The organism is Polynucleobacter duraquae, from assembly GCF_000973625.1.
Classification (GTDB): Bacteria; Pseudomonadota; Gammaproteobacteria; order Burkholderiales; family Burkholderiaceae; genus Polynucleobacter; species Polynucleobacter duraquae.
This window is the reverse complement of sequence record NZ_CP007501.1, coordinates 574149-631409: the sequence shown is the minus strand read 5'-3', so window position 1 is coordinate 631409 and position 57261 is coordinate 574149. Positions and strand designations below refer to the sequence as shown.

Annotated in this window: 58 protein-coding genes, 1 tRNA gene and 1 pseudogene (2 of these 60 running past the window's edge); 33 read left to right on the top strand and 27 right to left on the bottom strand. The window is 45.4% G+C overall.

Features of this window, described 5'->3' with window-relative positions; genetic code table 11:
- The 3 genes in view from CL55_RS03310 to CL55_RS03300 are tightly spaced (at most 11 nt apart) and all read right to left on the bottom strand, a layout consistent with a single transcriptional unit that may run on beyond the window.
- Window positions 1-835, bottom strand: partial view of an ABC transporter permease gene (locus tag CL55_RS03310; RefSeq protein ID WP_046329853.1) — the 5' portion only. The gene continues 191 nt to the left of window position 1, outside the view; 835 of the gene's 1026 nt are visible here — the first part of the coding sequence; the start codon lies at window positions 833-835; its stop codon lies off the left edge, out of view.
- Complete coding sequence (locus tag CL55_RS03305) at window positions 832-1896, bottom strand: microcin C ABC transporter permease YejB (protein WP_205621331.1); 1065 nt, start codon at window positions 1894-1896, stop codon at window positions 832-834. The genes CL55_RS03310 and CL55_RS03305 overlap by 4 nt, the downstream gene beginning before the upstream one ends.
- A gap of 11 nt (window positions 1897-1907) precedes the next feature.
- Window positions 1908-3779 carry an extracellular solute-binding protein gene (locus CL55_RS03300; RefSeq protein WP_046329851.1) on the bottom strand — a complete coding sequence of 624 codons (1872 nt, stop codon included), beginning with the start codon at window positions 3777-3779 and terminating at the stop codon, window positions 1908-1910.
- A 50-nt stretch (window positions 3780-3829) separates the two neighbouring features.
- Here CL55_RS03300 and fabI point away from each other — a divergent pair, with 50 nt between their 5' ends.
- The 6 genes from fabI to CL55_RS03270 are packed head-to-tail and all read left to right on the top strand — an operon-like array spanning window position 3830 to window position 10168.
- On the top strand, window positions 3830-4615 hold the full coding sequence (fabI, locus tag CL55_RS03295) for an enoyl-ACP reductase FabI (protein ID WP_046329850.1): 786 nt from the start codon (window positions 3830-3832) through the stop codon (window positions 4613-4615).
- Entirely contained in the window at window positions 4612-5937 is a 1326-nt protein-coding gene (gene chrA, locus CL55_RS03290; RefSeq protein ID WP_046329849.1) for a chromate efflux transporter, read from the top strand. Before fabI ends, chrA begins: the two co-directional genes overlap by 4 nt.
- A 31-nt stretch (window positions 5938-5968) precedes the next feature.
- Window positions 5969-6853: an HTD2 family dehydratase gene (locus CL55_RS03285; protein ID WP_046329848.1), complete on the top strand. Its 885-nt coding sequence runs from the start codon at window positions 5969-5971 to the stop codon at window positions 6851-6853.
- A gap of 14 nt (window positions 6854-6867) precedes the next feature.
- Window positions 6868-8238, top strand: a complete 1371-nt coding sequence (locus CL55_RS03280; protein WP_046329847.1) for an MmgE/PrpD family protein — start codon at window positions 6868-6870, stop codon at window positions 8236-8238.
- A 32-nt stretch (window positions 8239-8270) separates the two neighbouring features.
- Entirely contained in the window at window positions 8271-9116 is an 846-nt protein-coding gene (locus tag CL55_RS03275; protein ID WP_046329846.1) for an HpcH/HpaI aldolase/citrate lyase family protein, read from the top strand.
- A gap of 59 nt (window positions 9117-9175) precedes the next feature.
- A complete protein-coding gene (locus CL55_RS03270) occupies window positions 9176-10168 on the top strand; it encodes a Bug family tripartite tricarboxylate transporter substrate binding protein (protein ID WP_046329845.1) in 993 nt (330 codons plus the stop codon).
- Between the two features lie 118 nt (window positions 10169-10286).
- Here CL55_RS03270 and CL55_RS03265 read toward each other — a convergent pair whose 3' ends face one another.
- Genes CL55_RS03265 through CL55_RS03255 form a run of 3 tightly spaced genes read right to left on the bottom strand, consistent with a single transcriptional unit; the run spans window position 10287 to window position 13881 of the window.
- Window positions 10287-10910, bottom strand: a complete 624-nt coding sequence (locus CL55_RS03265) for a hypothetical protein (protein ID WP_082091884.1) — start codon at window positions 10908-10910, stop codon at window positions 10287-10289.
- The gene (locus CL55_RS03260) at window positions 10907-12163 is read right to left on the bottom strand and encodes a sialidase family protein (protein ID WP_046329844.1); all 1257 of its coding nucleotides are present in this window, start codon (window positions 12161-12163) and stop codon (window positions 10907-10909) included. Before CL55_RS03260 ends, CL55_RS03265 begins: the two co-directional genes overlap by 4 nt.
- A complete protein-coding gene (locus CL55_RS03255) occupies window positions 12160-13881 on the bottom strand; it encodes an ArnT family glycosyltransferase (protein WP_046329843.1) in 1722 nt (573 codons plus the stop codon). The genes CL55_RS03260 and CL55_RS03255 overlap by 4 nt, the downstream gene beginning before the upstream one ends.
- A 180-nt stretch (window positions 13882-14061) precedes the next feature.
- Between CL55_RS03255 and CL55_RS03250 the strand changes: the two genes are divergently transcribed.
- Both CL55_RS03250 and CL55_RS03245 read left to right on the top strand, forming a co-directional pair.
- On the top strand, window positions 14062-14391 hold the full coding sequence (locus tag CL55_RS03250; RefSeq protein ID WP_082091883.1) for a c-type cytochrome: 330 nt from the start codon (window positions 14062-14064) through the stop codon (window positions 14389-14391).
- Window positions 14392-14400: 9 nt separating this feature from the next.
- Window positions 14401-15678 carry an NAD(P)/FAD-dependent oxidoreductase gene (locus CL55_RS03245; RefSeq protein WP_046329842.1) on the top strand — a complete coding sequence of 426 codons (1278 nt, stop codon included), beginning with the start codon at window positions 14401-14403 and terminating at the stop codon, window positions 15676-15678.
- A 52-nt stretch (window positions 15679-15730) separates the two neighbouring features.
- Here CL55_RS03245 and CL55_RS03240 read toward each other — a convergent pair whose 3' ends face one another.
- Window positions 15731-17086: a DUF3422 domain-containing protein gene (locus CL55_RS03240; protein ID WP_046329841.1), complete on the bottom strand. Its 1356-nt coding sequence runs from the start codon at window positions 17084-17086 to the stop codon at window positions 15731-15733.
- Between the two features lie 29 nt (window positions 17087-17115).
- Window positions 17116-18522: a TAXI family TRAP transporter solute-binding subunit gene (locus CL55_RS03235; protein WP_046329840.1), complete on the bottom strand. Its 1407-nt coding sequence runs from the start codon at window positions 18520-18522 to the stop codon at window positions 17116-17118.
- 72 nt (window positions 18523-18594) lie between these two features.
- Here CL55_RS03235 and CL55_RS03230 point away from each other — a divergent pair, with 72 nt between their 5' ends.
- The 6 genes from CL55_RS03230 (at window position 18595) to CL55_RS03205 (ending at window position 24027) form a co-directional block, all read left to right on the top strand.
- A complete protein-coding gene (locus CL55_RS03230; protein ID WP_046329839.1) occupies window positions 18595-19296 on the top strand; it encodes a pirin family protein in 702 nt (233 codons plus the stop codon).
- Between the two features lie 59 nt (window positions 19297-19355).
- Window positions 19356-20294 carry a 3-hydroxyacyl-CoA dehydrogenase NAD-binding domain-containing protein gene (locus tag CL55_RS03225; protein WP_046329838.1) on the top strand — a complete coding sequence of 313 codons (939 nt, stop codon included), beginning with the start codon at window positions 19356-19358 and terminating at the stop codon, window positions 20292-20294.
- 30 nt (window positions 20295-20324) lie between these two features.
- Entirely contained in the window at window positions 20325-21872 is a 1548-nt protein-coding gene (locus CL55_RS03220; RefSeq protein WP_046329837.1) for a UxaA family hydrolase, read from the top strand.
- A gap of 132 nt (window positions 21873-22004) precedes the next feature.
- Window positions 22005-22985 carry a DnaJ C-terminal domain-containing protein gene (locus tag CL55_RS03215; RefSeq protein WP_046329836.1) on the top strand — a complete coding sequence of 327 codons (981 nt, stop codon included), beginning with the start codon at window positions 22005-22007 and terminating at the stop codon, window positions 22983-22985.
- A 5-nt stretch (window positions 22986-22990) separates the two neighbouring features.
- Window positions 22991-23308 (top strand): chaperone modulator CbpM, encoded by a 318-nt coding sequence (locus tag CL55_RS03210; RefSeq protein ID WP_046331119.1) that lies wholly within the window; start codon window positions 22991-22993, stop codon window positions 23306-23308.
- A gap of 47 nt (window positions 23309-23355) precedes the next feature.
- Window positions 23356-24027, top strand: a complete 672-nt coding sequence (locus tag CL55_RS03205) for an alpha/beta hydrolase (protein WP_046329835.1) — start codon at window positions 23356-23358, stop codon at window positions 24025-24027.
- A gap of 35 nt (window positions 24028-24062) precedes the next feature.
- Here the strand turns inward: CL55_RS03205 and CL55_RS03200 are convergent, their stop codons facing one another.
- Window positions 24063-25988: an ATP-binding cassette domain-containing protein gene (locus CL55_RS03200; RefSeq protein WP_046329834.1), complete on the bottom strand. Its 1926-nt coding sequence runs from the start codon at window positions 25986-25988 to the stop codon at window positions 24063-24065.
- A 142-nt stretch (window positions 25989-26130) separates the two neighbouring features.
- Window positions 26131-27741, bottom strand: a complete 1611-nt coding sequence (locus tag CL55_RS03195; RefSeq protein ID WP_046329833.1) for an NAD(P)/FAD-dependent oxidoreductase — start codon at window positions 27739-27741, stop codon at window positions 26131-26133.
- 89 nt (window positions 27742-27830) lie between these two features.
- Between CL55_RS03195 and CL55_RS03190 the strand changes: the two genes are divergently transcribed.
- Window positions 27831-28379 (top strand): YaeQ family protein, encoded by a 549-nt coding sequence (locus tag CL55_RS03190; protein WP_046329832.1) that lies wholly within the window; start codon window positions 27831-27833, stop codon window positions 28377-28379.
- Window positions 28376-28798 carry a putative toxin-antitoxin system toxin component, PIN family gene (locus tag CL55_RS03185; RefSeq protein ID WP_046329831.1) on the top strand — a complete coding sequence of 141 codons (423 nt, stop codon included), beginning with the start codon at window positions 28376-28378 and terminating at the stop codon, window positions 28796-28798. The genes CL55_RS03190 and CL55_RS03185 overlap by 4 nt, the downstream gene beginning before the upstream one ends.
- Here the strand turns inward: CL55_RS03185 and CL55_RS03180 are convergent.
- Window positions 28782-29798 carry an LLM class flavin-dependent oxidoreductase gene (locus tag CL55_RS03180; protein WP_046329830.1) on the bottom strand — a complete coding sequence of 339 codons (1017 nt, stop codon included), beginning with the start codon at window positions 29796-29798 and terminating at the stop codon, window positions 28782-28784. The genes CL55_RS03185 and CL55_RS03180 overlap by 17 nt on opposite strands.
- A 33-nt stretch (window positions 29799-29831) precedes the next feature.
- On the opposite strand from CL55_RS03180, the gene CL55_RS03175 reads away from it, so the two are divergent.
- The 5 genes and pseudogenes from CL55_RS03175 to CL55_RS03155 all read left to right on the top strand — a co-directional run bounded on the left by CL55_RS03175 (window position 29832) and on the right by CL55_RS03155 (window position 31409).
- The gene (locus CL55_RS03175; protein WP_046329829.1) at window positions 29832-30071 is read left to right on the top strand and encodes a hypothetical protein; all 240 of its coding nucleotides are present in this window, start codon (window positions 29832-29834) and stop codon (window positions 30069-30071) included.
- Between the two features lie 21 nt (window positions 30072-30092).
- Window positions 30093-30296 carry a SlyX family protein gene (locus CL55_RS03170; RefSeq protein ID WP_046329828.1) on the top strand — a complete coding sequence of 68 codons (204 nt, stop codon included), beginning with the start codon at window positions 30093-30095 and terminating at the stop codon, window positions 30294-30296.
- Window positions 30297-30364: 68 nt separating this feature from the next.
- Window positions 30365-30696, top strand: a pseudogene (locus tag CL55_RS03165) (type II toxin-antitoxin system RelE/ParE family toxin).
- Window positions 30693-30998: a helix-turn-helix domain-containing protein gene (locus CL55_RS03160; protein ID WP_046329827.1), complete on the top strand. Its 306-nt coding sequence runs from the start codon at window positions 30693-30695 to the stop codon at window positions 30996-30998. The pseudogene CL55_RS03165 and the gene CL55_RS03160 overlap by 4 nt, the downstream one beginning before the upstream one ends.
- A gap of 63 nt (window positions 30999-31061) precedes the next feature.
- Window positions 31062-31409, top strand: coding sequence for a phage holin family protein (locus CL55_RS03155; protein ID WP_046329826.1), 348 nt, complete (start codon window positions 31062-31064; stop codon window positions 31407-31409).
- Window positions 31410-31412: 3 nt separating this feature from the next.
- On the opposite strand, the gene CL55_RS03150 is transcribed toward CL55_RS03155, so the two are convergent.
- Window positions 31413-33227, bottom strand: coding sequence for an AsmA family protein (locus CL55_RS03150; protein ID WP_046329825.1), 1815 nt, complete (start codon window positions 33225-33227; stop codon window positions 31413-31415).
- Between the two features lie 242 nt (window positions 33228-33469).
- On the opposite strand from CL55_RS03150, the gene CL55_RS03145 reads away from it, so the two are divergent.
- Window positions 33470-34330: a hypothetical protein gene (locus CL55_RS03145; protein WP_046329824.1), complete on the top strand. Its 861-nt coding sequence runs from the start codon at window positions 33470-33472 to the stop codon at window positions 34328-34330.
- A gap of 10 nt (window positions 34331-34340) precedes the next feature.
- On the opposite strand, the gene CL55_RS03140 is transcribed toward CL55_RS03145, so the two are convergent.
- Window positions 34341-34610 (bottom strand): hypothetical protein, encoded by a 270-nt coding sequence (locus CL55_RS03140; RefSeq protein WP_046329823.1) that lies wholly within the window; start codon window positions 34608-34610, stop codon window positions 34341-34343.
- 132 nt (window positions 34611-34742) lie between these two features.
- Between CL55_RS03140 and CL55_RS03135 the strand changes: the two genes are divergently transcribed.
- Entirely contained in the window at window positions 34743-35054 is a 312-nt protein-coding gene (locus CL55_RS03135; RefSeq protein ID WP_046329822.1) for a hypothetical protein, read from the top strand.
- Here the strand turns inward: CL55_RS03135 and CL55_RS03130 are convergent.
- Window positions 35045-36100 (bottom strand): Fe(3+) ABC transporter substrate-binding protein, encoded by a 1056-nt coding sequence (locus CL55_RS03130; protein ID WP_046329821.1) that lies wholly within the window; start codon window positions 36098-36100, stop codon window positions 35045-35047. The genes CL55_RS03135 and CL55_RS03130 overlap by 10 nt on opposite strands.
- Before the next feature lie 62 nt (window positions 36101-36162).
- Window positions 36163-37719: an ABC transporter permease gene (locus CL55_RS03125; RefSeq protein WP_046329820.1), complete on the bottom strand. Its 1557-nt coding sequence runs from the start codon at window positions 37717-37719 to the stop codon at window positions 36163-36165.
- A gap of 68 nt (window positions 37720-37787) precedes the next feature.
- On the opposite strand from CL55_RS03125, the gene CL55_RS03120 reads away from it, so the two are divergent.
- From CL55_RS03120 to CL55_RS03105, 4 genes are all read left to right on the top strand, one after another.
- Entirely contained in the window at window positions 37788-38855 is a 1068-nt protein-coding gene (locus tag CL55_RS03120; protein ID WP_205621287.1) for an ABC transporter ATP-binding protein, read from the top strand.
- A gap of 102 nt (window positions 38856-38957) precedes the next feature.
- Entirely contained in the window at window positions 38958-39437 is a 480-nt protein-coding gene (locus CL55_RS03115) for a glutathione peroxidase (RefSeq protein ID WP_418054930.1), read from the top strand.
- Window positions 39438-39456: 19 nt separating this feature from the next.
- Complete coding sequence (gene folE, locus CL55_RS03110) at window positions 39457-40140, top strand: GTP cyclohydrolase I (RefSeq protein WP_046329818.1); 684 nt, start codon at window positions 39457-39459, stop codon at window positions 40138-40140.
- 22 nt (window positions 40141-40162) lie between these two features.
- Window positions 40163-40558 carry a dihydroneopterin aldolase gene (locus CL55_RS03105; protein ID WP_046329817.1) on the top strand — a complete coding sequence of 132 codons (396 nt, stop codon included), beginning with the start codon at window positions 40163-40165 and terminating at the stop codon, window positions 40556-40558.
- A gap of 4 nt (window positions 40559-40562) precedes the next feature.
- On the opposite strand, the gene CL55_RS03100 is transcribed toward CL55_RS03105, so the two are convergent.
- Entirely contained in the window at window positions 40563-41210 is a 648-nt protein-coding gene (locus tag CL55_RS03100; protein ID WP_170216988.1) for a glycosyltransferase family 2 protein, read from the bottom strand.
- A gap of 72 nt (window positions 41211-41282) precedes the next feature.
- Between CL55_RS03100 and CL55_RS03095 the strand changes: the two genes are divergently transcribed.
- The gene (locus CL55_RS03095) at window positions 41283-41828 is read left to right on the top strand and encodes a YggT family protein (RefSeq protein WP_046329815.1); all 546 of its coding nucleotides are present in this window, start codon (window positions 41283-41285) and stop codon (window positions 41826-41828) included.
- 64 nt (window positions 41829-41892) lie between these two features.
- Here the strand turns inward: CL55_RS03095 and CL55_RS03090 are convergent, their stop codons facing one another.
- The 7 genes from CL55_RS03090 to CL55_RS03060 all read right to left on the bottom strand — a co-directional run bounded on the left by CL55_RS03090 (window position 41893) and on the right by CL55_RS03060 (window position 49635).
- The gene (locus tag CL55_RS03090) at window positions 41893-42171 is read right to left on the bottom strand and encodes an HRDC domain-containing protein (protein WP_046329814.1); all 279 of its coding nucleotides are present in this window, start codon (window positions 42169-42171) and stop codon (window positions 41893-41895) included.
- Between the two features lie 132 nt (window positions 42172-42303).
- Window positions 42304-42828 (bottom strand): superoxide dismutase family protein, encoded by a 525-nt coding sequence (locus CL55_RS03085; protein WP_046329813.1) that lies wholly within the window; start codon window positions 42826-42828, stop codon window positions 42304-42306.
- Between the two features lie 514 nt (window positions 42829-43342).
- Window positions 43343-44404, bottom strand: a complete 1062-nt coding sequence (locus CL55_RS03080) for an FkbM family methyltransferase (RefSeq protein WP_046329812.1) — start codon at window positions 44402-44404, stop codon at window positions 43343-43345.
- Between the two features lie 737 nt (window positions 44405-45141).
- A tRNA-Ser gene (locus CL55_RS03075) sits at window positions 45142-45231 on the bottom strand.
- A gap of 55 nt (window positions 45232-45286) precedes the next feature.
- Window positions 45287-46597 carry a serine--tRNA ligase gene (serS, locus tag CL55_RS03070; RefSeq protein WP_046329811.1) on the bottom strand — a complete coding sequence of 437 codons (1311 nt, stop codon included), beginning with the start codon at window positions 46595-46597 and terminating at the stop codon, window positions 45287-45289.
- 31 nt (window positions 46598-46628) lie between these two features.
- Window positions 46629-47363 carry an outer membrane lipoprotein periplasmic chaperone LolA gene (locus CL55_RS03065; RefSeq protein WP_237150528.1) on the bottom strand — a complete coding sequence of 245 codons (735 nt, stop codon included), beginning with the start codon at window positions 47361-47363 and terminating at the stop codon, window positions 46629-46631.
- On the bottom strand, window positions 47323-49635 hold the full coding sequence (locus tag CL55_RS03060; protein WP_046329810.1) for a DNA translocase FtsK: 2313 nt from the start codon (window positions 49633-49635) through the stop codon (window positions 47323-47325). The genes CL55_RS03065 and CL55_RS03060 overlap by 41 nt, the downstream gene beginning before the upstream one ends.
- A 39-nt stretch (window positions 49636-49674) precedes the next feature.
- On the opposite strand from CL55_RS03060, the gene trxB reads away from it, so the two are divergent.
- Entirely contained in the window at window positions 49675-50631 is a 957-nt protein-coding gene (gene trxB, locus CL55_RS03055) for a thioredoxin-disulfide reductase (protein WP_046329809.1), read from the top strand.
- A gap of 69 nt (window positions 50632-50700) precedes the next feature.
- Here trxB and CL55_RS03050 read toward each other — a convergent pair whose 3' ends face one another.
- The gene (locus CL55_RS03050; protein WP_046329808.1) at window positions 50701-51042 is read right to left on the bottom strand and encodes a helix-turn-helix domain-containing protein; all 342 of its coding nucleotides are present in this window, start codon (window positions 51040-51042) and stop codon (window positions 50701-50703) included.
- Complete coding sequence (locus CL55_RS03045) at window positions 51020-51298, bottom strand: BrnT family toxin (RefSeq protein ID WP_046331116.1); 279 nt, start codon at window positions 51296-51298, stop codon at window positions 51020-51022. Before CL55_RS03045 ends, CL55_RS03050 begins: the two co-directional genes overlap by 23 nt.
- Before the next feature lie 199 nt (window positions 51299-51497).
- On the opposite strand from CL55_RS03045, the gene ppa reads away from it, so the two are divergent.
- The 3 genes from ppa to glnK are packed head-to-tail and all read left to right on the top strand — an operon-like array spanning window position 51498 to window position 54060.
- Window positions 51498-52034 (top strand): inorganic diphosphatase, encoded by a 537-nt coding sequence (ppa, locus tag CL55_RS03040; protein WP_046329807.1) that lies wholly within the window; start codon window positions 51498-51500, stop codon window positions 52032-52034.
- Window positions 52000-53670, top strand: a complete 1671-nt coding sequence (locus CL55_RS03035) for an NAD+ synthase (protein ID WP_205621286.1) — start codon at window positions 52000-52002, stop codon at window positions 53668-53670. The genes ppa and CL55_RS03035 overlap by 35 nt, the downstream gene beginning before the upstream one ends.
- A 51-nt stretch (window positions 53671-53721) precedes the next feature.
- On the top strand, window positions 53722-54060 hold the full coding sequence (glnK, locus tag CL55_RS03030) for a P-II family nitrogen regulator (protein ID WP_015420723.1): 339 nt from the start codon (window positions 53722-53724) through the stop codon (window positions 54058-54060).
- A 30-nt stretch (window positions 54061-54090) separates the two neighbouring features.
- Here the strand turns inward: glnK and CL55_RS10610 are convergent, their stop codons facing one another.
- Both CL55_RS10610 and CL55_RS03020 read right to left on the bottom strand, forming a co-directional pair.
- On the bottom strand, window positions 54091-55131 hold the full coding sequence (locus tag CL55_RS10610) for a helix-turn-helix domain-containing protein (protein WP_046329806.1): 1041 nt from the start codon (window positions 55129-55131) through the stop codon (window positions 54091-54093).
- Window positions 55132-55205: 74 nt separating this feature from the next.
- A complete protein-coding gene (locus tag CL55_RS03020) occupies window positions 55206-55838 on the bottom strand; it encodes a response regulator transcription factor (protein ID WP_046329805.1) in 633 nt (210 codons plus the stop codon).
- Window positions 55839-56065: 227 nt separating this feature from the next.
- Between CL55_RS03020 and ilvD the strand changes: the two genes are divergently transcribed.
- Window positions 56066-57261 carry the 5' portion of a dihydroxy-acid dehydratase gene (gene ilvD, locus CL55_RS03015; RefSeq protein WP_046329804.1) on the top strand. Its footprint extends 496 nt past the window's final position, so only the first 1196 of its 1692 coding nucleotides appear in the window; it begins with the start codon at window positions 56066-56068; the stop codon falls past the right edge of the window.

The window sequence follows — 57261 nt, the reverse complement described above, 5'->3', positions numbered from 1 at the left end:
CGCCTAAACCTAAGAAATCTAAACTGGTGAGCGATAAGATCGCCGCACTCATTCTGAAGGGAAGAAAGGTAATAACGGGAGTCAAACTATTCGGCAGAATATGGCGCCACATAATTTGTAGATTGGTTAAGCCCAATGCGCGGGCTGCACGAACGTACTCTAGTGCGCGATTACGGAAGAACTCTGCACGTACATAATCAGATAAGCCCATCCAACCAAATGCTGCCAGCAAAATAATCAGTAGCCAAATACTTGGGTTAAAGATAGAGGCAAAGATGATGAGAAGATATAGCTCTGGCATCGCCGACCATATCTCAATCAAACGCTGAGAAACCAGATCGAACTTGCCGCCAAAGAATCCCATTAAAGAGCCGGTGATAATGCCCACACTGACACCCACAATGGTGAGAGCTAAGCCAAACAAAATCGATAGACGAAAGCCATAAATTAAACGAGATAAAACGTCGCGCCCACGATCATCAGTGCCTAACCAGTTATCAAGCGATGGTGGCGCAGGATTAGGTACTTTTGAGAAGTAATTGAGCGTTTCATAGCTATACGGGATGGGTGGATAAATTGCCCAATTACCCTTGCTAGTAATGTTGTAACGAATATCCGGATCTAAAAAATCGGTTGGCGTCGCAAAGTCACCCCCAAACACTCTCTCAGGTTGTGACTTCACAATGGGGAAATAGAATTTTCCTTCATAGCGAACAATGAGGGGTTTGTCATTCGCAATTAGCTCAGCGCCCATGGAGAGACCAAATAGGATCATGAAGATCCAAAGGCTGGCGTAACCCATGCGACTATTTTTAAATCGATGCCAGCGACTCATGAGCCACCTCCCGCACCAAACTGGATGCGTGGGTCAATGTAGACATAGCAAAGATCTGAAATCAACTTCGTAAACAAGCCGATCAGCGTAAAGAGATAGAGTGTTCCGAAAACCACTGGGTAGTCACGTCGCATAACGGACTCATAGGAAAGCAAACCGAGTCCATCTAAAGAAAATAGGGTTTCGATCAGTAGTGAGCCCGTAAAGAAGGCGCCAATAAATGCCGCTGGAAAGCCAGTCACCAAAGGAAGGAGCGCATTGCGGAACACATGTTTCCATAGCACTTGTTTTTCGGTGAGGCCTTTGGCTCTCGCAGTTAATACATACTGCTTACGAATCTCCTCTAGAAAAGAGTTTTTAGTCAGCATGGTGATCACAGCAAAGCTACCTAAAACAGAGGCGGTAATTGGCAAAACTAAATGCCATAAATAATCCATTACCTTGCCTATCATGCTGAGCTCACTCCAGTTATCTGAAGTCAGCCCTCGCAAGGGGAAGATCTGCAGGAAACTGCCGCCACCAAAAATGACGAGCAACAGAACGCCCAGCACAAAACCTGGAATGGCATAGCCCACCAAAATCATCGTACTCGTTACCGCATCAAAGCGAGAGCCATCTCTGACTGCCTTGGCTATACCCAAGGGTATCGATACCAAATACGTCAGAAAGAAAGTCCACAAACCAATACTGATAGAAACAGGTAATTTAGAGACTACTAATTGCCAAACACTTTGGTGTTGGTAATAGCTCTGACCCAAATCGAATTGCGCAAAACGTTTGAGCATCATGAAATAGCGCTCTACTGGTGGCTTATCAAAACCATACAAAGCCTTCACCTCAGCCAAGCGCTCAGCATCCACTCCTTGGCGACCACGGTAGTTACTTCCACCACCTGAAGACTCCGCACCACTAACTGCAGCATCACCCTTACCCTTGAGCTCTAACATCAACTGCTCAACTGGGCCACCCGGTACAAATTGCACCACAGCAAATGTCAGAGTTAAGACACCTAACAAGGTGGGAATCATCAAGAGCACACGCTTGAAAATATATGACCACATTTGCCCTTGCATTAGCGCGCCCCCTCTTTCCACCAATTGAGCAGAATCCAAGATTCAGCGGTGTAATACAAAGGCGGTTCTGGATAGCGCATCTCCTTACGATACGCGATTCGATGCGTCGGGTTGTACCACTGAGGAATAACGTAGTAACTATTCCAAAGCACACGGTCTAAGGCTCTAGTAGCAGCACGTAACTCTTCGCGAGTCTGAGCTTTCACAATGGCATCTACCAAAGCATCAACTACGGGTGATTGAACCCCAATCACATTGTCAGAACCTTTTTCTTTTGCGGCCTGACTACCAAAGCGATCCCACAATTCATTACCTGGGCTTTGTGAGTCTGGGAAGCGAATGGTCGTCATATCAAAGTCGTACTCATCCATACGTTTCTGATGCAAAGCAAAATCACTCGTCCGAATATCAACCTGAATACCCAGCTTCTCTAAATTGCGAACGTAAGATGAAATCACTCTCAAGAAAAATGGGCCGTCCTCGACCATCTCAAATCGGAAAGGCTCACCCTGCATATTCCGTAATGCACCATCACGGTATTGCCAACCAGCCTGAGCCAACAAATCACGTGCTTTGCGCAGATTCTGACGCAAGCTATCGGGTGAGGCGGTTGAGGGTGCGGCTGGCATTGCATCAAAGACAGCATCAGGTACCCACTTAGGATATTGGGCTTTTAGAGGCTTGAGTAGTTTCAACTCCGCTTCGGTAGGCTTGCGAGGGCCATCGAAATTCGCACTCAGATCACTGTTCGTAAAGTAGCTATTGATGCGACTGTATTGCTCAAAGAAGAGTTGGCGATTTAACCACTCAAAGTCAAGCGCATACCCTAAGGCTTGTCGTACCCGTGGATCCTGAAAAATCGGTCGACGTACATTCATTGCAAAACCTTGCATGCCAGCGCCATTGTGATTGAGAAACGCTTTCTTCTCTAAAGTGCCATCATTAAATCTAGGACCCACATAACTCTTAGCCCAATTCTTCGCGCGGTACTCTACTAATGCATCGAACTCTCCAGCCTTGAAAGCTTCTAAACGAACGGCATCATCACTGTAAAGTTTGTAGTTCACGCGATCAAAGTTGTAAAAACCAACACGGACATTGAGCGGCTTAGCACCTTGATCACCCCAGTAATTGGGATTACGTTTAAAGATCATGGTCTTGCCAGCTTTATAAGACTCGATCACATACGGACCACTGGCTATTGGGTGCTCAAAGGTCAACTTATCAAATGGGGTAATACTGCCATCGGGCTTCTTACCCCAGTTGCGAGAGAACACCGGCAAGGTACCCACCATCACTGGTAATTCAGGATTGCGATTCTTAAAGTCGAAACGGATTATGCGATCCGAAATAACTACTGCCTGCTTCACATCGGCATACACCGTTTTAAATTGTGGATTGGCAAGTGAGCTCATCAAGGTATCAAAGCTATGCTTTACGTCACCGGCCAAAATCGCATTGCCATCTGAAAACTTTGCCTCAGGTCGAATCCAAAATACCACTGACATCTTGTCGGGTGCCACTGCAATATCTTCCGCAATCAGACCGTAGGCACTAGAGACCTCATCTGCACTACCCACCGCCAAAGACTCAAACATCAGTTGAGCGATACCAGGGGCTGTCACACCACGCAGCGTAAATGGATTGAACTTATCAAAGCTAGTGCGACGATCGGGGTTAGGCAAAGTTAAGGTGCCACCCCTAGGCGCCTGGGGATTGACGTAATCAAAATGGCTAAATCCATCAGCGTATTTGGGCTTACCGTATTGAGCGATCCCCTGCGCACCATGAGCCGAATGAAACGCCACCCCAGCCAGAAGGGCTAAGAGTAGCAAATGGGGGATTTGGCGGATGGCGTGGAGCTTGGGCATATATGCAACAATTGTAGATAGCAAATCACATTTGAAGCAAAGGACATATTATGGGCTTTCTCGCTGGCAAAAAAATTCTGATTACCGGCCTTCTTTCTAATCGCTCTATTGCCTATGGTATTGCCAAGGCATGCCACCGCGAAGGGGCTGAACTAGCCTTTACCTACGTTGGTGAGCGCTTTAAAGACCGTATTGTCGATTTTGCTAAAGAATTCAATACAGAACTGATTTTTGACTGCGATGTTGGCAGCGATGAGCAGATTTCCGCCCTTTTTAAGGATTTGGCTAAGACTTGGCCCCAGTTTGATGGCTTTGTCCATGCGATTGGCTTCGCACCACGTGAAGCCATTGCTGGGGATTTTTTAGAGGGTCTTTCTCGTGAAGGCTTCAAAATCGCTCATGACATCTCTGCTTACAGTTTCCCGGCGATGGCAAAAGAAGCCTTACCCATGTTGCGCGACAAATCTTCCTTATTGACGCTAACTTATCTCGGTAGCTTGCGTAACGTTCCCAACTACAACACCATGGGACTTGCTAAGGCCTCACTGGAAGCCTCGGTTCGTTATATCGCTGGCTCGGTTGGGCCTAAAGGCATACGCGCTAACGGAATTTCTGCGGGCCCGATTAAAACTCTGGCTGCCGCCGGCATTAAAGGTTTTAGCAAGATTTTGGAAGCAGTTGAACAAACTGCTCCAATGCGTCGCAATGTCACGATTGATGACGTCGGCAACACTGCTGCCTTCTTATTATCTGATTTAGCAAACGGCATCACTGCTGAAATCATTTATGTCGATAATGGCTTTAGCCAAGTGGTTGGTGGAATGGAAGAAGTTTGAGCGTTCCACTGCGCGAAGCCTTGAAGTTTTGGGCTAAGTTGGGCTTTATTAGTTTTGGTGGACCCGCAGGACAAATCGCAGTCCTTCATCAAGAGCTTGTTGAGAAGCGTCGCTGGATTTCAGAGCGGCGCTTTTTACATGCACTGAACTACTGCATGTTACTGCCGGGACCTGAAGCCCAGCAGTTAGTGACTTATATCGGCTGGCTGATGCATCGCACTTGGGGCGGTGTTATAGCGGGCATCCTCTTTATTCTGCCCTCACTCTTTATATTGATCGGCTTGTCTTGGGTCTACCTCACCTTTGGCCAAGTTCCGTGGATTGCCGCCATCTTTTTTGGCATCAAGCCAGCGATCACCGCAATCATTCTCCATGCCGCAGTGCGAATTGGAAAGCGTACGATTCACAACCAAGTTCTACGCTGGATTGCCCTCGGATCTTTTCTGGCGATCTTTGTTCTCAACCTCGCATTTCCACTGATTATTATTTGTGCTGCCTTAATCGGCGTTTGGGGTGGTAGACGCTACCCAGAATATTTTCAGCAAATTACCACACACGATAAATCAATAGGGGTGCACGCTCCGGCAGTGATTGATGATCACACTCCTACTCCAGACCACGCCAAGTTCTCTAAAAAGAAACTGGCATTGCATAGTTCGGCTGTTCTCGTACTCTGGTTAATTCCGTTTATTGCCTTGGTGCTGATCTTTGGCTGGAAAACGCTCTACCCGCAAATTGCCTGGTTCTTTACTAAAGCCGCCTTCCTCACCTTTGGTGGTGCTTACGCAGTTTTGCCCTATGTCTACCAAGGCGCAGTAGATCAATTTCAATGGCTCAGTGCCGGTCAGATGATGGATGGTTTAGCACTTGGAGAAACTACTCCAGGACCACTCATCATGGTGGTGGCTTTTGTTGGTTATCTCGCTGGCCATATTCAACATCTGATTGGCAATAGCAATCCATTTTGGTTTGGAGTGCTTGGAGCTTGTGTAGCCACCTGGTTTACTTTTTTACCGTCTTTTTTCCTGGTACTAGTCGGTGGTCCACTAATCGAATCCACACATGGCAAGCTGAGCTTTACTGCACCCCTTACTGCAATCTCTGCAGCAGTAGTTGGCGTCATCGCCAATCTGGGCTTGTTCTTTGCGTATCACGTCTTTTTTCCGCATGGCCTTGGAGGTTCAATCTCATGGATTTCGATGGTGATTGCCCTGCTTGCAGCTGTGGCGCTCTTTCAGTTTCAAAAAGGGGTAATTAGTGTCTTAACTGGCTCAGCTCTGGCCGGCTTACTAAGCTATTTACTGGCAACTTTATTGATCTAAGTCCACTTGATCAGGGGCTGAAATTGGCATAATGGAACTTATGCGAATCGAACCCCAAACTATTACCCATCTCCAAGAATGGCTCGGTAAAACTGAGGCCCTTCAAGACATCATCACTGCAGCACCTGTCAAAGCTTTATCAGCAACGCTCGATCGACCTGATGTTGCCCCCGTTGCAGGAACCTTTCTGCCAGAGTTATGGCACTGGCTCTATTTTTTACCTTGTGCTCTTCAATCCGAAATTGGCCTGGATGGTCACCCAAAGCGTGGTGGCTTTTTGCCCCCTGTACCATTGCCGCGTCGCATGTGGGCCGGTAGTCGCGTTGAATGGTTAGCCCCTTTGACAGTCGGTGATGAAATCAAGCGTGTCTCTAAAATTGAATCCGTTACACACAAAGCGGGTCGTACTGGCGATCTTATTTTTGTATTGGTCAAACATACCATCTCTAATCACAATGGCTTGGCCTTAGTTGAAGAGCATGACATTGTGTATCGCGATGCTCCCGGACCAGACGATAAGCCAGTTGCACCAACACCAGCTCCTACTGGTGCGACATGGTTTAAAACAATTACCCCTGATGATGTTTTGTTATTCCGCTACTCAGCACTAACATTTAATGGTCATCGCATACATTACGATCGCAAATACGTTACTGAAGTAGAGGGTTATCCTGGCTTAATTGTTCATGGACCATTAATTGCCACTTTGCTAGTGGATCTTGTGCGCCAAAGTATTCCAGGCTGCACGCTCAAGAGCTTTGAGTTCCGCGCCATACGTCCTACTTTTGATATCAATGTATTTAAGGTCAGTGCTAAGCCTGATTTGGAGAAAGATCCTTCTGGAAAAACGATCTCCATTTGGGCCGAGGATCACGAAGGCTGGCTCACCATGCAAGCAACTGCAGTTTTAGCTTAGGAAATTTTCACGCAATGACAACTCCACACTTATCTAAAGCCTTAGCGACATTTGTCTCTGAATTAAAGATTGGCGATATTCCTCAAGAGGTAATTGCACGTACCGAAGATTTACTAGTCGATTGGTTTGGCTCTGCGATTGCTGGTAAAGGCTCGCGCCCAGTAGAAACGATGACGCAATTTGCGCAAAACATGGGTGGCTTTAATACCGCTAATCCTGGTTCTGCTGAAATTCTGATTAACCGTCAGAACTCAAGCCCTTTCTTGGCAGCACTTGCAAATGCAGCAGCTTCACATGTAGCAGAGCAAGATGATGTTCACAATGGCTCTGTCTTTCATCCAGCTACCGTGGTATTTCCTGCAGCATTAGCAACGGCGCAAACGATTGGTGCATCAGGTGAAGATCTTTTGGTAGCGGCCGTTGCAGGCTATGAAGTCGGCATTCGAGTTGGTGAATTTTTAGGTCGCTCACATTACAAAACATTTCATACCACTGGTACTGCAGGTACCTTAGCTGCTGCCGCTGCAGTAGGTCATCTACTAAAACTAAACCCAACACAAATGCTGCACGCCTTTGGTTCAGCAGGAACACAATCGGCCGGCCTTTGGGAATTTCTGCGCGATGCCGCCGACTCTAAACAATTGCATACTGCGCACGCTGCCTCTACTGGCTTGATGTCAGCATACCTAGCGCAATCTGGGTTTACTGGTGCCGAACACATTTTGGAAGGCAAGCAAGGTTTAGCTGCTGGCATGTCGAGTGATGCAGATCCTAGTAAGCTGATTGATCGATTGGGTAGTCGCTGGACTATTGCTGAGACGAGCTTTAAATATCATGCCTCATGTCGTCACACTCACCCTGCTGCAGATGCTTTGTTGCAGGTTATGCTGACACATCACCTCAAGCCTAGCGATATCGATAAAGTAGAAACCCTAGTTCATCAGGGTGCAATTGATGTGCTTGGCCCGGTAACTGATCCCGCGACTGTGCACCAATCTAAGTTCTCGATGGGGACTGTATTGGCCTTAATTGCTCACTATCAATTTGCAGGCCTGCAAGAATTTGATCAGCACTTTCGTGATCAAGCCATTTGCGCATTCCGTGATCGCGTCACGATGATTCTGGATCCCGAAGTGGATAGCGCCTATCCTCAACGCTGGATCGGGAAAGTCAAAGTCTATTTAAATAGTGGCGAAGTTTTAGAAGGTCGCGTTGACGAACCCAAAGGTGATCCTGGCAATACTCTTAGTCGCGCTGAAATTACCGATAAGGCTATGCGCCTTGCTGCATTTAGTGGCGGTGCAAGTCCAACTGAGATGAGCGCTGCTATTGAGCGCTTGTGGAATATCCGCAAGCAGTCCAAGATAGGCATGCTGATCTCCTAAATCTCTGCCTTATATTTTAAAAAGCCACATACATGAATCCACTTGATACTCCTATCGGCTTTAGTAGCACTTTTTTATTCGTTCCAGGAACGCGCCCAGAGCGATTCACTAAAGCACTCGATAGCGGTGCCGATGGCGTCATCATTGATTTAGAGGATGCAGTTGCCCACGAAGATAAAGAATCTGCCCGTGCTGCGATACGTGCTGCTTGGCCTTCATTTACCGCAGAACAAAAAAAGCGTCTGATTATTCGCTCAAATTCTCCTGGCAGTCATTTTTATGCGGCAGACCTGATCTTGATCCAAGAGTTGGATGCAACTTGCTTACTCATTCCAAAAAGTGAGTCTCTCGATCAAATCAATGGAGCAGCACAAATGCTTCCAAACACAGCCATCATTCCGATGATTGAGACTGCCATCGGTCTTGATCGCCTCAATGAAATCGCAACTTCTGAACAAGTATTGCGCTTAGCCTTAGGCAACATCGATTTACAAGCAGATCTAGGAATGGTTTGTGATGCACAAGAAACTGAACTACAAACTGCACGCTTTCAGATTGTGTTGGCCTCACGCTTAGCCCAAATTGCCCCTCCAATTGATGGGGTTACGGCATCAACTGACAATATTGAGCGCATTACGGAAGATGCGGAGCGTGCCAAAAGAATGGGCTTTGGTGGCAAGCTGTGCATACATCCTAAACAGGTTTCCCTAGTGAAGGATTCCTTTATGCCTACTGCTGCAGAGGTGTCTTGGGCTCACCGGGTCATCGAGGCAGACAAGGCATCCAAAGGAGGTGCAGTGAAATTAGATGGTCGCATGATTGACCGTCCAGTTGTCCTACTAGCCCAAAGAACTCTCGCAATTGCTGGTAAACCCTAAAGCCGATAGCATTTAATAGTGGCAAAATTGGGAAGCATCAAACAATAACGGAGACTTAAATGAAATTAAAGAAAACCCTCTTTGCTGGAATTGCTGCAGTTGTCAGCGCCAGCACTTTATTGGGCAGCAATGTTGCATCTGCCCAGAAGGATTGGCCTACAAAATCAGTTCAATTGGTTGTTCCATTTGCAGCTGGCGGTCCAACTGACACTATCGCACGCTTAATTGCAGTGCCAATGGGTCAGTCTTTAGGTCAAACAGTAGTAGTAGAAAACGTTCCTGGTGCAGGCGGCACGATTGCTTCTACTAAGGTAGCGCGTGCGGCTCCAGATGGTTACACGATCTACATTCACCACATGGGAATGGCTACTGCACAAGCCTTGTACGACAAACTGCCGTATGACCCAATGACTAGCTTTGAGTACATCGGCCAAGTTGCTGACGTACCAATGGTATTGCTCGGTAAAAAAGATTTGCCAGCAAACAACTTTAAAGAACTGGAAGCTTACATTAAAGCGAACGGTTCAAAAGTAACTATGGCAAATGCTGGTCCAGGCGCAGTGTCACAGCTCTGTGGCTTATTATTTCAAAGTCGTATGGGCGTTCGCTTGACCAACATCCCTTACAAAGGAACTGGCCCTGCTTTGACTGATCTCTTGGGCGGTCAAGTTGACCTCTTGTGCGACCAGACAACACAAACCATTCCTTATATCAAGGATGGTCGTGTGAAGGCATTTGGTACAACCACGATGAAGCGCTTGCCTGCCATTCCTAACGTTCCAACTTTGAACGAACAAGGCCTCAAAGGCTTTGAAGTTAAAGTTTGGCACGGTGTGTATGCTCCAAAAGGTACTCCACAGCCAATCTTGGACAAAATTAATGCTGCTTTGAAGAAAGCATTGAATAATCCTGATGTGAAGAAGCGCTTGGAAGATGCCAACATTGACATCGTGCCTGCAGAGAAGATTTCTGCAAAAGGACTCAAAGATCACCTTGATAGAGAAATCAACGTTTGGGGTCCAGTCATTCGTAAAGCTAATATTCCAGATTAATTCCGGAATAGCGGCAAACAAAAAAGCCAGCAAATTTCTGCTGGCTTTTTTGTTACCTAAAATTAACTGATGAACTGATGAACTGATGAACTGATGTGCTGATCAACTAACTCACCCCTCAACCCGCCCTGAAAAGATAGTCTGACTGAGCTCTGTCGCGACGCTTGTGATAAATCGCATTTGGGATTGCTAGCAGAGCCCAAATAGCCAAGATGGGATCTAAAAGATAGTCCCAAAGATTTGCGGATTCATGCCAATGAACTGCCCACGCAATAATCGCAAAAGACAGGATCCACACGCCCTGAGTCCAGCCAGCAAGGCCGCACACTATAGCAAAGAAGATGATGGCAATTAAAAGACCGATAGAGCCATAACCCCAGGCATAGGGATCGAGCATCCCAAGACCTAACGCTAAGGGATAAAACACAATCGCAATCAATGCGACTGAGACTTTAAATCCCAGTGGCGTCTTTTTGGCAGCAGGAAGGATGGAACTCCAAAGCAATAGCATTGTCACAATACTGAGCTCACCAGTCACCCCACGAACATAGGCAGATAAAGGCAACTCAAGCGACATTCCGAGCGGCCAGAAAAATAGATTTACCAGTAAGACAGCTGCGAGCAGACGAATCACAAATGGAATCTCTTTTGAAGATAGTTTTTGCGAGAGAGTAATGAGCACTACCGCGCAGGTAAGCGACATCTCCAGTAGAGCGATTAGTTGTAAATAAGGAGTCATCATTGCGCTTCCTTTTCTTTAAGACTACTGACGGCATGCTTAAACCAGACAGCTAGAAAATAAACATGCTTAATCTTTTTTCTATTCCAAGTGTAAGTAAGATGAGCATCTTCACCATTCGTAGAAATTAAATACGGATAGGAAAATTCGCGATGCTGATCATTGAGCAAAGATTCGTCATCCTCTAGTACCTGCACTACCCGCCATTGAAGGGAGTTTGGCTCACGCATTACCATCACCAATCGATAGCGCGCTGCCTCAATATTATTCAGGACCATCAATCTCGTGCCATTAGCTAAAGTGAGTGCAGCCAGCGCGGAATTGGGATTTGGAATCTCAAGATCTTGAGTTACCGCCCAAGATTGTCCAGCATCCTTGGTTTGACTTACAGGGATTTGCTTTGGCTGGGAACTGGGTCGAGTTTGACGAAAGAATGCGCTTGCTTCTTGCGGGCTATCAGCAAAAACTACCGGCTGAATTGCGCCCCTACCCGAACTCATGCGTCGCTTATCAATCACTTGGCTCGCATCGATTCTTAGAAACTCGCCAAAGCGGCCAATCCACTCGTGATATGCAGGTAAACCTAGTCGACCATCCGCAAATGTCATAGCTGGTGACTTGACTAAGGTGCTGAGATTAATCAGCGGGGAGCTGATTAAGCGCGTAGGCTGACCCCAAGTTAAACCCTCATCATCTGAAATCATTGAAGAGATTGAACTGCCTGCCCAACCCCCAATAGAAACCGTTACGAAAAATAATTGCATACGGCCATCGGCCATTCTGGCTGGAACAGGATTGCCTAATTTGGCGATGTAACGAGACAAGCCTTTTTCAGCACTAACGCGATCCACCACAACTGTTGGGGCGCTCCATCGAGATGCCTTTGAATCAAAAACAGATGTGTAGATAGCTACGTCTGGAGCACCTTCTCGAGTACCTGCAAACCAGAATGCCCTCACCGCGCCATCCTTGAGCGCAATTAAAGATGCGGCATGCACTGAAGGATCTCCAGTGTCAGGTAACCAGTCTGTCAGTAAGCTAGGCTGAGCGGACTTTAGTAACTTTACTGGCGTAGTATTTTTCAGTGCCTTGACTGGCTTAGCATCCTCAGCCACCTCAGATGCACCATCGAGTTGGTTGACATTATTAACTGGGTAATCGCTTGCGAACGGCGACCATGCTGGGCGACTATCAATGTGGAAATATCCCAGCACCGAGGCAAGCAATAAAAAACAAAAGGCAATCACACGACTCATCGACAAGCATCCTTACCAACTAGGGGCAATGCAATGGCTGTAGGAGTAGTAATCAAATATTCATTCACAAACAGGTGTTCTCCAATCTGACCCTTGAGTATCGCCTGAATTTCTGCATCAGAATGGCGCGCTCGCATCTCCATTCGTTTACCCACTATCTTGCAAGAATCACACAGCGCGGGCTCCACACCAATCGCTGACTGCACCGCTACCAATGGGTAATTTTTAGTCAGTAAGTCAATTTGACCAGCATCCTTTGCTAAATAGCCATGCAGTATTGCCCCGGGTAATAAGAGTCGATACTCTTCATCCTTAGCGCGATAGTCGCAAGGCACCCAAATATCTTTTCCGACAAGACTCTGAATGGTCGCTTGTGAGTAACGACCCAAGGCACCCTCGAGGGGTGATAAGCCGCTAGTGAGTGCGCAATAACAAAGAAAGCAGCCAGCTAGAGCGATCGCCTTACTACGTTCTCGATTAAATATACCAAGCAACACTAGGGCTATCGCAGCTCCCATAAAAACCCAATGCCACAAGGAGTAACTCCAAATACCGGGCTGACCTAGGAAGTTTGACAGTTGTAAATTACCACCTACCCAAACAAGCGCGCCGAGTAATAGCAACTGCAGTAGCAAGGCAATCCGAAATCCCCATATAGGCAATCGATCCCAAAATATTGCGATCACAGCAGCAAACGCTGGCATTACTGGGAGTAGATATCGTCCAGAGCGCTGACTTGGCAAACTAAACACAATAAAAAAGGCTAAGGCCAATAGCAGCAAAAGACTCTCTTCAAGAGATAGGAAACGTCGCTCTCGCCAACATTGAATCAATGCAGAAATCAACACAAAGGTGAACAGCCCTGCATTAGCTAAAGTCGTTAAAGCCAGCATCCAAACACTATCCCCGCCCCGCACTAAATCCAATAAATAGTTTGAGCTACGCGCTTGAAACTTGCCGGCATTCTCTCCTAAAACAAATTCTTTCCAAACCGCTTCAGGGAAAGGATCCAGTACAAACCAAAGTGCAAATACGCCCAAAGCGAGAACAGTAATTAACAGGACTTTGTATAGATCTCGCAATAAAACCTTGGGGATACTCCATTCCCGCCAGCGCCAGTAGAACAAACCTAAAGCAAATGTAGCGGGAACAATGTAAGCAAAAGACTTTGACAGCAAGGCTATGCCCAAAGAGGCGCCCGCTAATATAGGAAATAAAAGCTTTGATTCAAAAGCAGCCTTACCCCAATACAACAGCGCGAAGAAGGGCAAGCTGAGCCAAAATACTTCGGGGGGATCCGTTAAGAACGGGCGGCCGTAGCGGTAAGTTGCAAAAAAGGAGAGCCACACTAAAGCCGCCAGTAAGCCAGTCTGCCTTCTTCCGCTAAAGCGAGATACAGCTAAAAATAAGAAAAGTGCGGTTAAGCCGGTATAGACAACACTGGGCCAACGCAGTGCGAAGAGTGTCCAGTCGCTTCCCCAGCTAGTACTGGCAATACCCTCCCAAAACACCAAAGGAGGCTTCGTATTTTTAATGCCGTCCATCTCCGATTGAAGAGGTAACCAAGCACCTGTATCGGCCGTCATGCGGACGATATGCATATAGGGGTATTCATCGCCATTCTTCGGAGCAAAGCGACTATCTAAACCATATAGATAGGTAAATACACCTAGAAGTAGGACAAAAATGGCATTTTGGTAGGTGAATGAGCCTCGCATATTGCTAGTTTATAGGTCTTAGAGTGGAATGCTAAAACTGACAAGGCCAATACCCCCATTTTTGGTTCTGAGCTTATTGAAAATCAATCTAAGTAAAACCACCAATCCAATCTCCATCTGATTAAGATAGAGTCCATAAGTAGTATTCTAAGAACAGTCGTATGTAAGGAGACAATCCCCATGCAAGTGAAGTATCTAAAATCTATTTTGGTGACTAGTGCCCTCATTGGCCTAAGCCAGTGGAGCGGACTTAGCTTCGCCCAAACCGCTGATCAACTCTATAAACGAGGACTTGCTGCTACCTGTGCCAATTGCCACGGCACAGATGGTAAAGGTGTTGTAGATGGTGGCATGCCACTAATTAACAATCTCACTAGCGCGCAAATGCTGGAGAAATTAAAGGCCTACAAGTCTGGAGCATTAGAAGGCACCATCATGCCTCAGCTAGCTAAAGGCTATACGGACGAACAACTCACTACTATTGCCAATCAACTTGGCAAGAAACAATAAGGAGGCGCTATGGATCGTCGACATTTTATAGGTCAGAGCGCTGCAGCAGTTGGCCTGCTTGCAGGTCTCTCAAGCCAAACTAAAGCAGCTAATTTACAAAAAGCAGAAATCTTGGTCATTGGTGGTGGATATGGTGGCGCTACCGCCGCTAAATATTTACGACTCTTCTCCAATAACACCGCCAGAGTAACTCTGATTGAGCCCAATACTTCTTTTATCTCTTGCCCAATGTCTAACTTGGTCATTGGTGGCTCGCGTACGATCGCTGAAATTACCTCACCGTATGACACCCTGAGTAAGCGCCATGGCATCAAGATTATTCAAGATAGCGTCAGCAGCATTGATCCAGATAAGAAGACAGTGACGCTCGCTTCCGGAAAAACTTTGCGCTACGACAAAGCTATTGTGTCTCCTGGCGTCTCAATGAACTTCAAAAGCGTTGAAGGCCTTGCACAAGCTAATAAAGATGGTGTAACACTACAAGCCTGGAAAGCGGGTCCAGAGACTGTTGCCTTACATAAGCAAATCGCTGCAATGCGTGAGGGTGGTACCTTTGCAATTAGCATTCCAGAGGCCCCTTATCGCTGCCCTCCTGGACCCTATGAGCGTGCCTGTCAGGTAGCAAACTATCTGCAGCAACATAACCCCAAAGGCAAAGTATTGATTTTGGATGCAAACCAAGATGTGGTTTCCAAAGGAGGCCTATTCAAAAAAGTTTGGGCAGAACAATACGCTGGCATGATTGAATACCGCCCGAAGAGCAATGTAGTTGGCGTTGATGCGAAAACCAAAACACTCAAACTCGAAGTTGAAGATGATGTGAAGGCTGACGTATTAAATATCTTGCCGCAAATGGCTGCTGGTGAAATCGCCATTAAAACTGGATTGGCTAATTCCAATGGTCGCTGGGCAAATGTCAACTTCCTCAACTTTGAATCAACAGCACGTAAAGATATTCATGTACTAGGTGATGCAATTCAGATTGCACCATTAATGCCCAAATCTGGTCACATGGCTAATCAACATGCCAAAGTTGCAGCAGCAGCAATCGTTGCAGAGTTGAATGGTTGGGAAATTAATCCAGCGCCAGTTCTGACAAACACCTGCTATAGCTTCGTCAATAAACGAGAAGTAGTACACGTTGCTAGCGTCCATCAATACAATGCCGCTGAAAAGACATTCAAGACCGTTCCGGGTTCTGGAGGTTTATCACCTGCACCTTCTATTCTTGAGGGTATTTATGCTTGGGGCTGGGCGCATAACATCTGGGCCGATAGTCTCGGATAGATCGAGGGCAGTACTGGAATTAAAAAAGAGGCTTTGGCCTCTTTTTTAATGTCTACAGCGATTTACCCATCTCAATAATTCGTTTGCGTCTTCGCTTGCTGATGAACAAGAAAGTAATCGCTACTACTGGGGCGGCTATAGCGGCAATAATTTCTGGATGAATAGCAAGGCCAGCCTCTTTACCACCCTTAGCCATATAGGCCAGCAAACTTACTGCATAGTAAGTCAGTACCAGAACAGATAGACTCTCAACTGTTTCCTGCAAACGCAATTGCAGTCTTGCTCGCTGATCCATGCTAGCCAGTAATTTTTGCGTCTGCTCTTCATTCACAAATTCAATACGCGTTCTCAAAGTTTGGGTTGTCCTTGAGATTCGATCAGACAATTCTTTTAATCTCCGCTGAGTCCAAATACATGTTCCCATCGCCGGCTGAAAACGTCGATCCATAAACTCTGAAAGGGACTGCACGCCCGGAATTGGAGACTCTGCTAACTCGTATAGGTTTTTACTCAGCAATTGGCTATAAGCCTCAGATGCGGTAAAACGCAATCCATATCCAGAGATCCATTGCTCGGCTCGTGAGGCTAGATTAGAGAGCTCACCTAAAAACTGGCCATCTTTTTCGGTTTGTACTCCTGGCTCAGTTTGTATCTGAGAAATACTTTTAGATAAATCTGCTAATTCCGACTCTGCAGTTCTGAGTGGCATCGAAAGGCTCTTCGCTACTGGGAAGGCAATCATGGCTGCCATACGATAAGTTTCAGCTTCAGCTATTGCACGTGCCACACGACCAGCCTGACGTGAGCCCAAAATATCATGCGGAATAAAGTAAGAGATAAAGCCATCCTCATCTAAACGCAAGTCCGTCCACAACTGAGCCTTCTTGCTCGATAAGATAAAACTGCCTAGTACAGTATTCCCGCTAAAGATGGAAGATACTTCTTGAGCTTCTGTAAACAGGGGGCGATGCTCAAATGCGAGATCTAATGCAGAAATTCTTTCGCCACCAGCCTCAACAATAATTGGACAGCCTAAGCTTTGAAGCAAAACATCTAAACTCTTTTCTAGAGCGAGACGGGACTCCAGTAAAGGTCCAGTAATTTTGATGGGATTATGAGTAATGGCAGCGATGGTTGCGAACTCACCATGCAACTCCCATTTAATTAACACCCTCTCCGGCTCGGGCGCCAAAGTCAACATCTTAAAAGAGTGATCCTGCTGCTGCTCATTTGGAATGCCTAAGGCAACGCTGAGCTTTTGAATCCATTCGATTTGAGTCTGACGAGAGCTTGCATCAAGTAAAAAAGATTGCGAAAGCACTCTCTCATTTGGCCAAAGCGCAATAGGCGGACGCGCATGCACTTCTTCGTGTAATTGCTTTCGGGCAGGATGATCGTAAGGTTTCATAGGATTTGGTTTAGATGTCCATACTTAAACTATACGCCAACATCATTCTCTTGAGATTGGTATGGATGAGCGCCCCGATTTAGGCAATTACGGACATAGTCTATGCTGGCACGCAAGGCGTAATAATCACCAGACATACTTTTAGAGACTTTTAACTGCAAGGCTTGGTACTCCAGTAAATCTAACCTCTTCAGATATTCGTCTTTCACTTCTGGCAGAAAATTTTCAGTGAGTTCTTGCTCGTAGCCCTTCAGAGTGCCATACAACTGATCAATTTTTCGCTTCATGCGCTTATTGCGATAGCCCGGCAAGGTTAGCAAGACAGGATATGCCACCGCACAAAATGGCAGCAATACAAAAACCAATCGATTAATCAGCTCTGCCAACCAAAAAGGGAAATAGAGCATGAGCAATGGTGAACCATTTTTTTCATAATGCAACGCTACAGGACTTTGTATGAGTCCCGTACTTTTAAAGGATGGGAATTCGCCGTGCTCCGCAAAAAAGCTTGCTTTACCGTTGATCTCGCGTGCAGCCTCTAAAAATAAAAATTGGAGTGCAGGATGCATTCTGTCATCAATCAGCAAGTTTGTAGTTGAAGCCATCAACTTAATATCTCTAGGAGGGAAGTTCCTTGTTAAGCTAAAAGCACCTGCAGGGACATTCAGTATTTGCATGTATGGTAGCAACCGAACATACGCATCAGCTCGATCAAAGGCAACTAAATGTAATTTGGGGTCTTTCAGTAATTTTTGGACATTTGGAGCCTCGTAAGCATCCACAATGAACGCCGCATCGATCTCACCTTTTTGCAAAGCTTCAACTGAATGAGTGCTAGAGAGATTTAAAAAATGAGCCCCCTCCTCAAAGCCATTGGCTTTCAGGATATGCATTGCTTGAGCATAAGTTCCGCTTCCCTTTAAACCAACCGACATTCTGGAGTTTAAAAAGAAACTAGCACGAGCTTTAATGGCCTGAAAATCATCCACCTTAATCTCTGGTCCACGATAAAACAACCAAATTGGGTCATACGAAATAGTGCCAAGAGATTCAACCCCAGTAACCTCATGAGGATTAAATGCGCCCGCTTGTACGAAGGCAGCCTGAACTGGATCCTTACGATCAACTAGATGCGCTACATTTTCCTCGGCACCCTTTGTTGGAACTAATTCGAGAGTGATACCTTTTTTATCAAAAAAAGCAGCGTACTTTTTTCCTAAGTTGTCATAGGAGCCCCCTGGCTGACCAGTTGCCATCACTACATGTCTTGGTGGTGGAGGATCGGCGTACCACCAAACTCCGAGCAAGACCACTAAAAGAATGGCTAAGATAGGCCAAGCCTCTCTCAGGAACTGAGAAAAATCACTGCACTTTTCCTGAGCAGTCTCATATAGCCCCAGATAGGTTTCTTTAATGTCTTGTTTGATACTTCCCATGGAAGGCCAATCAGCAAATATGTAAAAAGCTAATGATAATGTGCTTATTACCCTCCAGAAAAGACTCTGCCCATGCAAACCCTCCGAAAAGCTGAACACCGCGGCTACGCCGATCATGGCTGGCTTAAAAGCTTCCATTCCTTCTCATTTGCGGGCTATCACGACCCCCGATTCATGGCTTGGGGCAATTTAAGGGTCATTAATGAAGATCGGGTAGCGGCAGGCATGGGTTTTGGCAAACATGGCCACCGCAATATGGAAATCATCAGCTATGTTTTATCTGGTGAATTAGCGCACGAGGACAGCATGGGAAATATCAAAGGTATTCCACCTGGTGATGTTCAGCGCATGAGCGCCGGAACTGGGGTCACCCATAGTGAGTTCAATCATGCTAAAGATCAGACCACTCATTTCCTACAAATTTGGATCGAACCCAACGTCACGGAGATTCCACCAAGTTATGAGCAAAAATCTATTCCACTTTCAGAAAAGCAAAACAAGCTCTGCTTAATTGCATCGCCAGATGGATTGGGGAATGCCGTCAAAATTCATGCGGACGCTCGGGTATATGCTGGTCTTTTTGATGGCCACCAGCCCCAAAAATTGGATCTCGATTTACAGCGTAAGGCCTATGTGCATCTGATAAGAGGCTCTCTACATGTCAACGACACACTTCTATCGAGTGGAGATGCGCTGCTAATCGAGAATGAAAGCGGCCTAATCATTGGTGATGGCAAAGATGCTGAGGTCTTGGTCTTTGATCTCAGTAGTTAATAAAAAATAACATCTACCAATGCTCACACATCCTTAACTTCAATACATAAGATAAAAATATGAGTCAATATGTTGCCGTTATCGGCACCGGTATCATGGCTGCAGGAATTGCAGCAGGCTTTATCTCTCACAGCATTCCTGTTGTGATTCTGGGAAGAAGCAAGGAGAAATCCAGTGACTGCTTGAGGAAAGCTATTCAACTAGCCTTTAAGATTGGCTTGCACGGTGGAAATGCTTCGCTTGATGCTGCTGCTATCGAGGCAGCGCAAGTGAGCGCTACCATGGAAGATTGGGAAGCATGGGGTGAATGTTCTTGGGTAATTGAAACCGTTGCCGAAAATCTGGAATTAAAGAAACACATTTTTGCCTTCCTTGATGACAAAGTCCCAGCCGATATCCCGATCGGCAGCAATAGCTCAGGCTTTCCAATCACTAAAATCACTGCCGATCTGAAAACTGCCAACAGAATGATGGGGGCCCATTACTTTATGCCGGCAGAAGTCGTTCCATTAGTTGAAATTGTGATGGGAGAAAAAACGGATCCTGTTTTTTCTGAAAGGGCATGTCAAATTTATAAAGCTATCGACAAAAAACCAGTGCTAGTTAAGAAAGACATTCCTGGATTTTTAGCGAATCGCATTCAACATGCGCTGATGCGTGAAGCGCTCTCACTTGTACAAGAGGGAATTGCCAGCCCGGAAGACATAGATGATGCAGTACGTTATAGCTTTGGTTTTCGCTATGCCGCTGTTGGGCCTATGACTCAAAAAGAAATCTCAGGTTGGGATGGCATGGCAAATGCTGCAAAAGAAATTTACCCCTCCCTCTCTAATATCACCAACTTACCACCAAAAGTGGTACAACTTATGGCCGAAGGAAAGACTGGCATGAAGGCTGGTGAGGGCTTTAGAAAATGGACTCCAGAAGAAATTCAGCAGACCTCAAATTCGTATTCAAAAAGGTTGAAAGCAGCCTTTGATGTACTCAATATGGACTAATGAATAAAACATATTTACTGAAAGTATTCAATGATTGAAACATCTGGGAAAAAATTAGCTGGGCCTATTATTCGCCTGCATCCTAACGACAACATTGTTGTGGCCCGCATAGATATTGGTATTGGTGAAAGCGTGCCCAGCGAAAATTTGACTAGTCGCAGTCAAGTGCCTGCCGGCTACAAAATTGCGGCAAAGAAAATTTTAAAGGGTGAGCCTATCCTCAAATACAACGTAACCGTGGGATTTGCTAATACCGATATTGAAGCTGGCACGATGGTCCATAGTCATAACACCGAGTTTCGTGAATTCGATCGTGACTATGCCTATGCCAGTGAATACAAGCCGACCACCCTCCTTCCAGAATCTGAACGTGCCACATTTGAAGGTTATGTGCGTACCAATGGAAAAGTAGGCACACGTAATTTCATCGGCATTCTATCAACCGTCAATTGCTCTGCAACGGTAGTCAATAAAATAGCTGACTGGTTCACTCCTGAGAGATTGAAAGACTATCCGAATATCGATGGCGTAGTTGCTTTTAGTCACGGCATCGGTTGCGGAATGGAAATGAGTGGCGAACCAATGCAATTGCTTCGCAGAACGATGGCGGGTTATGCACAACATCCTAACCTAGCTGCAGCCCTCATCATTGGCTTAGGTTGCGAGCGTAATCAACTTAAGGGATTGATGGAGCAAGAAGCCTTGCAAGAAAACTCTACCTTGCATACCTTCATCATGCAAGAGACTGGTGGCACACGCAAAACTATTGAAGCAGGAATTGAAGCCGTCAAAGCACTTCTGCCAGAAGCCAATAAAGCAAAGCGTCAAACCGTTTCTGCGAGCCATTTATGCGTTGGCCTGCAATGTGGTGGATCAGATGGATTCTCTTCGATTACTGCAAACCCCGCCTTAGGTGCTGCAATAGACATCCTATCGCGCCATGGCGGCACGGGTATTCTTTCTGAAACACCCGAGATTTATGGAGTTGAGCACACACTGACTCGTAGAGCTGCTACTCAAGAAATCGGCGAGAAGCTCATTAAACGGATTCGTTGGTGGAAAGATGAATACTCCGTTGGTCGTGATGTCCAAATCAACGGGCAAGTGAGTCCCGGCAATCAAATTGGTGGCCTTGCCAACATCTTTGAAAAGTCACTCGGCTCTTCCATGAAAGGTGGCACTGGACCCCTGATGGAAGTCTATCGATATGCAGAACCCGTCACAGCTAAAGGTTTTGTATTTATGGATACGCCTGGTTTTGATCCTGTTTCAGCAACTGGACAAATTGCAGGCGGAGCAAACCTCATTGCCTTTACTACGGGACGAGGCTCCATGTTTGGTTCTAAACCAGCGCCTTGCATTAAGCTCGCCACCAATACGCCGATGTATCAAAGGCTGACTGAAGACATGGACATTAATTGCGGAGAGATCTTAGATGGTACGGTTTCCGTTCAAGAGATGGGGCAACGTATTTTTGAGCTCTTCCTCCGGACAGCCTCTGGAGAGGCTTCAAAAAGCGAATTGTTAGGTCTGGGTGATTATGAATTCGTACCCTGGCAAGTTGGCGTTATGAGCTAATGAAAGACCCCACCTCAGATTAGCGATCAGCGGGCATTTAGCCCGCTTTTTTCTTTATTAAAAGAAGCTAGAAGTCAGCGCTAGGGACTGTAGAATTCAAGTTATTGGTTTAATCAGGACTTCAATAGGCTTATGAAATTCAGGGACTACTACGAAACACTTGGTGTAGCGCGTGGCGCCACCGAAGCAGAAATTAAAGCAGCATACCGAAAGTTGGCGCGCAAATATCACCCAGACGTCAATAAAGAAGCTGGGGCAGAGGCTCAATTTAAAGAAGTCGGTGAAGCCTATTCTGTTCTCAAAGATACTGAGAAGCGTGCTTCCTACGATCGCATGGGCGCTAACTGGAAAAATGGGCAAGACTTCACTCCTCCACCAAACTGGAATGAAGGATTTGAATATTCGGATAGCAACTTTGGTGGCGGGCATGGTGGATTTGGTGGTGGCTACGAGGGCGATCAAAGTGAATTCTTTGAATCTCTCTTTGGTAGAGGGCGTCAGAGCCAAGGTGGACGAGGTGCTAACCCCCGCCAAGGCATGAACCTCAAAGGTCAAGATCATCATGCCAAGATATTGATTGATCTTGCGGATGCGTATAACGGCGCACAACGGACTATCTCCCTGCATATGCCTACGCAAGATGCTAACGGTCATGTCAGCACCCAAGAACGCAAGCTTGATGTGAGCATTCCGAAGGGTATTAAGGCTGGACAAAATCTACGCTTAGCTGGTCAGGGCGGTCCGGGCATGGGCTCTGGTGGTGCAGGTGACCTGTACCTTGAGATTGATTTCCATCCCAATCCCATGTATCGCGTGGACGGCAAAGACGTTTACCTTGATTTACCGCTAGCCCCATGGGAAGCGGCGCTTGGAGCTACCGTCAATATTCCGACCCCTGCAGGCTCAACTTTAGAGCTGAAGATTCCAGCGGGCACAGCAGCCGGCCGCAAGATGCGACTCAAAGAGAAGGGCATCCCCAGCAAAGAGGCGGGCGATCTATACGTAGTGCCAAATATTGTTTTACCCAGCGCTGAAACAGATGGGCAAAAAGAGGCTTATCAGGCACTGGAAAAAGCTTTTGATTTCCAGCCCAGAAACCATTTGAAGGGATGATGAATATGACACAAACACAAATCACCTGGATTACAGGTAGCGTTGTTGAGGAAGAAGTACACATGAGCATTGTGGAAATTTCACAAGCGACGCGTGCGCCAGAGGATCTCATCATGTCTTGGGTATCCGAAGGTGTTCTTAGTCCTGCGGGCTCATCCCCAGAGGACTGGCGCTTCAGTGGAGAGTCCCTGAAGCGTGCAAAGACTGCCGCTCATTTAACCCATGATCTAGAGCTTAATACTCCTGGAGTTGCTCTAGCGCTAGATCTTCTAGATGAAATCAGTCGTCTTCGAAATCAGCTGGTTCGTGAAAAAATAGTTTAAGTCCCTGAGCGGCTTAGCAACGATGCACTTGTAATTTAGGATAAAAAATGACCGTATTGCCCTGCATTGAAATTGAAACTGCTCCCAATCCAAGTGCCGCTGTCATTTGGCTTCACGGACTAGGAGCCGATGGTAATGACTTTGTACCCATCATTCCCCAGCTCAATCTTTCTGAATGCCCTGCTATTCGATTTGTTTTTCCAAGTGCACCCTCCATGGCTGTCACAGTCAATGGTGGCTACGTGATGCCAGCCTGGTATGACATTACTGAGAGAGATATCAACGCTCGTGAAGATCTTGCTGGCATTCATAAATCAGCAGCAGCAATCTCGCAGTTAATTGAGCGAGAGGCAAGCCGCGGAATTGCTTATGAAAAAATTATTTTGGCCGGCTTCTCGCAGGGCTGCGCCATGTCTTTACAGGTCGGCCTACGTTTTCCGCATCGATTGGCCGGCATCATGGCGCTATCGGGCTACCTGCCTCTAGCAAATTCACTGGCACTCGAGAGAAGTGAGGCCAATGGTAAGACTCCTATATTGATGGCACATGGTGTTTGGGATGCCGTGATCACTCTAGAGCGCGCAGAAGCTTCAGCTGATATCTTAGAAAAATTAGGCTATCAGGTGGACTGGAATACCTACCCAATGGAACACTCTCTTCATCCAGATGAGCTAGTAGATATCTCTAGATTTTTGAGTGCGGTACTGAGCAAGTCATAAACCACTCTGCTTTGGTCATGGGAATCTCAATTACATTAAGATTCTGAGCGACTTAAGAGCAACTCCCAACGCTGTAATTTGATATCTAGATCAGCGGTGATTTCTGACAAGCGCGCTTGCATGCTCGCCGCTAATTCAGGTTCATTCTTGTAGAGATCGGGATTACTCATAGCGATCCCAATATCAGCCTGCTCTGTCTCCAGGGTTTCGATCTGAAAAGGTAGAGCCTCTAATTCCTGCCGCTCTTTACCATTGAGCTTATTCACCCCAGTTTTTGCGGCCGCGGGTTTTAATTCAACTTCTGCTTTTGCTTCTGACTTTGATTCGAATTTCTCAGCAGCCTTAAGGCCGCCGTTGGCAGCGCGAATCTTGTCTGAGCGTGCCTTCTGGATTTTCCAGTCCTCGTAACCACCTTCATACTCGCGCCAAAATCCATCACCCTCATTAGCGATGATGCTGGTAACTACGTTATCTAGGAAGTAGCGATCGTGACTAACCAAGAACACCGTACCTTTATAGTCTTGGAGTAATTGCTCGAGCAAATCTAGAGTATCAATATCTAAGTCATTGGTTGGCTCATCCAAAACCAAAACGTTTGCAGGACGTGCAAATAAACGCGCCAACAATAAGCGGTTACGTTCCCCGCCAGACAAAGTACTGACCGGTGAATTAGTACGCTCAGGCGCAAATAAGAAATCACTCAGATAACTCTTCACGTGTTTCTTGTTACCGTTGATTTCAATCCACTCGCTACCTGGGCTGATGTAATCCTCGAGTGAAGCATTGAGATCAAGACCTTCGCGCATTTGATCAAAATAGGCTACCTCGATACGAGTACCCATCGTTGCTGTGCCAGAGTCTGGCGCAATCGTTCCAAGAATCAACTTGAGTAAGGTAGTCTTACCTGCGCCGTTAGGGCCAAGAAGTCCGACTTTATCGCCACGCAAAATCGTTGCTGTGAAATCCTTCACAATCGGTCGCTCGTATGACTTGGAAACATTTTGTAAATCAGCAACAATCTTGCCGCTTCTATCTCCTGCTGAAACTGCAAGCTTTACTTGCCCAACAGCATCACGTCTTTGTGAGCGAGTCGCACGAAGGTTTTCTAGGCGTGCAATACGAGCAACGCTGCGAGTACGCCTAGCCTCGACCCCTTTACGAATCCAGACCTCTTCTTGAGCGAGTAATTTGTCTGCGCGTGCATTAGCCAGAGACTCTGAATTCATTTCCTGATCTTTTAATACCTCATAGGCTGAGAAGTTACCTGGGTAGGTACGCAAGATACCGCGATCAAGCTCAACAATTTGTGTGCAAACGTTATCCAAGAAAGCGCGATCATGGGTAATCAAAATCACAGAGCCTTTGTACTCTTTCAATAAATCTTCGAGCCAAGAAATAGAATCTAGATCCAAATGGTTAGTAGGCTCATCCAAGAGCAGCACATCAGGCATCTCTACCAGCGCACGAGCAAGAGCAACCCGCTTCTTGGTTCCGCCCGATAAAGTATTAATCTTGAGCTCAGCCTCTAGGTGAAGACGATCCAGCGTTTCATGAACGCGTTGCTCCCAATTCCAGCCGCTTAAAGCCTCCAATTGTGACTGCACTTCATCTAAGCGATGGTGGGCAGCATCATCCCACTCCCCAATGCTAAGAGCTTCGTATTCTTCACGTAGAGCTTTGGCTTGCGCCACACCCTTAGATACGGCATCAAAAACGGTTTCCTCAGCTTCGAATATAGGCTCTTGTGGAACATAGGCAATGCGGAGACCCTGCTGATATTGCAGCAAGCCATCATCCATTTTTTCTATGCCAGCCAAGATCTTCAATAAAGAGGATTTGCCAGTGCCATTACGGCCAATTAAGCCAACACGCTCACCAGATTCGAGTGAGAAAGCAGTGTTTGCGAGGAGGTCAACGTGGCCAAAAGCCAGTTTTGCATCAGTGAGTACGATTAAAGCCATGGCGACATTATCGTCACTTCACCCAAAGTGGTGATATTTCCAATAAACATGGGATTGAGAGGTGGAATTTACCCAAGGAATAGTTCCAAATAAAGGGATAAATGACCCGCAAGCTCAGTCTTACTAAATTAAGCTTATTAGATTATTTAGACAGATAGTCAAGCGCAATAGCTTCCGCAACCTTAATGCCATCAACTCCTGCCGATAAGATTCCACCCGCATATCCAGCACCCTCGCCTGCAGGGTAAAGGCCTTTGATATTTAAACTCTGAAAATTGCTGCCCCGAGTAATACGCAATGGTGATGATGTGCGCGTTTCAATGCCAGTCAATACGGCATCCTTAATCGAAAAGCCTTTAATCTGCTTTTCAAAAGCGGGGATCGCCTCTCGAATTGCTTCAATGGCATAAGGAGGTAAAGCATCAGCAAGATCTGTCAGGTGCACGCCGGGTTTATAAGACGGAATTACAGAACCAAATTCTGTAGAGGCTTTACCAGCGAGAAAGTCTCCTACCAATTGCCCAGGAGCTTCATAAGTAGATCCGCCGAGCTCGTATGCCTTGGACTCCAAAGCTCTTTGAAACTCAATTCCGGCAAGAGGACCACCGGGATAATCTTCAGGAGTAATACCGACAACGATGCCCGCATTAGCATTGCGCTCATTGCGAGAGTACTGACTCATTCCATTCGTCACAACACGATTTGGCTCGGAAGTTGCAGCAACAACAGTTCCGCCTGGGCACATACAAAAACTATAAACTGCGCGGCCATTCTTGGCATGGTGAACCAATTTGTAATCCGCTGCACCAATGAGTTCATTGCCAGCATGAGGCCCTAAGCGCGCCCTGTCGATCAAGGATTGTGGATGCTCAATACGAAAGCCCACTGAAAAGGGTTTTGCTTCCATATAAACCCCTGCCGCATGCAGGACCTCAAAGGTATCACGAGCACTATGCCCTAAGGCTAGCACTACATGGTTAGCTGATAAATCCGGATATCCCTCAATCTTGACTCCAGCTATTTGATCCTTCTGAATATCAAAGCCAATCACTTTTTGAGAAAAGCGAATCTCTCCACCAAGCTCAATAATTTCTTGACGCATTCTTTCGACCACACCCACCAATCGAAAGGTGCCGATATGTGGCTTAGCTACATAACGAATTTCTTCTGGGGCGCCTGCTTTGATGAATTCAGTAATTACTTTACGACCGTAAAACTTCGGATCTTTAATTTGGCTCCAAAGCTTGCCATCAGAAAATGTCCCTGCACCACCCTCACCAAATTGCACATTGGATTCTGGATTAAGAACATTCTTGCGCCACAAACCCCAGGTATCTTGAGTACGCTCGCGTACAGCTTTACCGCGCTCTAATACGATCGGCTTAAAACCCATTTGCGCCAAAACCAAGGCGGCAAAAATTCCGCAAGGGCCAAATCCAATGACAACGGGTCGCTCAAAATCTTCACTCATTACTTGTGAGGCATTGGCGACAAAGTGATAACTCATATCCGGCGATGGTCGAATATGAATGTCATTTGAAAACTGCTTCAGTAATTTTTCTTCATTCTTTACCGATAAATCCACGGTGTAGATAAAGGCCAGAGCCACATTTTTTCTAGCATCGTAGCTACGCTTAAATACATCAAACTGAATCAGGTCTTGGGTTTGGATATTCAAACGCTTCAAGATCGCCTCCTCCAGTGCCTCAGGGGCATGGCTAATAGGTAAGCGAAGTTCGGTAATACGGATCATGGGACTCTACGATACACAGTAAATCGGGCCATTTTGCCAAATAATACTGGGATAGGCCGAATGATTGCGTTAAAAGGCGATAATGCGCCATGGCTCTACGCGCAACTATCCACAAAGCCGACCTTCATGTCGCAGACTCTGACCGCCACTATTACGGCAGTCATTCACTCACTATTGCAAAGCACCCCTCTGAAACTGAAGAGCGGATGATGGTGCGCATCATTGCGTTTGCCCTGCAAGCACAAGAAGAGTTAGCTTTTACTAAAGGTTTGAGTGATACCGATGAGCCTGATCTTTGGGTAAAAGACCTCACGGATGCCATTCAGCTTTGGATTGAGATAGGCCAGCCAGACGAGAGGCGCATTCTGAAAGCCTGTGGTCGATCTGATCAAGTCATCGTCTATTGCTACGGCGGGCACACCAGCAAAATCTGGTGGGATGGTATTGCCAACAAATTAACTCGCGCCCGTAATCTTCAGGTGATCTCCATTCCAGCGGAGCAAGCCAAAGAACTTAATAAGCTAGTTGAGCGCAGCATGGTTCTGCATGTGAATATTCAAGATGGGGAAGCATACGTTTCTTCAGATATGGGACAAGTCACCATCACCCCAGAAATCTGGCGCAATCAACAGCAATGAGACCCGTAGTTTTAGACACCAATATCTTGTTAGATATTTTTGTCTTTAATGACGAAAGGGCTATTCATCTGAAGCAAGCAATGATGAATAGGAGTATTCAATTAATCTCGAGTCAAACAACCTTACTGGAACTTGCTGACGTCATATCACGCCCCCTCTTTAATCTTGATGAAGTCGCCCAAGCAAGTATTTTGACTCAATGGCAATCTCTTGCTCAAATGCATGATGATTCCAATTTAGACCCCGCACCCTGGAAATGCCAAGATCCGGATGATCAGATCTTTTTAGATTTGGCCTATCAACTCAGGCCTACAGTACTCATTAGCAAAGATAATGCAGTACTTCAAATTGCTAGTAGAGCAGCCTCAGAAGACATTCTCATTACCAACGATTACAACGCCTTTAGATTAAAGAACTAAAACGCAATCCTTTGGCTGCCTCAGCAGCGATTTTAAAGGACTTGAGGCGAGCTTGATGGTCATAAATTTGACCCGTGATGATGATTTCATTAGCACCGGTCTGATCAAGCCAATACTGCATCTCTTTTCTTACGGTCTGTAAAGATCCGACAGCAGAGCAGTGCAAAGCATGAGCAGCCGTTATTTTTTCATGTGGCTCACAGAAGTCATCTATATCTTCTATTGGGGGTGGCAACTGCCCGCGGGTATTTCGGCGCATACGAATGACGTTTTGCTGCAAAGTAGTAAAAAGGTGTGCAGCCTCTTCATCGGTATCAGCAGCGACTACATTCATTAAAAATGCACAATAGGGCTTGGCTAACTTATCCGATGGCTTAAACAATTCGCGATAGGTTGACATAGCATCCAATAATTGCTCCGGTGCAAAGTGAGAGGCAAAGGCATAAGGTAAGCCGAAATGAGCCGCCAATTGAGCGCCATACAAGCTAGATCCTAATATCCAAATTGGTACCTCGGTATCTGCACCCGGAATAGCTCTCACAGTTTGACCCACTTGGATGGGGCCAAAGTAATGCTGTAACTCCCGTACATCCTGCGGAAAGCGATCATCACTTCCGAGCAAATCTCGACGTAAGGCTCTAGCTGTCATTTGATCTGTACCTGGCGCACGCCCCAGACCCAACTCAATCCTACTGGGGTAGATAGCTGCCAAAGTACCAAATTGTTCTGCAATGACTAGCGGGGCATGATTTGGCAACATCACACCACCCGACCCAACGCGAATGGTTTTTGTACCGCCGGCAATATAAGCAATCAAAACAGCAGTAGCAGAGCTAGCATTACCTGTCATGTTGTGGTGCTCAGCTACCCAATAGCGGGTGTAGCCTAAAGCTTCCGCATGCTGGGCAACATCTAAAGAGTTCCGTAAGGCATCTGCAGCAGTAAATCCCTCTGGGATCGGAGATATATCTAGAATGGAGTACGGGACGCAATTTGCCATCTAACAATCATACTAAGAAAGCGCTTTTTTGACATGAGTAAACTAGAGACGCCAACGATGCCAAAGATGGCAGATGCCGATGACGGCCTCTTTAAGCCGGGTAGCAAGCTAAGGCACATTAAGACGGGTGGCTTTTATAAAGTGGTCTTACTTGCCAATGTCGAAGCTAATCTAGAGCCAGCCTATGTCTATGAATCACTTCAGTCACACGATTTTTGGATCAGACCAAAAGCCGAGATGGAAGATGGTCGATTTGAGTTGGTCAATGCTTAAGATAAGGGTAAAGGAACTGACATGAGCGATGATCGCATCACCAATCTTGAAATTAAACTTAGCTTTACTGAAGATTTGATTGATCAACTCAATGAAACAATCTACAAGCAGCAGCAACAAATTGAATTTCTGTATCGTGAACTTAAATCCATCAAAGAGCAGGCTAACAGCGGGGGCGGTGTAGGTTACACCAATCCAAAAGATGAAATCCCTCCGCATTATTAAAGTCCTTGATTTATATTTGATTAAGTTATATCATTTTTGACATATATCAATATTGATATAATTTATGGATGACCATATGGACTGTACATACTCTTAATAACACCGTTGACGATGAGCTAGAGGTCCTGCCAGTAGATATTAGAAGTAAGTTTGTGAGAATCTCTGGTTTACTGGAGCAGTTTGGCCCCCAAAATGTTGGAATGCCTCACATCAGGTCTTTGGGTGATAAATTCTGGGAAATACGAGTCTCTGGACGGGGCGGAATTGCAAGAGGAATTTATCTCTACGCAAAAGGGAAAAAATAATCGTTTTACATGTATTCATTAAGAAAACTCAGAAAACTCCACTAGCAGCTTTGGAGATGGCGACAAGAAGAGCTAAACAGGCAAAGCTAATATGACTAAGATATCCAATTTACATAAAAAGTGGATTAAAAATCCAGATTACAAAGAAGCTTACGACGAGTCACGTATGGAGTTTGAGATTGCGCAAGAAGTTATTGAGGCGCGTATGAAAAGTGGACTATCCCAAGAGGAGCTAGCCGCACTAATGAGCACCTCCCAATCCGCAATTGCAAGACTTGAGAGTGGGGTCAGTCTCCCCTCCCTAAGGACTTTGACGAAATTGGCGGCAGCCACAAATACCCATATTGAAATCCACTTCAAGCCAATTAAAAATTCAAAGCAAAAATTAGCCGCTTAGGGCTCCACTAAAATTAGCTATTATTGATATTGATTTCGAAGGCTATTAAAAAAGGTAAATACCATGGGTAACTTAGTACCATTTTTAGTCCAGTGGGGCTTAACCTCTCTATCCCTTTGGGTTGCCAGCTATCTTTTTAGCGGCTTACGCTTTGCAGACGGTGGCTCACTCTTGATTGCTGCCCTACTGCTGGGATTTGCCAATGCTGTAGTAAAGCCTCTGTTGATTCTCTTCACACTCCCACTAACTGTCCTCACGATGGGACTCTTTCTGCTGGTAGTGAATGCCTTGGTATTAATGCTGGTGTCTGCAGTAGTGAGTGGCTTTACGATTTCTGGCTTTTGGACCGCCTTCTTTGCCAGCATCTTTATTTCTTTATTCAGCCTCTTTATCAGCGGAATACTGTTTTAAAAATTACTCCGCTCCAGGGTAGATGTCAGACCAAGGGTGGAGCGCATCGCGGCACGGGCGGCTCTTTGAAGTCATTGATCTGGCATTCTCAGCCAAAATGCTTGCGCCGCCCGTCAAAAAACCAAGTCCAATGGAGACGGCGCTATTGACTACCCCGGCTTGATTAATACCTGCCTTTGGATTTGCCAATGTCCCGCCCATTTTTACCATGCCACTTAAATCTAAGCCCGTGGTGAGACCTGATTTCTCTTGTGGATCAATAGTCAGATTAATAGCCTCCGTCTTCAGATTGATAGAGCCAGCTAAAGCCACGTCCAACCTATCTGTTTCAGCCCCAACTGACTTAGCTATATTGATCTGGCCGTTGTTAATTGGTAAATAGGCAACTGCACACTCCAAAATTGTCTCACTAGTTTTTTTACGTAGTGGGTTCATCGAATCCAAAAGTGTCACTACGAAATCACCAGCATCATTTAAAAAATTCGTACCCATACGTGCCTGGCTAATACTCAACTGAATCTTGCCATTTGAATTTGATGCCATTTGATGCAAGCTACTTCCAGAGGTTTTCACATCAAACGCCATCTTCATGCCACCCCCGCTCACCTTGGAGCCCGGGTCAAGCCTAGCTAGCAAGCTTTCTAGCGTGAAATCCTTTGTAATCCCTTTGACCCTGAATGCCGGATTGGCCGTATCCAGCCCCGAGAGTTTGATCTGTAAGTCAGCGCTACCCTTATCCATCTGAAACCTGAGATTTGGAATATCAATAACACCACCATTCAATTGCAAGGTAGCTTGAAGATGTTCAATAGGTTTACGTTTTGGCAAATTTAATTCACCAATATTGATTGCGACTTTCCCTTTGACTAGGGGCAGCACATCAAAGGGAATGCTCTCATTACTAAATAAGTACTTAGGCTGCGGCTTTTGAGTTTGATGTACGACTGGCGCTAACTGAGCGCCACTGACTGCCCGCGGAGGAAGATTGGGAGGCACCCCAAAAACGGGCCAGTCAAATGTTTTTGAGTTCAGCGTCAAATTGATTGTAGGTGGGGTCTTGGGATTCTTACTTACCTCGCCTTTAATCATCATAGACTTGTCATTCATAGTGAGGCTCAAGTCAATTGGGAATTGTGCAGATGAGACATTCCACTTTTTGAGCAATCTAGAAAGTGAGCCCGTTTTTCCGCTGAGCTCGAGAACTTGCTCTTGAAACTTCATCGCAAGGGATACGACTGTTTTATCGCTACTATCTGCCAACGATAAGCGCTGAATTTGGTAGCTTGAAATGGTGTTTGAAGGATCTTGATACTGAATACGGGCATCCGCAATCGAAACATTGTCCAAAGAAATTAAATCATCGCTAACAGATGAGGTTTCTGCATTATTTTTAGTATCGGAAGGCTCCCTGGGGGCGTCAGCACTAAAATCCCAATTAGCTTTACCAGTCCCATTTTTTTGAAGAAATAGCTCCAGGCCAGCAAGCTTCACACTGTCAACCTCAATCCGCTTACTCAGCAGCGGCAGAGTTTTAATACTTACATCAATGCGCCTGAGCGTCAGCATGTCAGAACCAGGTGCCCAAGATGTATTACTCAGACTCAAACCCTCTGCGGCAACAGAAATGCCCGGAAAGAAACTAAGACTTACTGGCCCAGTGATTTTTAGATCTCTGCCGGTAGCAGTCTTCACAGAGGAAGAGAGCAATTTGGTCAGTTGTACTGGATCTACTGTTGAGGCTGCATACCATACACCCATTGCAATCAGGATGATTACGGCGCCAAGGGCGCTAATAGTGATTTTAACTAATTTACTCATTGTTAAGTGATTCTAAATTGCATACCAGCCATAGACTAGAATTAATTTTTATATTTTTTAATTTCGCCAGCATAAGACCCTCAAGTGGAGCCGGCTTTTTGTTGAGACCTAAATCAATCCGACATTCACTCTGAATATTGCAAGGTAAATCCCCATATCAGTATCAGCAAAAGTGGAAAGATCTGAAGTAAGATCAAAGGTGCAATATGCACATTAACTACCAATAGGAAGGGCAATAGACCATGGCTACAAAGAAATCTCCAGCAAAAAAGAAAGTAGCTAGCAAGGTGGTAAAAAAAGCCCCTGCAAAGAAAGCCATTAAAAAAGTTACCACCAAAAAGGCTGTCAAAAAGGTAGTGAAAAAAATAGCAGCAAAAAAATCAGCTACTAAAAAACCTGTGGCAAAAAAAGTAGTTAAAAAGGTAGTCGCAAAGAAGCCTGCAGCCAAAAAGCCAGCGCCAAAGAAAGCTGCCAAGAAATCTCCTAAAGCAGCTGCACCGAAGAAGCCCAAAGTAGATCAGTACGGACTCGAAGAAGATGATGAGTTCTATGGCCTCTACTTTGCTAAATCGACTAATAAGGGTTTAGTTGAAGTAAAACCTTGCACTTTCTCACTCATGTATTGGTGGAAAGGATTGCTAGGCTATCCCGATATGATTGAAATCTCTAAAGATAGCGATACTGCAATGTTGCAGTTTGAGTCCACTTTTGGTGGTGGTGATTCTGGTGAGACAGAGCTGACAGAGAAAGATGTGTTCGACGTTGACCATATCATTGAAGTTGACGAACAAGAGCAGTTAATCTCCCTTTACTCTTACGTTCCTATTCCTGTGCCAGAAAAGCTGATTGGCGCATTAGGCCTCTCCATCTTGAATATCAATCCGGAAACTCGTTATGGCAGCCTTGAGATTTGCTCTACTGATAACGAAGAAGGTGCGAATGAGCACTTCTTACGCTATCGTGCAGCTACTTATTTGCGTGGCGTGAAATCTGGCAAGGTTGAGGCCATTGAAAGCATGGTCACTAATGGCTCAGAGTTCTTCGGCTTAGCTTTAGATGCAATGTGCGTTAATAAATCGATTAAGAAGTGGTTGCTTAGCTAAGTAATTGCTATTAGTAGGTATTGCACACAAAAATGTAGGTCATAGGAAAGCGGTCGTTCACTGTTTTACGAGTTTCGACAATAGTGGCGCCTCGCTTTCCTAGTTTTTTACACTCCTCTACTGCTGCTGCTTGAGCGTCAGTTTCTTTGGCAGATTTAGGGGCATGCACTCCAACGGTTCCATCAGACTGTCGATAGACGCCAAACTCGCTTGGCGGTGTAGCGCAAGCCAAAAGAAATAATCCAAGGCTTGAGACCAAAAAAGGTAATAGACGCTTCATAGACACCAATCTAACATCAAAAGAAGTAATACCTCATTCTAGCTAGATTCCTTAAATAGGCGCTTAAAGCAGGCCTGCTGAATTTCAATTAGGATTGGGGTTATCACAAACGAAATTTATTGAAAGCACGCTATGCAGGTATTTGCGATTAATCCCCTCACAAAAGAAATCAACACAGTAGAAATTGCCGATACAAAAGAGGCGCTTCAAGAGCTGATTGGTTTTAGCACCATTGACTCCGATGAAATTGACGATAATGGCGATCGACTTTTCTTTGATGAAGAGTGCTTTATCAGACAACAGGGCAATGTAGGTCGCTTTAAAGTCGACAGCCTAGCACCAGTAGCTGGTATTGGGGTAATCGTCAATTGTAAAGATGGGAAAACTTTTCAATCCGCCCTCATCAATGCACAAGAACTGCTAAAGCGAGTGACTTATTTGTAGCTCACTCTGTCTAGCAATCTTTGGGCGGCAATTTGATTCTTACCAATCGCTGCAATAGATATATTTTCCGCTTTGAATGGGCCTAACATTTTCAGGCCTTCATTTTCAATTTTGACTGACTTGACTACGGGCCACTCATTATTGCCATTGGCAAAATACTCTTGCGCAGAATCACTTGCCAAGTATTCAAGAAATTGTTTTGCAGCCTGTGGATGTGGCGCACTCCTCGCAACCCCACCCCCAGCAATATTGATATGCGTGCCAGTCGTCTGCTGATTTGGCCAGATAAATCCAATCTTCGAAATAATGGCTTGATCTTCTGGCTTTGTTGAGCGTAAAAGCCTGACCAAGTAATAAGAATTTGTTAAAGCCACACTGCATTCACCTGAGGCTACCGCCTTGATTTGATCGGTATCGCCACCTCTCGGAGGGCGAGCCATATTAGCCACCATGCCCTTGGCCCACTCCTCAGTAGCAGTCTCGCCACGGCGTTCAATCATAGCGCCGATTAATGACAACATGTAGGGATGGGCACCTGAGCGTGTGCACACCTTGCCCTTATTGGCGGGCTCAGCTAACTTCTCATAAGTATCAACGTCTTGTGGATTTACTTTTGCTTTGTTGTAGACCACCAGACGTGCTCTAGTTGAAAAGCCAAACCAAGTTGATCCCTCTGGCTCAGACTGAGAACGCAAGTTTACCGGGATACGACCTTCTAAATATTTTGACTGAATCGGCTTAAAGAAGCCATCAATTTGAGCGCGCCACAATCGAGCTGCATCGACCATCAAAATCACATCTGCTGGGCTATTGCTGCCTTCACTTTTTAATCTCTCCGCCAAAGCATTGTCATCAGCCTCAATACGGTTGATCTTGATGCCTGTCTTTTTTGTGAAGTCACTGTAGAGCGCCTCATCAGTTTGATAGTGACGGGCTGAATAGAGATTGAGTTCTTTCGCTTCTTGAGCCTGCAAGGGCAAAGCCAGAATAGCGCTCAACACCAATCCAGAGCTGCCTAGGAATTTTCTTATTAGTGAGTTTGTCATTGCTGCATTTGCAATCAGAATTAGATGAAATCTAATGTATCACAAATACGAATGATTATCAATTAGGACTTGGAAATGACCCTTGAAAGTAGCAGGACTGGGAAAAGCCCAACCAAAACAATGGTTAAGGAAGGTAATGCCAATTCAGCAAGACGCTCATCTGCGGCCAGCTGATAGGTTGCAACAGCAAGGGTATCAAAATTAAATGGGCGCAGTAAGAGCGTGGCAGGCAATTCTTTCATAACATCTACGAAGACAAAGAGGCCCGCAGTAATCAGACTGCGCTTGAGCAAGGGCACATGAACCCGCTTCAAAATCTGTATTCTCGAAAGCCCTAAGAGCGCCGCGGAAGCATCCATAGAAGGCGTTATACGCACTAGACCTGCCTCTACACTCTGCAAACTAGAAGAAAGAAAGCGGACTAGGTATGCATAGATCAGCACTAACATGCTGGCAGACATCCACCAAGCAAGCTGAAAGATTTCTAGAAAAGAAAGGATGCCGATAGCCAATACTGCACCAGGTAGCGCATAGCCAAAACCCAATAATCGATTAACCCAACTTAATCGTGCATTCATTCTTACCGAATAAGCAAAAAATATGGCGAGCGCGACAGAGATCAATGCTGTCAAAATCGAGACCGACAGAGAATTACTCAGCCAATCTAGATATCGAATATCGATCGCAAGGCCTTGCTTAAAGACCAATTGCAGGAGTGCAAATGCAGGTATTAAAAATCCACATAAGAGCGTAGCGCCACAAAATGCAAATGCAAAAAAAGCTTTCTTACCTTGCAAAGATTTTGCAAGTGGCTTAGACCGTGTTGCAGAGGCATAACGTAATTTTGAGCGGCTACTTTGCTCGATAAAGAAAATAAGTAAGACAAAACTTAAAAGGCCCAAGGCAAGCTGTACTGCCGCCACTCGGTCGCCAAATGACAGCCAAGCCTTGAAGATGCCAGTGGCAAAAGTCTGAACGCCAAAGTAAGAGACAGCGCCAAAATCAGCTAGCACTTCCATCAGCGCAAGGGCCATGCCCGCAAAGATGGCTGGCCTTGCCATAGGTAATACCAATCTTACAAATCCCTGAAGTGGACTGTAGCCTAGCGTTTCTGAAACCTCAATCAATCGACCACTGCGCTCTAAGAATGCCGTACGAGTAATGAGGTAAACATAAGGGAATAGACAGAATGAAAAAGACCAAATAGCTCCGCTCAAGGACCTAGGATCCGGAAAGAACCAAAGCACATCAACTCCTAGTGCAGCGCGCAACGTACTCTGTATCGGACCCGAAAACTGCAAGAGATCAACAAAGAGATAGGCCATGACATAAGTAGGCACTGCCAAAGGCAGAATGAGGGCCCACTCAAATATTTTCTTCCCTGGAAAATCATAGCTGGCAATAATCCACGCATTACCCACCCCGAGAATAAAGACTCCCACTCCGACACCAAGAATAAGCGCCAAGGTCGAGGCAATATAACCACCCAGTACAAAGTTCCATAGATGACTGAGGGTGCCAGTAGCCATTAACTCCTTGCCAGGGAATAGGAAAGGTGCAGCCAGGCCAAAGAGGGGCAAAAATAACAACAGGGCAAGTGGCACCACAATACGATTCATGAAATCGGCAATCCGTTTAGACTCTAGCTATGTATTAAACCACTAGCATTAATGAGAAAATTATAGAGATGAACTCTGCTCGCACCCTACTTTCGATTCAAGCACTGGAAATCGACTACCCTAGTCGGGATGGTCAAGGTCGTGTTACTGCGGTTAAAAACCTGAATCTCGATCTAGCTCAAGGTGAGATTGGCTGCCTATTGGGCTCATCTGGTTGTGGAAAATCCACCGTCTTGAGAGCAATTTGTGGGTTTGAACCCGTTAAAGCAGGGAAAATCCTCTTGCGTGATCATGTGGTGAGCTCAGCATCCTCTCACCTCCCACCGAACCAAAGAAAAGTCGGCATGGTCTTTCAGGACTTCGCCCTCTTCCCCCATCTCAATGTTTTAGAGAATATTGCGTTTGGCTTGCAACATCTATCAAGCAATGAAAGGTCTGCAGTGGCTATGGAGTGGCTTAAGCGGGTTTCATTATCTGATAAAGCCGATGCATATCCTCATGAGCTCAGTGGCGGACAACAACAGCGTGTGGCATTAGCCAGGGCAATGGCACCAGAGCCGGATTTAATTTTGCTAGATGAGCCCTTCTCTAGTTTAGATATTGAGCTTAGAGAGCGTCTTGCAGGCGAGATGCGCGAAATCCTCAAGTCAAATAACATTACCGCCTTGTTGGTCACGCACGATCAATTTGAAGCCTTTGCCATTGCCGATAAGGTCGGCGTGATGACAGATGGCAAAGTACTTCAATGGGATCTCCCCTACGAGCTGTATCACAAGCCAGCCAATCGGTATATTGCGGACTTTATTGGTCGCGGGGTATTTCTGAAAGGTGTCGTCCAAGCTAACAACAAAGTCAGAATTGAGTTAGGTGAACTCGACCTAGAAGAAGATCGCAGCGCTGAAATTGGAAAAGAAATCGACGTACTATTACGGGCTGATGATATTCAGCATGATGACCACAGCACCCTGCTTGCAGAGGTTGTACGCAAGACCTTTAGAGGGGCTGACTTCTTGTACACCCTCAAGCTAGCTTCGGGTGTTGAAATTTTTGCTTTCGTACCCAGCCACCATGATCATGCAATTGGTGAAAGGATTGGCATCCACCTAGTAGCTGATCACGTAGTCACATTTAGCTAACGAGTCGCTTAACGAAGAAAAGCACCCTCATTTCACTCTCAGCAGAAAGCACTCTTTTCAGATACATTGTGATTTTGCCACTGCAGGATCTTTTTCTGGAAATTGAACGTGCTACCGAATATAGAGTTAGAGCGCCTTAACGGCAACAAAGAACGAATCACTGACTATGCAGACAAAGTTCTGTTGGTAATCAATGTAGCTAGCCAGTGCGGCTTTACATCCCAGTACAAAGAACTACAGGATCTGTATGTTAAATATCATAGCCAGGGCTTAGAAATTTTTGCTTTTCCCTGCAATCAATTCGGCGGCCAAGAGCCCGGTACACCTCAACAGATCGAAGCGTTTTGCAGTACTCGGTTTGGGGTCACCTTTCCTGTTTTTCAAAAAACAGATGTCAATGGCTCCAATACCCACCCCCTCTTTCAATATCTCAAAACAGCTGCTCCCGGCTTGCTTGGGACCGAAGCCATCAAGTGGAATTTCACAAAATTTTTAGTAAATCGTAATGGGCTTCCAGTAAAACGATTTGCATCAGCGAGCTCCCCTGCGAGTATCAGTGCTGATATTGAAAAACTACTTTAATTAAGAAGAATATTTATACATGAACGATGGCATTCCACTCTCAGAAGTAATACGCAAACGCATCAAAGCTAAAAAGGCGCGATTTCATGCAAACGATAATATTTCGGCCTTTATTCAGGCTGGCGAACTCGATGCCTTAGTTGAGGAGGTCTCTGAGAAAATGCAGGCTGTTTTAGAAAGCCTTGTAATCGATACACAAAGTGATCACAACACCAAAAATACAAGTAGGCGTGTTGCCAAAATGTTCATTAATGAAGTGTTTAATGGACGCTACGTAGAACAACCTTCGTTGACAAAATTTCCTAATGTCAGCCAACTCAATGAGTTGATGATTATTGGCCCCATTACCGTTAGAAGTGCTTGCTCCCATCATCTATGTCCGATTATGGGTAGAGTGTGGATTGGGATACTGCCGGACAAGAACTCTGCCCTGATTGGACTCTCGAAATACTCTCGCCTAACTGAGTGGGTAATGTGCCGCCCACAAATTCAGGAGGAGGCGGTTGTAGAGCTCGCTGATATGATTGAGAAGAAAGTCAAGCCTACTGGCGTTGCAATCGTAATGGATGCTGATCATTTCTGTATGCAGTGGCGAGGCGTCAAGGATCCTGACTCCAAAATGATTAATAGTGTGATGCGAGGATCTTTTTTGAAAGATTCCAATTTGCGTCGTGAGTTCTTATCACTAATTTCACGTAATTAATGTAGTCTCTGGAAAGAATCGAATGTCATCAACGGCCTGCATAGAATTAAAAGATCTCCGACTAAACACCCAAATTGGCACTTATGCCCCCGGTGCCACTATCCCTGATCAGCATCTACTGAATCTGACTTTATGGATCAGCACTAAACTGATTTTGATTTCAGAAGATCTTATGGATCAAGTGTTCGACTACGATCCCCTCGTCCTTGAAATCGATCGCTTGGCTGCCGATGGGCATTACGAGACTCAAGAAAGATTAGCTACTAGGATAGTTCAGGCATGTGCTCGTTACCCGGAAATTGAGTCTTTAGAAATTAGCCTCAGAAAAACACCCTTACGAGAGAGCTCGGGCGTATTGGGGATCAAGCTATACCTTGATGAAAGTAGCCTAACTAGCATGAGAGCAAGGCTAGTTTAGACGCTTAAGCCTCTTCCTCAAGAACATCGATGAGATGGTCATACTTTAAAAAATTTTCACGATGTCTTCTGTAGTACAAAAGACCTTCATTCAGGCTGGCTACAGTAGCGCCCTGCTCGCGCATTTTGTCCCAGAGATTCCAGTCCTCCTGCGGATGAATGCCATCAGCACATCTTTGCTTGTAACCTACTTGTTGACCCAGCGAGGTTCGATACATCATCGAACCATGGTGCTTACCCTCACGATCCCAGTAGAGATCACCTTGGTGAGACCTAGTCTCGCCAGGAACACGATCATGAATCTCATCTTTTAATTCGCCAGTAACCACGATGTCATAAGTCACGATATCTGCATGAGCATCGGATAGCAGCTCAATTGCATCTGATCTGAGCCAATTGTCAGCGCCAATGAACAGAACGTATTCCGTATTGACCCTCATGAGTAAATCATGGAAATTATCCACAGTACCTAAATTCTGTGGCCTGAGAATATATTCAATATCGGGATATAAGCTTGGTAAGTGGCCGCAATCATGCGCCCCATCATCGACAAATAGAATTCTGGCGGGTGCTTTTGTTTGAGATAGCAAGGACTCAATGCAGTGAGCTGCAAGGTGACCGTATTTATAAGAGGCTAAAACGACAGTAATCATATTGGTGGGCATTAGAACACGAAAATGTGATGTCCTAATGAAGCCGAGCTTTAAACCCCCTACAATAGATCTATGTTGATACAAATCGCTAACCTTCTCCTCCAAGTCCTGGTGAGCATTGTCGCGGGAGCATGTCTCCTGAGATGCTATCTCCAGTGGCTCGCCTTTAATCTGGGCTCTGGCCAAAGCAGAACTATCGGCGCATATGTGCTTCCACTGAGTAATTGGATCGTGATCCCACTTCGCAAGATAGTCCCAAGCCTTGGTCGCTTTGATGTAGCAAGCCTAGTAGCTGCTTACGTAATAGTGCTAGCAAAAACTATAGTGCTACTTTTTCTGTCAGGGGCTTCTTTGTCGGGAGTTACATGGCTTCTCTTGGCATTGATTAATCTAATTGATCTGACTCTGTCTGGATTGGTGGGCCTGGTTTTTGCCAGCATTATTTTGTCTTGGGTGAGCGCTGGATCTCAGATCCAGTATCTAGTATCGCTGCTTGTTGAGCCTCTGCTGGCACCAATCAGAAAAGTAATGCCCAACTTTGGAGCCTTAGATTTATCACCTCTCATGCTGCTACTCATCTTGCAAGTTCTGCAGATTGTAGTAAGCAATCTGAGGTGATTAATTAAGTCTAGTTAGCCTCAAGATGTTCCAGAATGACCTTGATAAAGTGTTCGCCATAACGCTATAACTTAGCTTGCCCGACTCCACCAATATGACTGAATTGATCTAAGGTAGTGGGTGTAGATTTAACCATCTCCTGTAAGGTGCTGTCATGAAAAATGACATAGGGCGGCACTCCTTGTTCGCACGCTAATTCAGTCCGCTGAGCCTTGAGTATCTCCCACAGTCTTTCATCTGCAATATTGCTAAAGGGGTGTGTAGAGCCCTTCTTCGCCCCAAATAATGGATGACTTAAAATTATTAAGTGCCTAAAAAGCGGACACCAAAATTTATATGGCATGTCAAAGATTACTTAAAAGTTGGGGGCTCTTATCGACCCATAGCTGATACCCAAAGAAAAACCACCCGAAGGTGGTTTTGATGTTACTTGGTAGCCCGGGGCGGAATCGAACCAGGGCCGAGGATGTCAATCCTACTTAATCAAGCCACATGCGATTCTTGGTCCTGAATTTCCAGCTGGTTGAGATTTATAGTCATCAGGATCGCGATGAACAACAACGGATCTTCCCAATATTCCAGTAGGTCCATTATTAACAGTAAATCCACTTAACTTTGCCGAATAAACTGCATTACCATTCGCATCTGATTTTATATTTGGCATATCGCCAGCATGACTTGAGCCGCTTCCTGGCATACCATGTGATTTCGTGTCTGGGTTGAAATGCCCGCCTGCGCTAGTGGCATCAGGCGAAGAACAATCCCCTTTTTCATGAACATGAAACCCTTGTTCAGCATTTGGCTTCAAACCAGAAAAATTTCCTGTAACCAGCACATCATGGCCTTGCCATACAAAATTAACTGTTCCTTTTGTATTTGAGCCTGAACGGGAATCCAGGGTAGCCGATGCTTTTTGACCAGTACCATGTTCCATGGACTGACAAGCCGCCAACGACAAAATGGATACAGTGCCAATTAATAGAGCAGCTTTTTTAATCATTATTCATCTCCTGTCTTTATGTCGGATCAGAATAGACCTTTTATTAATATTCTTCAATAAAAATAGGAGCCTTATTCTAGGTGGTCTTATTGAAAGGCCTAAAACTGCGTGGCAAATGAAAAAACCACCCGAAGGTGGTTTTGGTGTTTCTTGGTGGCCTCGGGGGGGTCGAACCAGGGCTGAGGATGTCAAATATTAATGGGCAACAATTTTGCTCGCAGTAGTTATTAAGCCAATTGCGGCAAAGCTGCGGTGCTGGTCGTCAATTGTGAAATTTTTATGACGCCCTCTATTTAGCCTGAAAGTGGGGGTCTAACCCCGCCAAGCCCGAAAAGAAAATACCCCACACGAAGCAGGGCATTATTTAAATCTTGGTGGCCCGGGGCGGAATCGAACCACCGACACAAGGATTTTCAATCATGTTAGATAAATATTCTTAATTATCTTAGTTACACTTATAAGTTGATTATTTTATTTTTGCAGTCAATTGGAATGTTGAAAACCGAATATCGTATTATTCAAGAATTCCAAATGCATGGGTTTCATTTGCATGAAATGCGAGATGTCTTAAATAAATTTTATATTCGTTATTTAACCCCCATATCTGGAGCGGTATCAAATAAAAATTTTCAATTTCATGGTAAGCACCGACCACCATTTTTGGTTTATATTTGATAATAGTATTTCTTCCACCTCTTAAAATTTCTGGGATTACATTACCCCCAGGATCTAATTTTATCAGTGAATATGATTTATTTTCAAAAAATGAATCCAGCGATATTAATTTGATTTTAATCTCAGACTCTTCAATTACTTGACCACAAATCCTACTTGAAAGTCTATACTCTGACGGCATGAACCCAATAGTTTTATCGGATTCTCCAACGCCATATTCTGATAAATGAATATTTTTTGCAGATCCATATTTGTCATATAGAAGATCATACGCGGCAGGATCTGGTTCGAATCCATAAACGAAATAATCCCTTATACCCAAATCATGAGTACACTCCAAAAATGGAGTAATAGTATTACCATCCTCCGCTCCTACATCGACATATATTTCATTCGGATTAATATTATAAAAATCCTGCTTAAAATAATACTCGAATTCTGGTCGTGCTTTGGGTGTATAAATTGAATCTCCGTATAAATTCACATTTTCTATTACCGCATCACTAAACTCATTAAGGTAATTAATTAATGCAGAATATCTTTCACCAGTTAAAGACAATGCTAATCTAGAAATCAAAATTTCTCGCGATTTACTATCAGCCAGCCGATCGTAAACTTCTTGAATCAATTTTTCGTCCTTACTCACCCTTTGACGCAATATTTCAGTGTCGCGCCAAGCCAAACATGAAACAACACAGTTAGTTAAGTAGTAATGCACACCTTTACCTAATCGTTCGCGATCTTTCCTCCCATAGAAAATACGACTTTGAGAACAACCAAGTATTTTCAATTGGATCTCAACGTCGTCAATACTTGCTGCCACGGTAATTACTACAAGATTATCCTCATCGCTCCAATCGATATCATTGGGCGAATAACATGGGATATTTTCCGTCTTCAATATACGCTTTCGCTTGTCGTTATCAACATAGCCAGCAATATCAATGCCGTCATGGCGTAGTGCATTTGAAAATTGCTCTCCTAAAATACATCTACCAAATAAAAATATACGCCGCTTGTTTAATTGATCGGCATCACCAAATAAACACTCTCGAAATGAGTGAAGACTTGAATAGTATTCTAACTTTTTATCTTCAACTTATTAATATTAGTCACGATTTATATCCTAATTTTGTTTACTTCCTAATACATCATCACGTCATATATATCACCTTCGACCAAATCTTCCTTTGCAGATCACTATACAAACCTCTCTATAAAAATGCAAATTTAAGAAAGGAAATCTGAAAATTCAATCGAACTATTGAACCATTTACTAAGGGATTGATGCTCCCAATCTATTTGAATGGTTCGCTAATCAGCCTTAGCTTTTTGATCAATAAGCGGAGCTCTATTTAAACCCAACCTCATAACCTCAATAATTGATATCCTTTTAGCGGTGATGGCTGTTTTACTTAGGCTTTGTGGGAAGCCTAACATGAAAAGTTTGAGGATCGCAAACTAGCGGTCCAGGAAATTGTTCGCACACTCAAGTCTGGTGGAATGATTCTGGTCTCTGATATGTGGTCCTTTTGGAATATCCGGTACCAGATCCCAAATTAAAAATAGCAACTCTGTGGGGAAAATTGGGGGAAATTAAGTGGGTACAACTCAAAACCCACATAACTTCTTGACATTTGGCGGAGAGGGTGGGATTCGAACCCACGGTACCTTTGACAGTACGCTTGATTTCGAGTCAAGTACATTCGACCACTCTGCCACCTCTCCGAACCAAACAGCGATTATAGCTGTTGGGGATTTCTTAAATTTCTTGCTATTTAAGTTAGAGGGGCTTTAACACTTCTAAGCCACCCAAGTAAGGTCGTAGTGCTTTCGGTATCGCAATGCTGCCATCAGCCTGCTGGCAATTCTCCAGAAGAGCTACACCAGTTCTGCCAACCGCAAGCCCGGAACCATTTAAGGTGTGGACCAACTCTGGCTTTCCTTGTCCAGATTTATATCTCGCCTGCATACGCCTAGCTTGGAAATCGCCCATATTCGAGCAAGAGCTAATCTCGCGATAAGCATTTTGCGAGGGGATCCATACCTCAAGATCATAGGTCTTTGTACTTCCAAAGCCCATATCACCGGTGCAGAGTAATACTTTTCGATAAGGCAGCTCTAGTAGCTCCAAAACTTTTTCTGCATGCGAAGTTAATTCTTCAAGCAACTGCATAGATTCTTCTGGCTTGGCAATTTGCACAAGCTCTACTTTTTCAAATTGGTGCTGACGAATCATGCCACGTACATCACGGCCATAGCTTCCAGCCTCGGATCTAAAACATGGAGTATGAGCAGCAAATTTTAGTGGCAACTCTTCAGCTGCAGTAATAGTGTCACGCACTAAATTAGTAACCGGTACTTCTGCTGTCGGTATTAAATAAAAGTTTTCAATTTTTGCTTCCCCTGCCCCATCTTCACCACCCATTTGACGCGGGACCTTAAACAAGTCCTCTTCAAACTTAGGTAGCTGACCAGTGCCCCGCATAGATGCAGCATTCACCATTAGAGGCACATAGAGCTCCTCATAGCCATGTTGAGTTGTATGCAGATCGATCATGAATTGCGCCAGCGCACGATGCAATCTGGCGGCAGGCCCCTTCAGTACGACAAAGCGTGAGCCACTAATCTTTGCAGCAGATTCAAAATCAAGCCCTAGTGGCGCGCCCAAGTCGACATGGTCCTTCACAGGAAATGCAAACTCAGGGATCGTACCCCAACGCTTTACTTCCTTGTTTTCAGTTTCATCCTTACCCACCGGAACTGTTTCATCCGGCAAATTAGGAATACCCATTAAGAAATCGGCAATCTCTACCTGCAATATTGCTAAGCGTGCTGCACCTGATTCCATATCGACGTTGATCTGCGTTGCTTCAGCCATCTCAGCAGCCGCATCCTCGCCTTTACCTTTTTTCATGCCAATGGCTTTGGCCAGCTGGTTACGCTTTGCTTGCAATTCCTCAGTGCGAGTTTGCAAGGATTTACGCTCGGACTCTAAAGTGTTGAACTTCTCAACATCGAGTTGAAATTTACGCGTAGCTAAACGGGCAGCAACGGCTGCGATATCTTTACGAAGTAATTGCGGATCAATCATGTAATGCTCTATTAGTTAATGGGTATGTACGTTAGTTTAAGCGTAAGACTTCTGCGCCAGCAGGTGGCGCAAAGGTAAATCGATTGGCGGGTAGGCTCACATTAAGCTGAATCTTATCTAGCGTTACTAAAACAACGCTTCCAAGGCCGTCAATGAGCTCTAGAGCTTTAGGTAAGCCGTTGGCCATCCCGACAGAGATCTTGGTGTACGGTAAGTCATTGCCATTTTTTGCATTAGGATTTTTCTTGGGAGCCAGAGCAACCCATTTCATACCGAGACGATCCTCACCCTCAACTAAATCAAAGTGCTGATCTAAAGAAGTCTCCCCAAATAAGATTGCAGCAGGAGTGGTGGCCAAAGCTTGGCCAGCAGGCCTAAAAGTAGCTTGATTTAAATCCTTGTCCCACATAATGAGTTGCTTACCATCGGCAATCAGTTTTTGCTCATATGGCTTTTGGGTATCCCAAATGAATCGGCCTGGACGCTGAAACACAAAACGCCCCTGTGTTTGGCGCACGACTTTTAAACCTTTGTCTTGCGGCTCATTTGCTTTGGGTGCACGCAACTGCTGTTGCACAAACTCACCTTCAGCTGTTTTAGAGTTGCGCACGAATTGACGCAACTGCTCAGCCCCACTCTCGCTTTGTGCAAATACTATATTGGGAGATAAGGACACTGTGAGCCCTAAGGCCATTACCGAGAAAAATCTACGCAAGAGAATGGCCTTATTCAGAAGGGCGATGGAGGATTTCGCGATTACCGCCATTACCCATCTTGGAAACTAAACCGGCTTTCTCCATATCCTCGAGTAAGCGGGCTGCACGGTTATAACCAATACGCAAGTGACGTTGCACCAAAGAGATTGATGGGCGCTTATTTTCCAAGACAATAGCAACCGCCTGGTCATACAAAGGATCAGCTTCGCCACCGCCTTCACCAGTCAGAGCATCGATAGTTGATTCGTCAGCACCTTCCAGAACACCGTCAATATAGTTCGCCTCACCCTTCTCTTTGAGCCACTCCACTACGCGATGTACTTCATCATCAGAAACAAAGGCACCATGGACACGAACTGGCAAACCGGTACCTGGCGCCATATAGAGCATGTCACCCATACCCAGTAAAGCCTCAGCACCCTGTTGATCCAAAATCGTACGACTATCGATCTTACTGCTCACCTGGAATGAAATACGAGTTGGTACGTTAGCTTTGATCAGACCGGTAATCACATCTACGCTAGGACGTTGCGTTGCCAATACCAAATGAATACCTGCAGCACGCGCCTTTTGAGCGATACGGGCAATTAACTCTTCAATCTTCTTGCCAGAAACCATCATCAAGTCTGCTAACTCATCAATCACGATGACAATCACAGGCGCCTTATAAATTGGCTCCGGATCCTCTGGGGTCAAGCTAAATGGATTAGTAAGCTTCTCACCCTTCTCTTCGGCCTCTAAAATCTTTTTATTAAAACCAGCAAGGTTACGCACCCCAAACTTACTCATCAGCTTGTAACGACGCTCCATCTCATTCACAGCCCAATTGAGCGCGTTATATGCTTGCTTCATGTCGGTGACTACTGGACACAGGAGATGCGGAATCTTGTCGTACATTGCCATCTCGAGCATCTTCGGATCAATCATGATCAGACGCACTTCATCAGGCTTCGCCTTGAAGAGAATAGACAGAATCATTGCATTGATACCAACGGACTTACCGGCACCAGTAGTACCGGCAACTAAGCAATGTGGCATCTTCGCCAAATCAGCAACGATTGGGCTACCGGAAATATCTTTACCTAAGGATAAAGTCAAGTTGGAGTGACTATCGTTATAAACCTGTGAGCTCAAAATCTCGGACAGGTAAACGGATTGACGAGTTGGGTTTGGTAACTCCAAAGCCATACAAGTTTTGCCTGGAATGGTTTCCACTACACGCATGCTCACCACGCCTAGCGAGCGCGCTAAGTCACGTGAAAGATTGACAATCTGACTACCCTTTACACCGACAGCAGGATCAATTTCATAACGAGTTACTACTGGGCCTGGGTAGGCAGCGATGACTTTTACTTCTACATTGAACTCAGCCAACTTGCGTTCAATTAAGCGAGAAGTAAATTCCAATACATCAGCTGAAATGGTTTCTTTCACTTCTGGAACGGGATCAAGTAGAGCCAAGGGCGGCAATTCTGAATCCGGAATATCCACAAACAGCGGCTGCTGTTTTTCACGCTCCACGCGGGCGCTCTTTGGAATTTCTACTGGGGCACGAACAATCTGCACTGGCTTACCAATCTCCACCCGCCCACGAAACTCTTCAACGAACTCTTCGCGCTCTTCGGCGGCCGCTTCACCTAATTTACGATCTTCTTCGCTATCGCGACGCTCACGTAAACGGTTATAAGAAAGCTCAAGGGTGCGACCCACCTTTTCGGCAACATCTAACCAGGAAAAGTGCAGAAATAAGGATAGGCCAGCACAGAAGGTAAATAGCAACACCAAGGTGGAGCCCGTAAAACCCAGAGTCATCTGTAAGGGATCGCCAATCAGCTCGCCCAAAATACCGCCAGGAGGTCTAGGAAGCTCCCAGGTCAGCGAATGCATCCGAATAGACTCGAGACCCATACTGCTCGATAAAGTCAGTCCAAAGCCTAGCCAACGCACCAATAAGGAGTCTGGCTTGGCATCCGGGTCTGGCGGAAGGGGAGTACTCCAAAGCTCACGCCAGCCAGTCAGAACTCGACGACCAAAGAGAACTACCCACCAAAAAGCAGAAATACCAAAAATATAGAGCAATAAGTCGGCCAAATAGGCCCCAAAACGCCCGCCCAGGTTCTTGGGAGCTTCAAAGCTAGCATGTGACCAAGCTGGATCCGCCTTGGAATAAGTCACCAAAATAGCCAATAAACCTAAACAAAGACCAAGGGAGATAAACCAACGGGCTTCTAAAAGAAGTCGGGGCATCCTGCCCTGCCCTTGATTCTCAGGGGGCTGGAGACCTAAAGGAGTTTTGGACTTCGGGTATGCGGTTCTTGCCATGTTCCACCGATTGTAATCAAGCAATCCTATAATTTGGATATGACTACAAATACCCCAAAACACTCCAAAGTTCTTATCCTCGGTTCAGGCCCTGCTGGCTACACTGCTGCCGTATACGCAGCTCGAGCCAATTTGAGCCCTACTCTCGTTACTGGTTTGGCACAAGGCGGCCAATTAATGACGACTACAGATGTAGAAAACTGGCCAGCTGACCCAGATGGTGTCCAAGGCCCAGAACTGATGGATCGCTTTTTAAAACATGCTGAGCGCTTTAATACCAACATCATCTTCGATCATATTCATACTGCAGCTCTGACTGAAAAACCCATCCGCTTGGTTGGCGACTCAGGAACTTATACCTGCGATGCCTTGATTATTTCGACAGGCGCCTCTGCTCAATACATTGGCCTTCCAAGTGAGGAAGCCTTTATGGGCCGTGGTGTTTCTGGATGCGCGACCTGCGATGGATTCTTTTACCGTAATCAAGATGTTTGCGTAGTTGGTGGCGGTAATACTGCTGTTGAAGAAGCGCTTTACCTTACTGGCATCGCAAAAAAGGTTACCGTGATTCATCGGCGTGATAAATTCCGCGCAGAGCCAATCCTCAATGACCGCCTCATGGCCAAAGTAGCTGAAGGCAAAGTCGAACTCAAGTTGAACGCCACACTCGACGAAGTCTTAGGCGATGAAAAAGGTGTGACTGGTGTACGCATTAAGAAAGCTGATGGCAGTACAGAAGATATCGCTGTAACTGGCGCTTTTATTGCGATTGGTCACAAACCGAATACTGAATTATTTATTGGTCAGCTTGATATGAATAATGGCTACATCAAGACACACTCTGGCTTGGAAGGTAATGCTACTACTACCAACATCCCTGGCGTATTTGCAGCAGGTGATGTGCAGGACCATATTTACCGTCAAGCCATTACTAGCGCGGGTACAGGTTGTATGGCTGCGTTAGATGCTCAGCGTTACTTGGAAACTTTGGACTAATACAAGTAATCCAAAGCATCCAATAAAAATACCTAGCAATGCTAGGTATTTTTATTCCTAAGATCAGTATTAAGCGCTAAGAGCAAGCAATGCAATCTCAGGCGCCCTATCCAAAATCTTCAATAAAGCTTTGGCGGCACCAGTGGGGCTGCGTTTCCCTTGCTCCCAGTTTCTAATAGTCTCTAATGAGACTTCGATACGTTTAGAGAACTCTTGTTGGGACAAACCAATTCTCTCTCGTACACCTTTTGCATATTGAGCAGCGTCTAACATGGCCGCTGCATCATCTTGCTGTTGATGCAATTTAATCAAACGCTCCGATGTCGCATCGAGTAATTTTTTATCGACGAATCCTTTGGGAAAGCTACTAGGATCATTTAGATCTACGCTAACTCGAATGATTTTCTTCATAACGCCTCACCTCCCTACGATTTGCCCGCCGAGCTGAAATAATCCTCATTGCTGAAGGCCTCTTTGTATAAATCACTACAAACACTTTTTCATCTATGACGCCTAATGCCCGAAATCGCTCTTCCCCATAGTCCCAACGCTGATCTTTTTCTATCAACAAATTCGGATCTATAAAAACTGACAGCACATATGTGAAATCAAAATTTCGAGAGATCTGGCATAAGTCACTTTTAGCCACATCCCATTCAAAATCCATTAAGCCCATTGTAGGCCAATGGCCTACTTCCAGTCAAGCAAGATAGAACGCATTTCGATAAGACTTACTGCATAAAGCCTTAAAATGAGGGCATAAAGCATTCATGGCTTTAATAGTAGGAAATAAATTCTGTCTTCAGCAGCATGGCTCTGCCTCTTTGCTAAGATCTAACGCACATTAATCACTAACCGGAGTATTTATGAGTTACGACAAGGTCAGCCCAGGTAAGAAAATTCCAGAATCATTCAACGTCATTATTGAGATCCCGATGAACGCGGATCCAGTGAAGTACGAAGTAGATAAAGAAACTGGCTGCCTCTTTGTAGATCGCTTCATGGGTACAGCAATGCATTACCCATGTAACTACGGTTACATTCCTAAAACGGTTGCCGGTGACGGCGATCCTGTCGACGTTCTCGTTATTACTCCATTTGCATTGGTGCCTGGCTCAGTAGTGAGTTGCCGCGCTATCGGCATGTTAGAAATGGAAGATGAAGGCGGCCAAGATGCCAAATTATTAGCCGTTCCAGAAGATAAGATTTTGCCAATCTATAAGCATTTACAAAAACCTGAAGATGTAAACGAATTACTGCTCGCTCAAATCCAACATTTCTTCGAGCACTATAAAGATCTCGAAAAAGGTAAGTGGGTAAAAGTTAAAGGTTGGACCGGTGTTGCTGGTGCCCATAAAGAAATTTTGGATGGCATCGAAGGTTACGCCAAGTCACAGAAGTAATTCAGTAGCCATTGGAGTGAGCTCGCAAAAAATCGCCCTAGCGCAAATCAACCCTCTTTTGGGTGATTTGCCTGGTAACGCGCAGCTCATCTCTCAAGCTGCCGCAGATGCTTATGCACAAGGCGCCACTCTAGTTCTTACGCCTGAGCTCTCGCTCACCGGCTACCCTCCAGAAGATTTGTTATTGCGCCCAGCCTTTATTGAGGCCGCCGATCGAGAGCTCAGTTGTTTAATGCTAGAGCTCCAAAAATTTCGAGGACTGACTGTCATCGTTGGCCACCCCAAGAAGACTACCGCTGGTTTACAAAACTATGCCTCCGTCATTCGTGATGGCAAAGTCATTTCCGGCTATGCCAAACAAGAGTTACCTAATCATGAAGTATTTGATGAGGTACGTTATTTCATACCCGGTCATGAAGCCTGCGTCTTTGAGCATGCAGGCATTCAGTACGGACTCATTCTTTGTGAGGATGCTTGGCATGAGGGCCCTGCTAAACAGGCTCATAAAGCAGGCGCCCAAGTACTGCTGGTTCTGAATGCCTCGCCTTATCACCTCCAAAAAGAATCCTTACGTATTGAGGTGCTGCGCAAACAAATCGCCTTAAACAAGATGCCGCTAGTTTATGTGAACGCGGTAGGCGGCCAAGATGAGCTAGTTTTTGATGGTGGCTCATTTGCTTTAAATAGCGCAGGCAAGGTAGTGATGGCCCTGCCGCAGTTTGAGACCGCTCTCGGTTATGTGGATGTCAACACATCCGCCGATTTAGAGCCAGGAACAATAGTTGCTCCATCCAGCGTAGAAGCTCAAGCTTACCAAGCACTTGTTCTGGGTGTGCGTGACTATGTTCAGAAAAATCGTTTCCCAGGAGTCATTATTGGTCTCTCGGGTGGAGTTGATTCTGCATTGGTATTGGCGATTGCAGTAGACGCATTGGGTGCGGATAAAGTTCGCACCGTCATGATGGCTTCACGCTATACCGCGGATATCTCTTGGATTGATGCTAGAGAAATGGCTCAGAATTTAGGTGTTCAATACGATGAGATCCCCATTAGTGATCCCGTTGATGCTTTGGAGCTTGCCTTAGCAGAACAATTTAAAGGTCTCAAGCTCGATGCCACTGAAGAAAATATTCAGGCACGGGTGCGAGGCACTCTCTTGATGGCGCTCTCCAATAAAACTGGCCGACTAGTTTTAACAACGGGCAATAAGAGTGAAATGGCTGTGGGTTATTGCACTCTATATGGAGATATGGCTGGTGGCTTTGCGGTCATTAAAGATATTGCTAAAACTTTGGTCTATCGCTTGTGCGCTTATCGCAATAGTATTGCCCCGATTATTCCAGAGCGGATTTTGACGCGCGCTCCTTCTGCAGAATTACGCCCCGGCCAAACTGATCAAGACAGCTTGCCATCATATGAAGTATTGGATGGCATCGTCGAGCGCTACATGGAGCAAAACCAATCTATCGCCCAAATGATTGCCGCTGGTTTTGATCCCGATAGCGTCGAAAAAGTCACTCGCCTCATTAAGCTTAATGAGTACAAGCGTCGCCAAGCACCTCCCGGCGTTCGAGTCACTACTCGAGCCTTTGGGCGTGACTGGCGCTATCCCATTACTTCCCAATTTAGGGCGTAACCGGGCATTGGTTTGCAGTTCTAGGTATGATTACTGTATTAAGGGGAATATATGAAGCTAATCACATCCATTATTAAGCCGTTCAAACTTGACGAAGTTCGTGAAGCCTTAGCTGAAGTAGGCGTTACGGGATTAACTGTTACCGAAGTTAAAGGCTTTGGTCGCCAAAAAGGCCATACCGAACTCTATCGTGGCGCCGAGTATGTAGTCGACTTTTTACCCAAAGTAAAAGTTGAAGTAGTCGTTGCTGATGACCGCGTAGATTCAGCAATCGAAGCGATTACTAAAGCTGCACGTACAGGCAAGATTGGTGATGGCAAGATTTTCGTTAGCCCAATCGAACAGGCTATTCGTATTCGCACTGGCGAAACTAACGACTCAGCGGTTTAAGAGCCAGCATTGATGCGCTAACTCCGAGGGTTAGCGCTGCTGGGAATCTGTCCGGTCTGCAGTGGGAGCCGTCACTTCAGCAGCTTCCAATACTAAGGTTTTGTAATTGAGATTTGTTAGGCGCACTTTAGCACCCTGAAAAAACACGTCAGCCTGAGCGAGGCCCCCAGTCAGAACTTTGAATGGGGGCTTTCCATAAAAAGATGCTCCCGCGCTAGGTTCAATCATCTTGTTTTGCATCTTCCCAGTAGCGTCACTTACACACACTACTTGCTTTGATTTCACTTGCACATAAACCATATCGGCCGCCTTGCGAGGTGCATCTGTTTTATAGCTAATAATGCCCTCTTCAGCAGGGCATGCTGCCGCAGCTTCAGCACTGGCAACGGGAGCTGGCAGTGCTGGGACAAGAGCTGCTGAAGAAGCTGGGGCTGCTGGCGCGGGCTCCGCTGGCATAGCCGCTGGAACAGGCTCTATGATTTCTTCTTTTACGACCACGATTTCCGCTGGTTTTTCTAAGACAAATAAAGGCTTCAAATTAACCAATGCAAATGCCGCTGCTGCAGCCACGCTTAACCAAAGAAACAGATTCTTTTGTGCAGTCGATTTTGGCTTTGGAGTGTCTTGATTTAGGGTGACTTCTTTTTCCTGAACTTTTTTTTCCTCTACGGGCAACTGACTCTCTTGCACCTGCTCTTGGGTTTGGACGGCATCTATTTTTTCTTCCGTCTTTTTAGAGGTCTCTTTTTTGACCTCCTCATTCTTTGGAGTATTAGTTAATTTAAACTCTGCAATTGGTAACTGCAATATGTTTGAGGTCTCAGGAGCAATTGCACTGAAATCAAATGCCTCTTCATCGCTTAACTTGAGCAACTTTGCTACTTTCTTAGCAGCAGTCGCTTTGATTTGAGCGCTATAAAAAGAGCTGGTTTCGCCGTTTTCGATTTGCTCGATTTGGCGAGTGGATAGGCAGGCCATGCCACCAAGCTCTTTGGTGCTTAAGTTCAGGCTTTCGCGAGCCTTAGTAAAAGCCTCTTTGCGAATATCTGGAGGTTTGGAATCGGTATTCACAAAAGTGTTGTAAGTGCTTTATCTATCAAAAACATGCCCCATCATAGTGCCTATAAATAACTAGGGAAATTAGCTTAAGAGCTAATTTTTTGTAAATTCTCAAGATCAGATTCTAGGTACTTAGCGACAAGTGTTTGGACTGATTCCACATTCATCTTATCCATCACCCTGGCCTTATGCACCTTGATCGTCGCATCAGTTGTCCCCAGTTTGACGGCAATATCTTTATTTAGCAATCCCTTTACCAACCAAAAACAGACCTCCCTTTCCCTAGGCGTCAGAGTTGCATAGTCTTTCTTAGTCTCCACCTCTTTAGAGATACGCTTGAGCTGGCGCCTATCAAACTCGAGCGCATCTGCCACAGCACTTAATAGATCTTCCAAATTAAAGGGTTTGAAAAGGAAGTCAACAGCGCCACGCTTTAGACTTTTAACGATTTGATGGGGGTGGCTCTGCCCGCTGACAAACACAATAGGGGTTTTACGGCCTAGATGAACCAATTTTTCCTGTAAATCAAGGCCAGTCATATCCGGCATTTGCATATCAAGCAATATGACCGCGGGCGCTACCGGTACAGAATGCTCTAAAAATGTCAACGCAGAGGAATAATCCTCCACCGTATAGCCAACATCTTTCAACATTCGACTTAAAGAAGTGCGTATCGACTCGTCGTCGTCGATTAGATAGATGTGACCAACTTTAGTCATTGAATTTAAAAGGAAAAATGGAAGAATGTCCAATTTACCGCAGGTTTTTTAGGATGGGTATTAGCTCTTAAGCTAATAAATTGACTGAATCACCAAATACAATAGAGAAATCTACTTGTTGCGATGCATGATAGAAGCATGCCCTCTCTATAAAACCCCTGCATTACCACTTTTATCACGGCACAATAGAGCTTTTCGACAAATTCTTTTCTGGAGTCAATATCAGCATGAAACGCCTCAATGAACGCTCACGCAATGTCACCGAAGGGGTTGCTCGCGCTCCTAATCGCTCAATGTATTACGCGATGGGTTACGAAGAGAAGGATTTTGTTAAGCCGATGGTTGGTGTGGCTAATGGCCATTCCACCATTACCCCTTGTAATAGTGGCTTACAGAAACTCGCTGATGCAGCAGTAAGCGCCCTTGAAGAGGCTGGTGCAAAAGCGCAAATGTTTGGCACCCCAACTGTATCCGATGGTATTGGTATGGGTACTGAGGGTATGAAATATTCTCTCGTCTCGCGTGAAGTGATTGCCGACAGTATCGAAGTTTGTGTAAATGGCTTATGGCAGGATGGCGTTCTCGTCATTGGTGGCTGCGATAAAAACATGCCAGGCGGAATGATGGCGATTGCGCGCACTAACGTACCGGCAATTTATGTTTATGGCGGAACCATTAAGCCTGGCCATTTCAAAGGCAAAGAACTCAATATTGTTTCTGCATTTGAAGCTGTTGGTGAATTTACTTCTGGTCGCCTCAGCGAAGAAGATCTCAAAGGTGTCGAGCAAAATGCTTGTCCAGGAAGCGGTTCCTGCGGAGGTATGTATACCGCCAACACTATGAGCTCCTCATTCGAGGCTTTAGGTATGAGCCTACCTTACTCTTCTACGATGGCCAACGTAGATGCTGAGAAAGTCACAAGCGCCCATGAATCGGCCATTGTCTTGGTCGAAGCTATTAAAAATAATTTACGTCCACGCGACATTATTACCAAGAAATCTATTGAGAACGCAGTGAGCATCATCATGGCAGTGGGTGGCTCTACCAATGCAGTTCTACATTTTCTGGCGATTACCAGCGCTGCTGAAATCGATTGGACGATTGATGACTTCGAGCGTATTCGTAAGCGCGTTCCCGTGATTGTGGATATGAAACCATCTGGTCAGTATTTAGCAACTGACCTTCACCAGGCTGGCGGCATTCCGCAAGTGATGAAGATCTTATTGGATGGCGGACTCTTGCATGGTGACTGCATGACCATCACTGGTAAAACGATTGCTGAAACATTAAAAGATGTTCCATCCGTACCGCGTGCTGATCAAAAAGTGATTCGTACTTTAGATACCCCACTGTACAAACAAGGTCACTTAGCAATTCTTAAGGGTAATATTTCTCCTGAAGGCTGTGTTGCAAAAATTACCGG

Coding starts and splice junctions, on each gene's coding strand:
- CL55_RS03120 (WP_205621287.1), top strand. CDS start 37,788: ATGAACTCTGCTCGCACCCTACTTTCGATTCAAGCACTGGAAATCGAC.
- CL55_RS03220 (WP_046329837.1), top strand. CDS start 20,325: ATGATTGAAACATCTGGGAAAAAATTAGCTGGGCCTATTATTCGCCTG.
- CL55_RS03265 (WP_082091884.1), bottom strand. CDS start 10,910: ATGATGACTCCTTATTTACAACTAATCGCTCTACTGGAGATGTCGCTT.
- CL55_RS03090 (WP_046329814.1), bottom strand. CDS start 42,171: ATGCCATATAAATTTTGGTGTCCGCTTTTTAGGCACTTAATAATTTTA.
- CL55_RS03195 (WP_046329833.1), bottom strand. CDS start 27,741: ATGATCCGTATTACCGAACTTCGCTTACCTATTAGCCATGCCCCTGAG.
- CL55_RS03050 (WP_046329808.1), bottom strand. CDS start 51,042: ATGAAGAAAATCATTCGAGTTAGCGTAGATCTAAATGATCCTAGTAGC.
- CL55_RS03190 (WP_046329832.1), top strand. CDS start 27,831: ATGGCTCTACGCGCAACTATCCACAAAGCCGACCTTCATGTCGCAGAC.
- CL55_RS03260 (WP_046329844.1), bottom strand. CDS start 12,163: ATGAGTCGTGTGATTGCCTTTTGTTTTTTATTGCTTGCCTCGGTGCTG.
- CL55_RS03230 (WP_046329839.1), top strand. CDS start 18,595: ATGCAAACCCTCCGAAAAGCTGAACACCGCGGCTACGCCGATCATGGC.
- folE (WP_046329818.1), top strand. CDS start 39,457: ATGAACGATGGCATTCCACTCTCAGAAGTAATACGCAAACGCATCAAA.
- CL55_RS03130 (WP_046329821.1), bottom strand. CDS start 36,100: ATGACAAACTCACTAATAAGAAAATTCCTAGGCAGCTCTGGATTGGTG.
- CL55_RS03180 (WP_046329830.1), bottom strand. CDS start 29,798: ATGGCAAATTGCGTCCCGTACTCCATTCTAGATATATCTCCGATCCCA.
- CL55_RS03140 (WP_046329823.1), bottom strand. CDS start 34,610: ATGAAGCGTCTATTACCTTTTTTGGTCTCAAGCCTTGGATTATTTCTT.
- trxB (WP_046329809.1), top strand. CDS start 49,675: ATGACTACAAATACCCCAAAACACTCCAAAGTTCTTATCCTCGGTTCA.
- CL55_RS03255 (WP_046329843.1), bottom strand. CDS start 13,881: ATGCGAGGCTCATTCACCTACCAAAATGCCATTTTTGTCCTACTTCTA.
- CL55_RS03150 (WP_046329825.1), bottom strand. CDS start 33,227: ATGAGTAAATTAGTTAAAATCACTATTAGCGCCCTTGGCGCCGTAATC.
- CL55_RS03035 (WP_205621286.1), top strand. CDS start 52,000: ATGGCATCGAAGGTTACGCCAAGTCACAGAAGTAATTCAGTAGCCATT.
- CL55_RS03240 (WP_046329841.1), bottom strand. CDS start 17,086: ATGAAACCTTACGATCATCCTGCCCGAAAGCAATTACACGAAGAAGTG.
- CL55_RS03285 (WP_046329848.1), top strand. CDS start 5,969: ATGGAACTTATGCGAATCGAACCCCAAACTATTACCCATCTCCAAGAA.
- CL55_RS03305 (WP_205621331.1), bottom strand. CDS start 1,896: ATGTGGTCATATATTTTCAAGCGTGTGCTCTTGATGATTCCCACCTTG.
- CL55_RS03095 (WP_046329815.1), top strand. CDS start 41,283: ATGTTGATACAAATCGCTAACCTTCTCCTCCAAGTCCTGGTGAGCATT.
- CL55_RS03175 (WP_046329829.1), top strand. CDS start 29,832: ATGAGTAAACTAGAGACGCCAACGATGCCAAAGATGGCAGATGCCGAT.
- CL55_RS03170 (WP_046329828.1), top strand. CDS start 30,093: ATGAGCGATGATCGCATCACCAATCTTGAAATTAAACTTAGCTTTACT.
- CL55_RS03020 (WP_046329805.1), bottom strand. CDS start 55,838: ATGACTAAAGTTGGTCACATCTATCTAATCGACGACGACGAGTCGATA.
- fabI (WP_046329850.1), top strand. CDS start 3,830: ATGGGCTTTCTCGCTGGCAAAAAAATTCTGATTACCGGCCTTCTTTCT.
- CL55_RS03270 (WP_046329845.1), top strand. CDS start 9,176: ATGAAATTAAAGAAAACCCTCTTTGCTGGAATTGCTGCAGTTGTCAGC.
- CL55_RS03280 (WP_046329847.1), top strand. CDS start 6,868: ATGACAACTCCACACTTATCTAAAGCCTTAGCGACATTTGTCTCTGAA.
- CL55_RS03160 (WP_046329827.1), top strand. CDS start 30,693: ATGACTAAGATATCCAATTTACATAAAAAGTGGATTAAAAATCCAGAT.
- CL55_RS03145 (WP_046329824.1), top strand. CDS start 33,470: ATGGCTACAAAGAAATCTCCAGCAAAAAAGAAAGTAGCTAGCAAGGTG.
- CL55_RS03205 (WP_046329835.1), top strand. CDS start 23,356: ATGACCGTATTGCCCTGCATTGAAATTGAAACTGCTCCCAATCCAAGT.
- CL55_RS03135 (WP_046329822.1), top strand. CDS start 34,743: ATGCAGGTATTTGCGATTAATCCCCTCACAAAAGAAATCAACACAGTA.
- ppa (WP_046329807.1), top strand. CDS start 51,498: ATGAGTTACGACAAGGTCAGCCCAGGTAAGAAAATTCCAGAATCATTC.
- CL55_RS03275 (WP_046329846.1), top strand. CDS start 8,271: ATGAATCCACTTGATACTCCTATCGGCTTTAGTAGCACTTTTTTATTC.
- CL55_RS03065 (WP_237150528.1), bottom strand. CDS start 47,363: ATGGCGGTAATCGCGAAATCCTCCATCGCCCTTCTGAATAAGGCCATT.
- CL55_RS03210 (WP_046331119.1), top strand. CDS start 22,991: ATGACACAAACACAAATCACCTGGATTACAGGTAGCGTTGTTGAGGAA.
- CL55_RS03045 (WP_046331116.1), bottom strand. CDS start 51,298: ATGGATTTTGAATGGGATGTGGCTAAAAGTGACTTATGCCAGATCTCT.
- CL55_RS03200 (WP_046329834.1), bottom strand. CDS start 25,988: ATGGCTTTAATCGTACTCACTGATGCAAAACTGGCTTTTGGCCACGTT.
- CL55_RS03155 (WP_046329826.1), top strand. CDS start 31,062: ATGGGTAACTTAGTACCATTTTTAGTCCAGTGGGGCTTAACCTCTCTA.
- serS (WP_046329811.1), bottom strand. CDS start 46,597: ATGATTGATCCGCAATTACTTCGTAAAGATATCGCAGCCGTTGCTGCC.
- CL55_RS03235 (WP_046329840.1), bottom strand. CDS start 18,522: ATGGGAAGTATCAAACAAGACATTAAAGAAACCTATCTGGGGCTATAT.
- CL55_RS03105 (WP_046329817.1), top strand. CDS start 40,163: ATGTCATCAACGGCCTGCATAGAATTAAAAGATCTCCGACTAAACACC.
- CL55_RS03125 (WP_046329820.1), bottom strand. CDS start 37,719: ATGAATCGTATTGTGGTGCCACTTGCCCTGTTGTTATTTTTGCCCCTC.
- CL55_RS03085 (WP_046329813.1), bottom strand. CDS start 42,828: ATGATTAAAAAAGCTGCTCTATTAATTGGCACTGTATCCATTTTGTCG.
- glnK (WP_015420723.1), top strand. CDS start 53,722: ATGAAGCTAATCACATCCATTATTAAGCCGTTCAAACTTGACGAAGTT.
- CL55_RS03225 (WP_046329838.1), top strand. CDS start 19,356: ATGAGTCAATATGTTGCCGTTATCGGCACCGGTATCATGGCTGCAGGA.
- CL55_RS03245 (WP_046329842.1), top strand. CDS start 14,401: ATGGATCGTCGACATTTTATAGGTCAGAGCGCTGCAGCAGTTGGCCTG.
- CL55_RS03215 (WP_046329836.1), top strand. CDS start 22,005: ATGAAATTCAGGGACTACTACGAAACACTTGGTGTAGCGCGTGGCGCC.
- CL55_RS03185 (WP_046329831.1), top strand. CDS start 28,376: ATGAGACCCGTAGTTTTAGACACCAATATCTTGTTAGATATTTTTGTC.
- CL55_RS03250 (WP_082091883.1), top strand. CDS start 14,062: ATGCAAGTGAAGTATCTAAAATCTATTTTGGTGACTAGTGCCCTCATT.
- CL55_RS03060 (WP_046329810.1), bottom strand. CDS start 49,635: ATGGCAAGAACCGCATACCCGAAGTCCAAAACTCCTTTAGGTCTCCAG.
- CL55_RS03300 (WP_046329851.1), bottom strand. CDS start 3,779: ATGCCCAAGCTCCACGCCATCCGCCAAATCCCCCATTTGCTACTCTTA.
- CL55_RS03100 (WP_170216988.1), bottom strand. CDS start 41,210: ATGATTACTGTCGTTTTAGCCTCTTATAAATACGGTCACCTTGCAGCT.